This window comes from Brucella sp. HL-2, from assembly GCF_025846885.2.
Taxonomy (GTDB): Bacteria; Pseudomonadota; Alphaproteobacteria; order Rhizobiales; family Rhizobiaceae; genus Brucella; species Brucella quorumnocens.
In genome coordinates this window covers 1-47023 of record NZ_JAOYTK010000031.1, presented here as the reverse complement: position 1 = coordinate 47023, position 47023 = coordinate 1, and the positions used below count along the sequence as shown (strand labels likewise).

The following is a 47023-nucleotide window of genomic DNA, read 5'->3' as shown; positions in this document are numbered from 1 at the left end:
TTCAAACATCACTGTCAAACTCTTTATGTCAACTCCAAGGACGCATCAGCCTGTCGCTTGCGACGCCGCCGCCCTCGTTGTGTCGCTATATACGTCCCACTAAACAAAACTGTCAACGCCTAATCTGACTTTTTTGAACTTTTTTTGACAGATTTCCACAGTCCGCAAGTTTTCCACGGCTTGTCTTTATATAACAGCATCATCTCTGCTCCTTATAGATAAAGAAGAGCCACAAACCGGCCTCATTATTGCAATAGCGTCTGCGCGGATTGAAAGTTGGCCTGCAAAGCGCTGTGAATAACCAAAGCTCCGTCGCTTATCGTTGACTTAACGCGTTGTGGCAGGCAAAACTCAATAACCCGCTTGAGGGACTTCCATAATTAAGGGAAGACACCATACGTCGGACGGCAGTTACCCTGCTTTCTGAAAAATGATGTTCACGCACCTTTATGTGCGGCCAGATTTGAAGAAGGGCCTACAAGAGCAGCATGAAAGAACTGGGGCCGAACAATCTCGATCCAGGTGACGAGCCCCCGCTCACGGTAGGTGGACGGCGTCGTCCGCCGGACAGGCGTGAAGTTTCTGCACGCTGGCTCGCTGGCACATTTCTCACAGGTGTTACTTCTTGTATGTTGATCGGCGTTGCATTGTTTGCAGCTCTTGATGGTCGCGAACAATTGGCAACCCCGCCTGAAATTCTCGCGCGCAATGACATGCCTGGCGTCGTTAATGATACCAACGTCACAAAAGGCGCCCGCCTCGTAAGCACTATCTCCAAACAGAAAGCCAACGACCGCCGTCGCTTCGATCTATCGACCATGCAAAAAGTCGGTGAGCGTGAAGTTATCCGCACGCGTCCCTTCGAACTGGTCAGCATGGCATTGGCCGTCGATCACCCGTCGAACCGAAAATACCCGGCTTTTGATGCAATGGCTATTTTTTCGGAAGGGCCTGCGGCACCACAACCTGCTGATGCGAGCCAGATTTATGGTGCCAAAGTCGAAAGCGAAGTCAGCCTCAAAGTTGCTGACTTCCCATTGAACAGCACAACATTCGACCCATCGAATGATTTGACTGTCGATGAGGTGGAGAAGGTCGTTCGAGACACCGGTGTTTTGTTGACCGACGGTGATGTTCAGGTTGCCTCATTACATTATGTCGATCCTGCCCGCTTCGGCGGAACAGATTCGTCTTTTGCGCTTAGCCCAGCTCTTGGCGTAAAAATCACGCAGGAAAACGTCAGTGTTTCCCAGCGCGCTGACGACGAAGAGGCCAGTGATGGATTCTCGGAAGAACTGATTCCTTTCCGTCAGACGATGGAAATCGATCAAGCGCTGCAAAATGCTGGCTATACGGGCGAAGATGCTACGAATATGGCTGATGCGCTCACGAAGCTGCTGAATTCGCCACGCCTTAAAGAGGGCAGCGTGCTGCGTATTGGCACCGAAACTCAGGATGGTGAGGATCGTATCGTCAGGGCGAGCATTTATCACCGGACGACCCATCTGGTGACTGTCTCTCTTAATGATCGCAAGCAATATGTACCATCCGATCAGCCCGAAGAAACACCGCTTCTCGCATCGGCCTTTGATGGTGATGCGCCACCGACTGCGATTCGTGGCAATCTCCCAAGTGTCTATGATGGCATAAGCCGCGCAGCACTTGCTTATGGCATGACCGAAACCATGCGCGAGCAGCTCGTCAAAATGCTTGCAACAGACGTCGACCTTCAGGCCCGACTTTCGCAGAGTGATAATATTGATGCCTTCTTCTCGCTTCCAGAGGATCCAGAGAAGATTGAGGGTGATTCGCAACTCCTTTTCGTTTCAGCGACCTTCAGCGGTACGACACGTAAATTCTATCGCTATCAAGCGCCGGACGGGGCCGTCGACTATTTCAATGAAGACGGCAAAAGCGCAAAGCAGTTTTTATTGCGTAATCCCGTTCCAAACGGTGTGTTCCGTTCTCCTTTTGGTATGCGCCGGCATCCAATTCTTGGCTACAGCCGAATGCATACAGGTGTCGACTGGGCGGCCCCACGCGGTACGCCGATCATCTCATCGGGTAACGGTGTGGTGGAAAAGGCTGGATGGACAAATGGCTACGGTAATCAGACCTTGATTCGTCATGCCAATGGCTATGTCAGTAGCTACAGTCATCAGAACGCGATTGCGCGTGGCGTAACTGCGGGTTCGCGCGTACGTCAGGGCCAAGTTATAGGTTATGTCGGATCAACCGGGCTATCAACCGGTCCTCATCTTCACTACGAGCTGATTGTCAACGGCACCAAAGTTGATCCGCTTCGTATCCGCCTGCCAGACAATAAAGCGCTCAAGGGCAAAGAGCTTGAAGCTTTCAAGCAGGAACGGGACCGTATCGATACGCTTCTGGATACAGACGATGCGGGTAATGGCACTAAGCTGGCCTCCAGCGGATCGACAAAGAGCTAATAATTCTTCCTTCGCATATTGGTTTATCTCAGCCCCCACAAAACACGAAAGCGCGGCGCATCTTTCAAAATGCACCGCGCTTTGTCTTTATTAGGAAGCTTTCGCCGTGTTTATTCCGTGAACTCGACGGTCACGCCTGCTTTTACAAGCTTGGCCAGTTCTTCAGCATCCCAATTGGTCAACCGCACACAGCCATGGCTTGATGTTTTACCAATCCGCGAAGGCTCAGGCGTTCCATGAATACCGTATGTCGGCTTGGAAAGCGCAATCCAGACAGTACCAACAGGACCGTTGGGTCCAGGAGGGATGGTCAAAACCTTGTCATTGCTGCCTTGCTTGAAGTTGATCTTCGGATTGTAGGTGTAGTTCGGATTGATGGCGATACGCTGAACCTGCACAATGCCCGACGGTGATGGCGTATCCGATGAACCGATTGTCGAAGGATAGGCCACAACGAGTTTGCCGGTTTCGTCATAGCCGCGCACTTGCTTACGGCCTTTGTCGGCGATGATTCGGGCAACCTTCGTGCGAACCGGCTTTCCCAGATTAGGAACTTTGACGACAGAGCCCGGCTGATTGAAGTTGACGCCCGGGTTGATCTCTTTGAGATAAGCCTCATCTATATGAAACTTCTCACCGAGCATTTCCGTGACCGACGTATAGGCCATGGCCGGAAGTTGCGCCTTGTGGGCATAGTCGTCAGGAATGGACGCAACATACTGACGCCCTACATCTTCGTTGGTGATCGTGTATTCGGTGAAGGCTGCGCCGCCGGTCGCTTCCAGCTCAGCATTGATCGCAGCGTCATCCTTCGGATTGAGAATCTTGCCAGTCATCTCACCAAAAGCTGCAGCAGCCTTATCGACATTGCTGCCCGAACGACCATCAATGACGCCCGGCGATGCACCAGCCCGATCAAGCAGAATCTGATAGGCCGCGATCTTTTCCTTGGCTCCCTGCCCTTTCGGCATTTCTATAGCTGGAGTCATGTCATCAGGATTGGGTACAGCATGCGGTTGCATCGACGGCTGCTCATATCCCGGATCACGATTAATGCTGGCTGTTGGCGACTCAGTGTCAGGATATTCGGTGCCGGCTGGCGGCAACTCCGAGCGCTGCACCTGTCCGTCGCGGTTATAATCATAAGCTGGTGCGGTAGGCGCATCTGGATAATAGTTCGGATCCTCTGGCACATTACCAAAGCCATCATAGGGTGCACCGCCACCAACTGGGCCTTCAGACCAGTTCCCGCCCTGCTGACCACCACGCGCATAACGGTCGGATTCGCGCGGATCTTCAATATTGATGACACGTCCGCGGCGGTCGAGCGTTACCTGACGCCCATATTCATCGGTGTAAACCCGCACTCCCCGACCACCGCCTTGATCGGGACTGCGCTCGCGACCCCAGTCGAAAAGCTGAGCCATCTGCACGGGCTGCGAAACATTGCTCGTCGCATCGCGCTCTTCCGCATGAGCTGCCGCCCCCGCTGCAAGAATGATTGCAGAACCGAACAATCCGAAGCAAAGCATGCGTAAGAGATGCGACATGTAGGAAACCCTGAATGATCTTAGGCCGTATGGATGCAGTTATATAGTTAACAATTGTTTATTCAATAACAGCAAATGCCAGATGAACTGGACATGAAGATGGCCATAAATACCGTTCGCGCCTACAGAAAAAAGAAAAAGCGCCACAATCGAATGACTGCGGCGCTTTTCATAATCACACGTCGGGCTTTACGCGTCTGCGTTTTCCTTCACAGGCTCACCTTCAACTGCGACGCGAATCGAGCGGAAGTTGAGGCGATCTGAGCCGGGCAGTATCTTGACGATGGAACCGTCAAGAATATCGCCAAGCAGAATACGCTCGGCCAATGGGTCCTGAACTTCCTTCTGGATGACGCGCTTCAACGGACGCGCGCCATAAGCTGGATCATACCCCTTGTTTGCCAGCCATTCGCGGGCATCGTCTTCAAGCTCCAACGTGATCTTGCGATCATGCAGAAGAGCCTGCAACCGCTTCATCTGGATGTCGACAATCGAACCCATATCGTCGCGACGAAGCCTGTGGAACAGGATGATTTCATCGACGCGGTTCAAGAATTCCGGACGGAACGCAGCCCGTACGACACCCATCACCTCATCACGAACGCTTTCGACATCTTCCTTCTCGCCAAGATTGACAAGATATTCAGCGCCAAGGTTGGAAGTCATGATGATGACCGTATTGCGGAAATCAACGGTACGGCCCTGACCATCAGTCAGACGACCATCATCGAGTACCTGAAGCAGCACGTTGAAAACATCTGGATGCGCCTTTTCGATCTCGTCGAACAGGATCACCTGATAAGGTCTGCGACGCACGGCTTCCGTCAGAACACCACCTTCTTCGTAACCAACATAGCCGGGAGGTGCACCGATCAGACGGCTCACGGAATGCTTCTCCATGAATTCCGACATATCGATACGCACCATTGCCGTGTCGTCCTGAAAAAGGAACGAAGCCAGTGCCTTGGTCAGCTCGGTCTTGCCTACGCCGGTTGGTCCGAGGAAAATGAATGAGCCGATTGGCCGGTTCGGATCCTGAAGACCGGCACGTGCACGGCGGACAGCTCTTGAAACCGCCTGAACGGCTTCACCCTGACCGACAACCCGTTTGCCGATTTCGTCTTCCATACGCAGAAGCTTCTCACGCTCACCTTCCAGCATCCGTTCGACCGGAATGCCAGTCCAGCGAGCAACGATCTGCCCGACATGTTCAGGCGTCACGGTTTCCTCCAGCAACGAGCCTTTGTTCTCGCTGCTTTCAGCATCGACCAGCTGCTTTTCGAGCTGCGGGATCGTGCCATAGGCAAGTTCACCTGCCTTCTGGAACTCGCCGCTGCGCTGCGCGATGGCCAAAGCATTGCGAGCTTCTTCGAGCTGACGCTTCAAATCCGCCGCAAGTCCGAGCTTTTGCTTTTCAGCTTGCCACTTCGCCGTCAGTTCAGCCGACTCTTCTTCGAGATCGGACAGCTCTTTCTCAAGACGCTGCAAACGATCTAAGGAGGCCGCATCGGTTTCAACCTTCAGCGCTTCACGCTCTATTTTGAGCTGCATTGCACGGCGGTCGATTTCGTCGAGTTCTTCAGGCTTGGAATCCACCTGCATCCGCAAACGTGATGCGGCTTCATCGACGAGATCGATCGCCTTATCCGGCAGGAAACGATCCGTGATGTAGCGGTTTGAAAGCGTAGCGGCTGCCACAAGTGCCGAGTCAGAGACGCGAACTTTATGGTGCTGCTCGTACTTTTCCTTCAGCCCACGCAGGATCGAGATAGTATCTTCAACCGTCGGCTCATCGACAAACACCGGCTGGAAGCGACGAGCAAGGGCAGCGTCCTTCTCAACATATTTGCGATATTCCTCAAGCGTGGTCGCGCCAACGCAGTGCAATTCGCCACGAGCAAGTGCTGGCTTGAGAAGGTTCGATGCATCCATCGCACCGTCTGATTTACCAGCGCCGACAAGCGTGTGCATTTCATCAATGAACAGAATGATCTGACCCGCAGCCGTCTGCACTTCCGAAAGCACTGCCTTCAGACGTTCTTCAAACTCGCCACGATATTTTGCACCAGCGATCAGCGACCCCATGTCGAGCGCCATCAACTGCTTGTCTTTAAGCGATTCAGGCACGTCGCCATTGACAATACGAAGTGCCAGACCTTCTGCAATCGCGGTTTTGCCCACGCCTGGCTCACCAATCAGAACGGGATTGTTCTTGGTACGGCGTGACAGCACTTGAATCGTGCGACGAATTTCTTCGTCACGACCGATAACCGGATCGAGCTTACCCGCACGCGCATCTTCCGTCAGATCGCGCGCATATTTCTTGAGCGCATCGTAGTTACTTTCAGCGGAAGCCGAATCGGCGGTACGACCCTTACGCATATCGTTGATGACCTTGTTGAGCGCCGTCGGCGTTACACCAGCAGCGGCCATAATTTCGGATGTTTTAGCAGATTTCTCAATCGCAAGTGCCGTGAGTAGTCGTTCGACCGTGACAAAGCTGTCGCCTGCCTTGCTCGCAAGCTCTTCGGCCAAGGTGAAAACCTTTGCCAATGGCTGCGCAAGATAAAGCTGGTCATTGCCACCGCTTACTTTCGGAAGTTTCTCTAGCGCATTTTGTAATCCAAGACGCACATCAGCGATGCGGCCGCCCGCACGTTCAATCAAAGATGCAGCCAAGCCTTCTTCGTCATCGACGAGTACTTTCAAAAGATGCTCAGGCGTGAACTGCTGGTTGCCCGATGAAAGAGCAAAGGTCTGAGCCGACTGAATAAAACCCCGAACCCGTTCAGTGTATTTTTCAATATTCATGATGTCTCCTTTTCCTTCCGACCCATTCTGGCATCGAAAGATATTGGGTGACGGAGCCCCCGAATTCGGCAGGCTCCCTATCCGTAAAGTCATATGGGAAGATAGGACGTTTTCGGCAAGACCGTAATCACTACAAACGCACAAATAAAAGATGGCGCGGAGAACCGCGCCATCTTTAAATATCAATCAGTTGTAGTTTTGAAAATTAAGCGTCGGAATCCGCAGTTTCTGCGACCGACGTATCGCCAGCACCTTCATCCTTGGCAACACGGCGCGGACGACCCGGACGACGTGTGCGACGGACTGGAGCTTCTTCTTCAGCCGAAGCTTCGACCGGCGCTTCAGCCGCAGGAGCGGCCTTTTCCACGACAGGGGCAGCTTCCTCTACAACCTTGGCAGGCTTTTCAGCGCGAGCTGGCTTTTCAACAACCGGTGCCGATACGGGCGCTGATACTGCGGCTGGTTGTTCGTCAGCTGCAGCAACCTGTACGTCTACTGAAGGCTGTTCCGAACTATCGTCCGCATTGAAACGTTCGCGCTGTGGGCGACGACCGCGACCAAGACGACGCTGATCGCGTCCATCACGTGACTGCGAGCGATTTTCCGAACGGTTCTCGCTGCCTTGTTCGCCATAGACGACTTCAGCAGGTGTGCCTTCGATAACAGGCTGCGGGCCCGAACCGTTTACTGGCTGCGGTGCGGAAGCGGCTTGAACAAAGCCGTTTTCATTTTCATCTTCATCACCACCATCATTGTCGAAGTTTTCTTCGCGCTGATACGGAATGTTCTGCTGCGCCATGGCAGCCATGATGATGCGATTGTAATGTTCTGCGTGCTGAAGATAATTTTCAGCGATGACACGATCACCGGACGCCTGCGCGTCGCGAGCCAGTGTCGTATATTTTTCTGCAATATGTTGAGCATTGCCGCGGATTTTTACATCCGGACCATTGCTTTCATAATTACGCGACAGAGGATTGGGGCCCTTGCGGTTATTGTTGTTATTATTATTGTTATTCCCCCGTCCGCGCATGCGCCTGTTCTGCTGTGCTGGCCTCATAGTCATCTCTTTTCAGATTAAAGGGCGTAAAATTCCTGTAGCGTAAAGCCACCGGCTTCGCATTATCGAGCCATGGAGGAAGCACACCCTAAAACTTCCCACACATCGAATGGTTCTGAGTTCCGCGTCGTCTATCAAAGACAACACGAACCTTTCGGGTTGGCACTTTGCAAGACCCGATCCGAAAAGACGAACTTCTCGGAACTATTTTTGAAAGTCGTGCACTTCCGTACAAACCATCCCATGAGAAAAATCCACATGGGAGCATGACCTAAAGTCGTCATGGAGCATTTCCGCCACCGCCCTCAAGCGGGCAAAACCATTCTGGCTGTATACGGTGGCTGGAAACTAAACGGCTTCGCCGTAAATTCCAAGCGCTTTTTTAGTAACATCGAGCGTTTTTTACAGCGTATCCCGAAAACTGTGAAATGGTTTTTGGACATGATGCACACTGAAAACATCGTTGGAGTGTCAATCTGTTTCAATCAGACCAAACACAACTCCGACACTCGTTCTATTAAAAGCCCGTTGCATCTTTCTGCGTGAAAACCATGGCCCTTCTATGGCCACCGAAATCGCTCGCACTGTTGATCAAATGGAAATCAGCGCTTTTAAAAACCGCGCTCACATCGTCAAACTGGCCTGCGCCAATTTCGACGGCAACTATTCCATCCTTATATAGGTACTCTGCTGCATGCTTTGCAAGAGCACGATAAAAATCCAGTCCATCCATTCCCCCATCGAGGGCCGCCATCGGATCATGCTCACGCACTTCTCGTGACAGATCCGCGATGTCTTTATGCGGAATATAGGGGGGATTTGAAACAATAAGATGAAACCGACCGCGCACATTGGAAAACCAATCGCTTTTCAGCGCCGCAAATCTATCGCTAACACCATTCATGGCCGCATTGATCCGTGCCATGGCCAGTGCACCTTCCGCGACGTCCAGTCCAATACCGTGCAGCTTTTCAAACTGATGCAGCAGTGAAATCACGATGGCACCCGTACCCGTGCCCATATCGAGCATCGTTGCCCGACCGTGCCGTGCGATTAGCTTTTCGATATAAGGTGAGATCAGCTCAACGAGTGCTTCGGTATCGGGTCGCGGTTCTAGTGTTTCGGGCGAAAGCCGGAATGGCAAACCATAAAACTCGCGCATTCCGATAATGCGATGCACAGGCTCGCCCGCTATCCGACGCTCCAATGCGTCATTCAATTGCGCAACCTGCGCTTCATCAATGAGCTTTTCCGGCGCGGAAATCAGATCAAGCCGCGTTGCGCCAGTGATCCACTCGACAAGAAGCTGCGCGTCGAGATCGGGGGTATCGAGGTGTGCCGCACGAAGTCGTGCGCGGCTTGATGCCGTCAAGCTATCAAGACGTTCGCCACTCACGTGTTTTCGCCCAGTTCCATCAGAAGTGCTGTCTGATGATCGGAGATCAATGCATCGACCAGTTCGTCGAGTTCACCCATCATCACTCGGTCGAGTTTGTAGAGGGTCAGATTAATACGGTGATCGGTAACGCGCCCCTGCGGAAAGTTATAGGTGCGGATGCGCTCTGAACGATCCCCCGAGCCAACCTGGCTGCGACGCGATTCCGAACGTTCACTATCGGCCTTTTGCCGCTCCATATCATAAAGACGCGCACGCAAAATCTGCATTGCCCGGGCGCGGTTCTGGTGCTGCGATTTTTCGGCCTGCACCACCATGATGCCGGTAGGAATATGGGTGATACGCACAGCCGAGTCAGTCGTGTTGACGTGCTGTCCGCCGGCACCAGACGCACGCATCGTATCGATGCGGATATCCTCATTGCGGATTTCAATGTCGATATCTTCGGCTTCCGGCAACACCGCAACGGTTGCAGCGGATGTATGAATACGTCCACCTGCTTCAGTTTCCGGGACGCGCTGCACACGATGCACACCTGATTCGAATTTGAGCTTGGAGAAAACACCCTTGCCCGAAACCGTGGCAATGATTTCCTTATAACCGCCTGCGTCACCTTCGCTGGATGATACCAGCTCAACGCGCCAGCCTTTTTCAGCTGCAAAACGCTCATACATGCGGAAAAGATCACCTGCGAAAAGCGCTGCTTCCAGCCCACCCGTACCGGCGCGGATTTCAAGGATCGCGTTCTTCTCGTCTGCCGCGTCTTTCGGCAGAAGAAGAATCTGCACTTCCTGCTCCAGCCCCTCGATCCGTTCAAGCACACCTGGCAGTTCTTCCACAGCCAGCGCCCGCATTTCAGCGTCAGTTGATGCATCATCGCGCATAGAAGCGAGATCCCGCGCTTCATTGCGTGCATCTGTCAGTTCACGAATTTTGCCCACGACTTCCTGAAGCTCGGAATATTCCGACGCAAGCTTCACATAGGTTTCCGAATCCGGATTGTTCGCCATCTGGCTTTCAATCATCGAGAACCGCTTCAGAAGCTGGTCCATCCGGTCCTGTGGCAAGGCAATCATTGTTTCGTCCTAATCAGAGCATTTGAGCCAAAACTGCGTGAGGCAAATGCGTAAATACAAAGAGCAAGCAGCGCGTGAATAAACAGTATTGAGCGCCGCACACAATGCGCGGCACCCAAACATTCCATGCAATTTTCTACGCTATAACGGAATATCGTTGTCTTCGGCAAACTGAAGCAGCAATTCGCGCATCGAATGTGCGCCATTGGGCTTGTCCAGTTTCTCGTTCAACAATGCGTTGAGCTTGCTCACATCAAGCGCGCCAAGCATCGCCTTCACTGGACCGATATTGGCCGCCGACATGGAAATCGAACGGAAGCCAAGGCCGAGTAGCGCCATCGCAGTCAGCGGACGGCCCGCCATTTCACCGCACAATGTGACCGGCTTTCCGTGACGATTTCCAGCATCGACAATATGTCGAAGTGTGCGCAGGAAGGCTGGCGAAAGCTGATCGAAGCGACCGGAAATCAGCGAATTTCCGCGATCGACCGCCATCAGGAACTGGAATAGATCATTGGAACCGACCGAGACAAAGTCCACAATCGACATCAACTCATCGAGCTGCCACAGCAGTGCTGGCACTTCAACCATGGCCCCGAGCTTCAGATTGAGCGGCAGCGTATGGGCAAAGCGGGAAAGATGACGGACTTCGCGATCAATGATCTCGCGCGCGGCCTTCACTTCGCTAACCTCGGTTACCATCGGTAGCATGATTTTAAGTTCACGCCCGCCCGCAGCTTTCAGCAACGCGCGCAACTGTGTCCGCAGCAAGCCGGGACGATCCAATGTCAAACGGATTGCACGCCAGCCGAGAGCCGGATTTTCTTCCTGCGCTGTGGCACGGAAATAGGGGAGCACCTTGTCGCCGCCAATATCGAGCGTCCGGAAGGTGACAGGCTTATTGCCTGCCGCCTCGATTACCGAGCGATAAAGCCGTTCTTGCTGTTCCGCGCGTGGGAAGGTCGATGCCACCATGAACTGAAGTTCGGTACGGAACAGGCCGATACCTGCAGCGCCTGATGCCGAAAGTTGCGGCAGATCCACCAGCAGACCAGCATTCATCAGCAACGAGATATCGACCCCGTCTTTCGTCAGAGCGGGCTTGTCACGCGATTCGCGATAAAGCGCCTGACGACGGGCCCGGAAACGAACCTTTTCTGCATAGGCAGCTTCAACATCGGCCTGCGGACGCAGATGCACGATGCCTTCATCGCCATCGACAATCGCCGCATCATTGTTTTCAGCCATGGAAACAGCGCCTTTGGCCTGTCCCACAACCGGAATCCCCATGGCGCGCGCAACGATCACAACATGGCTCGTCGCGGCACCGTCTTCGAGCACCACGCCGCGTAAGCGCTCACGCGGGTAATCAAGGAGCTCTGCTGCACCCATTGAACGGGCGACAATGATCGAATCCTTGGCGAGCGATTCGGCCATTGTCTTGGCATCGCGCCCCATGAGCTGACGCAGCAAACGATTGGCCAGATCATCGAAATCAGACAAGCGCTCACGCATATACGGATCGGTCAGATGCACCATGCGCGCACGTGTGTCGCTCTGAACTTTTTCGACAGCGGCTTCAGCGGTCAAACCATTGTGCACAGCTTCTTCGAGACGACGCACCCAGCCACGATCATGCGCAAACATGCGATAGGCTTCGAGCACTTCACGATGCTCGCCTTCCACAGCCACATCGCGGCGTGAAAGCATGTCATCAATCGAAATGCGCAGAGACCCCAGCGCTTCTTCCAGTCGGATCAGCTCAGCTTGGCTGTCTTCATTGAAAAGGTTGGTTACGACGATACGCGGCTCGTGCAGCACGACATGACCAAGGCCGATGCCATCGTTGAGCGCATTGCCAGTCACACTCATAGGACGACCAAGATCCAGTTCAATACCTGGACGCGCGAAACGCAGACCATCTCCCGTCGCAATGATTTCGGCCAGAACCATGGCTGTCGTTTCAAGTGCTTCTACCTCGTCCTCACGATAAGCGCGCTTGGTCTGATTCTGGACAACAAGAACGCCCAAAGTGCGGCCAGCGCGTAGCACAGGCACACCGAGGAATGAATTATAGGCTTCTTCGCCCGTTTCCGGCAGATAAGCAAAAGCCGGATGGCTCTGTGCGTCTGTCAGGTTCAAAGGACGAGCACTGGCTGCAATGGTGCCGACAAGACCCTGCCCCAAACGCAACTGCGCCAGGTGAACGGATTGTGGATTAAGACCTTCGGTGGCGTAGAGCTCAAGCACGCCATCGGCGCGAAGAATGTAAAAGGAGCAGACTTCCGCAACCATATTTTGCGCGATTTCACGGACAATCCGGTCAAGACGCTCCTGCGGCTCCAGCGGCTCCGCCATCAATTCGCGCAGCCGCTTCAACAGCACGCGGGGACCGGTTGTCAGATCACGCATGATCGTCGGGGGCTCCTCATTCTGGTACAGGCTCAGCTTGTCGCAAAGCCAGTTCCCATTACCCGCCTGCGAAGCGTTACGCCAAATCCTTTGTGAGCATTTTTGACACGCGCGTCTAGTCTCTTCGTCAGAAAATCTGACAACTTCTATAATAAGACAATGCCGCTCCCAAAAGCGGTGAGCGGCATTGTTTCAAAACGGGTCTTTACATGCGACTTTAGATCTCGGCATCACAGCCGGCTAAGGATCGACTATTTATCAAGTCCATAGACGCCATGTAGTGTGCGTACAGCGAGTTCAGCGTAAGGGCCGTCTATCAGGATAGAAATCTTAATTTCCGACGTGGTGATAGCACGGATATTGATGCCCTTTTCAGCCAGCGCCTTGAAGGCTGTTGCTGCAACACCCGCATGGCTGCGCATGCCGATACCGATCACCGAAATCTTGGCAAGTCCGGTTTCCGACTGGATATGATCGGAGCCGATTTCTGCCTTCACTTTATCGAGAACACGCAGTGCCTTATCGATATCGCCGGTCGGGATCGTGAACGTCATGTCGGTCTTCGAACCGTCTTCCGACACGTTCTGTACGATCATATCGACATTAATGTGCTCTTCGGCCAGAGGTCCGAAAATCGCAGCCGAGATGCCTGGCCGGTCGGCCACGCGTCGGAGCGAAATCTGTGCCTCATCCTTCGCATAGGCGATACCTGTTACGACCTGCTGTTCCACGATTTCTTCCTCGTCGCAAATGAGCGTTCCGGGCGGGTTGATCGGATCATCCATGCCCGGTGCATTGGGGTCCGTAAAACTTGAGCGCACGAAGGTGCGAACTTTGTGTACCATGGCAAGCTCGACCGAGCGCACCTGCAGAACCTTGGCACCAAGCGAAGCCATTTCCAGCATTTCTTCAAATGTAATGCGGGAAAGGCGCTTTGCCTTGGGTTCGATGCGCGGGTCGGTCGTATAGACGCCATCAACATCCGTATAAATATCGCAACGGTCAGCCTTCACACCAGCTGCAATCGCCACAGCCGACGTATCCGAACCACCACGGCCCAGCGTCGCTATACGATTGTCAGGGCCGATACCTTGGAAACCGGCAACGACCGCAACCTGACCCATTTCCATGCGACGGATAATTTCCGAACCGTCGATTTCCTGAATACGAGCAGCGCCATGCGCATTGTCGGTCTTGATAGGAATCTGCCACCCCTGCCAAGAACGAGCGTCAATCCCGATCGCCTGAAGCGCAATTGCCAGAAGGCCGCTTGTTACCTGTTCGCCAGAAGCAACGATCGCATCATACTCGCGTGCGTCGTAAAAAGGTGAGGTGCCGCCGGCGACCTTGGGCATGCTCTGCACCCAGTTGACCAGTTCGTTGGTCTTACCCGACATGGCGGAGACAACGACGGCAACCTGATTGCCGGCATCGACTTCACGTTTGACGTGGCGCGCCACATTAGAGATGCGTTCCAGATCGGCCACAGAAGTGCCGCCGAATTTCATCACGATGCGCGCCATTTAAGGATACGTCCCGTCTTTTGAAAAATTACACTAACGCCTGCCGAAACCTTATTTTCTTGCGACAGACAAACCCGGGGTCACATAGCTAAAATGTCGCGCTTCCGCAAGAGTATGATTCCCGTGAAACAATAATCAGCACTTCGGATTCGGGAATTTGATTTGATCCTTGACTTTAACACGCTACCTTGAGAGCAGGACTGCATGCTGCGTCCGCTGGAGAATGACATGACCGAGACTGCCCGTACCACAATCGATGCTTCCGAAATCGAGCATTTTTCGCGCATTGCTGCGCAGTGGTGGGACCCGCAGGGTAAGTTCCGTCCGCTTCACAAGTTCAATCCAACGCGGCTCACCTATATCAAGGAAAAGGTCTGCGAGAAGTTCAAACTCGATCCGAACAGCCCTCGCCCGTTTGAAGGTCTGCGCTTTCTCGATATCGGCTGCGGTGGTGGTCTACTGTGTGAACCGATGTCACGGCTTGGGGCAACAGTGGTTGGCGCGGACGCATCCGAAACCAATATCGAAGTTGCAAAAATCCACGCCGCCCAAAGCGGTGTCGAGGTCGATTATCGCGCTACCACTGCCGAAGCCTTGGCTGAGGCTGGTGAGAAGTTCGACGTTGTTCTCAACATGGAAGTGGTTGAACACGTTTCAGACGTTGATCTGTTCATGTCTGCCACTAGCGAAATGGTGAAGCCGGGTGGACTTATGTTCGTTGCCACCATCAATCGCACGCTCAAAGCCTATGGCCTTGCAATCATCGGTGCTGAATATGTACTGCGTTGGCTGCCTCGCGGCACGCATCAATATGAAAAGCTGGTGCGCCCGGAAGAGTTGGAAGCTGCCTTTTCCAAGGCTGGCCTCAGCCTCATCGACAAGCTCGGCGTCACTTATAATCCACTTGCCGATAGCTGGAGCCGTTCACGCGATACCGACGTGAACTACATGGTTCTCGCCGAACGGCCCGCATAAACATTCGATTATCAGCGCTTCTGTGCCTTCGTCGTCAGCGCCACACCAAAGGCTATGACGACCGCGCCAATCCAAGTGAGCGGTGGATAGCTTTCGCCTAAAAACAAAGTTCCGGAAATCAGACCAAGAGCCGCTGCAACATAACCTATCTGGCTGAGATAAACCGGTCCACCGACTGCCTGTAGCCTGAAAAAAAGCGCGAACATGCCCGCCGAAGCAATAGCTTGTACAACTGCCGTCATCGGTGCCAGAGCGAGTGTCTCAATTGGGAAATTACCGTTAAACAGGAAAATGCCGATAAAAAGCATCCCGGCCGCAGCCAGATGGCTGCCTGCGGCGAGTTCAGTCGGGTCAGCATTTTTCGGCCAGTCGAGTGTGCGATAGACGTTTCCCATCGCAAGCAAGACCGGGATGAGAAGCGCAAGCCCGATCCACAACGGATCAGCAGGTTTACCCACTTCCCCGCGCGTCACTGCCACCATGATTGCACCGATGAAACCAGCCGTAATCCCCGCAATCCCAAGCCCGTTGGGGCGGCGCAGACCAAACCCCATTGAGATCACCAGCGTCATAACCGGCGACAGCGTGTACATGATTCCCGTGAAACCAGCGCCAAGCCGCGGGATAGCAGACAAGATGAGGAAATTGGGCAGCGCATAGGAAATTCCAGCGGTGCAAATGTAATAACGCAGCCTACCGCCTGAAAAACCGACCCGCTTTTTACTCAAAAGCATCACAAGCAGCAGGATAGTCCCGGCACTTGCTGAGAACAGGAATGTCCACATTGCAGGCGGAACACCAGCTTCTGCAGCAATTTTCCCGAGGGGAAGAATTAACCCCAGCAGCGTTCCAGTAGTGATCAGCAGAAAAGGCGCCGAATCCATCAATTTCATGCGCCTGTCCCCTTACGCAATCAATATTTTTAGAAAATCAGTTTTTATCTTCCGGAAACACCGGCAGCGGCATCACATCGACACCATCTTCGATAAGAGAATGAACTTCTTCCTTGGACGCTTCGCCGTAAATGCCACGCACTTCAGTCTCACCAAAGTGGATTTTGCGCGCTTCCTCAGCAAACTGATCGCCAACATAATCCGCATTTTCGCGAACCGTTCGGCTCAGCTCCCGCATTTGCTCAAGCACCTGCTTCTGCGCCTCACCCATGGCAATCGCCACCTGCTCTTTCGAGCGGCTGGTGGAGACTGCTGGCGCCATCAGTGATTTCTGAATGTCTGGTGAATTGCAGACAGGACAGGAGACAAGTTTACGTTCCGACTGCCGATCAAAATCGGCATTGTCGCGAAACCAGCCCTCAAACTCATGGCCGTGATCGCAATGAAGCGAAAAGCGGATCATGGATTATGCGTCCTCTTTCTCTTTTGCTGAAGCAATCTTAACCGAGAACTCGCGTGCATTCTTGAGATTGGGCACTTTGGCACGTGCACTCGCACTTTCCGCAATATCAATATCTGCAACAATCACAGCTGGCTCATCGTGGGCTGCTTCCGCCAGAACCTTGCCCCAAGGCGAGACGATCAGCGAATGGCCGTAGGTCTCGCGACCATCCTCATGCAGACCGCCTTGTGCTGCCGAAATCAGGAACGCACCGTTTTCGATGGCACGTGCACGCTGCAAAACATGCCAGTGGGCTTCACCTGTCTGCCTGGTGAAAGCAGCAGGTGCGGTGATCACATTGGCACCGGCAAGCGCCTGTGCACGGAAAAGCTGCGGGAAACGAATATCGTAGCAGACAGCCATGCCGACATTGGCAAAGGGCAATTCGGCAATAACAGTTTCTTTGCCCGGCTCATAGGTTGCCGATTCGCGCCAGCTTTCGCCATTGTCGAGATCGACATCGAACATATGCACCTTGTCATAAGTCGTAATCTTGTCGCCGGAAGGCGCGAAGATGCTGCCACGATTGGCAACTTTGCCGTCACCGACATCAATGGCCGTCGAGCCGATATGCAGAAAGATGCCGTGCTTTTTTGCAAGTGCCGATGCTGCATTGAACACAAGGTCATTGCCTTCATCACGCAAGCTCGCAAAAAACGCAGCACGGTCGCGCATCATCGCGCCGGTCATTTCAGGGGTTTGCACATAATGAGCACCTTGAGCCACAGCATCAGAAACCAGTTTTTCCAAAGCCTCGACATTGCGGACAATATCGGTGCCTGAACGCATCTGGATAGCGGCAGCGCGAAAAGTGCTCATTGGTATCTCCCTTATTCCAACTTAGCTCAATGCGCCGGTTGCAAGCAGACCGTCAAGCTTGCCCTGACTGTCGAGTGCAAAAAGATCATCGCAACCGCCGACATGAACCGAGCCCACAAAAATCTGCGGAAAAGTATTGCGGCCCGAACGTTCCTGCATTTCTGCACGCAGTTCAGGTGTGGCAGCCGCATTAATTTCGTTGAACTTAACGCCCTTGTCATTGAGAAGGCCCACTGCGCGCGTGCAATAAGGGCAGCCAGGGCGGGTATAAACGGTAACATCAACCATGAAAAACTCCATTCGTTGCCCACTATATAAGTGGCAACGACCTGATCTGGAAGCCCCTCATGCATTCACGAAACTGTATTTACGTGTCGGGTAGGACGCGACTAAACGTCAATACATCCACACTCTTCGCTCCGCCGCGCAGCAGGGCGCGGGTCGCAGCTTTCACGGTCGATCCGGTTGTATAGACATCATCGATCAGCAAAACCCGCCGCCCACGCACATGAATGTTATGTTCTTTGGGGACGCGGAACGCGCCGTCAACATTCCGCTTTCGCTCTTTCAACCCAAGACCGATCTGCTGATCGGTACGGCGAATTCGCTTGATCGCTTGCGGTGCAAAAGGCTTGTCGCTTAGCTCCGATAATGTTCGGGCCAATTCTGCCGATTGATTGAACCGTCGCGACCAGAAACGCCACCTGTGCAAAGGCACAGGCAGAATAACATCGCATTCATCCAGCAATTCTCGCCCTGCCCGCAGCATCCAGCGTGCCATCCACGGCGCAAGATCGGTTCGGTCATGAAACTTAAGCGCCACTGCCATTCGCTGCGCCGCACCTCTATGCAAAACAGCTGAACGCAGACGTCGAAATGGCGGTGGATCGGCAATGGCTTCCGCACTCATGAAGTTCTCGCCAAAATCATGATTGAACGGAATGCCCAGCACCGGACAATAGGGCTTTTCAATAAAGCGCAATTGCGACCAGCATTGCGGGCACAATGTTCCGGGTTCGGAAACCTGCGTCCGGCAACCGATACAACTTGCTGGAAACAAAATATCCGAAGAATAGCGCAAGCCGCCACGAACGACGATCAGCGTGTTCGTTTTGATCCTGAACAACAAGCTTTGATGCGATCTGTCGTCATCTGCCATTGCATTCGCCCCCGTTCGAATGCATCTAATCATTTGCTCTTACGCATTATCCTACGCAAAATCGCTTCACACTTTTGCTGGAAATGCTTCTACTTTATCTCAGCATGCTCGAAAGAGAAGACGTAATCGAAATGGCTGCTTCCTCATCTGCCCCCGCACACGAAAGCGCGATTTTTGATCGCGATCTTTTGCTTGCCTTCCGTCGACGCGCATTCAGACGCGCTGAGCCGGGCGCGGATTTTCTCTTGCATCGTGTTGCCGAAGATCTGGAAGACCGTCTGGATGCAGTCAAACGCCGCTTTCCTGTTGCTGTCGATCTTGCAGGTCATAATGGATCCGCCGCAGCAGCCATTGGCCGATCAGGCAAAGCCGATCTGATCCTGCGCATCGAACGCGATGAAGCGTTCTTGAAAGGCCCTTTTGCAGCGATTGTTGCCGATGAAGAGATTCTGCCGCTCAAGCCCGGTAGCGTCGATCTTATCGTTTCGCTCATGTCTTTGCACGCAACCAATGATACGCCGGGCACAATGGTGCAGATCGCGCGTGCGCTTAAGCCCGATGGTCTTTTCCTCGCAGCATTCAGCGGCAATGGGACCTTGGGCGAATTGCGCGAAAGTCTTTTACAGGCCGAAATTGAACTGACTGGCGGCGCTTCTCCACGCGTCTTTCCATTTGCGGATGTGCGTGATGTAGGTGGCCTTTTGCAACGTGCAGGTTTTGCGCTTCCAGTAACGGACGTGGAAAACGTCACCGTGCGCTACGATAGTCTCTTCAACCTGATGACCGATCTGCGTGCCATGGGCATGCAGAATGTATTGCGTGACCGTTCGCGCAAGCCGGTATCGCGGCGACTTTTCCTGCGCGCAGCCGAAATTTATGCCGAACGCTTCAGCGATCCTGACGGGCGTATTCGTGCCACGTTCTCGACAATCTGGTTATCGGGCTGGGCACCACACGAATCGCAGCAAAAGCCACTCAAGCCCGGTTCTGCCAAGGTTTCACTGGCTGATGCGTTGAAAAATGTCGAATAAACTCTTAGAGCATCTCTCCTAAAAATGGGAACCGTTTTTGAGGTAAAGACCTGCTTAAAAACAAACAGATAGAGCATTTTCTACGATTCATCTTAGACAGGAAATGCTCTAGCAGTCGCCCGTATGGCTGCCGTCTGGGTCAATGACACAGATCGGGCGTACAGGTGCTTTACGCGCGACGACTGGATCGCGTTTGATCGAACCGGTCATGGTGCGATCAATACCATCCGGCAGCACGGATTGGGCTGCAACCTTATTAGCCTGATCATTTAAAACCGGCACAATGATCAGCGCGAGGGCAACAGCGGCGGAACCAAAAAGAAGCACGACGCGCAAAATGCCACGACCAGCTTTCGAGAGTGGTCCCGGCGTATATTCATTATGATCTGCGCTGAAATAATTATTATCGAAACTCATGAGGCAAACTCCGGGGACTTGTCCCAGAGAATGCCGCAGTGGAGTGAATCATCGATTAACGCGGGCTGTAAATCGTAAGGAATTGTCAGCTATTTTTAGACTTTCCACAGCTCATAAGAGATCGATCAAAAACGGTATCAGCGGCTCATCGGCAGGTGGCATCGGATAGTCCCGCATATCCTTTGGCCGGACCCATTTCAGCGCCTGTCCTTCCAGCCCCTGTGCAACGCCCTCAAACCGGCGGCAGACATAGAGTGGCATCAGCAAATGAAAGTCGTCATAGGTGTGGCTGGCAAAGGTCAGCGGCGCAAGACACGCTACCTTTGTCGTAATGCCAACTTCTTCCTGCAACTCGCGGATCAGTGTTTCTTCCGGAGTTTCACCCTGTTCAACCTTGCCACCGGGAAACTCCCAGAGACCGGCAAGCGATTTTCCTTCCGGCCGTTGCGCCAGAAGAACGCGTCCATCAGCATCCACAAGCGCGCAGGCCGCAACCAGCACGATACGGCGGGATTTACTCTCACTCATTTTTCATTGCTCTCCCGGTAAGCATAACGATAGGCTTCCTGAAAGCCAAAGCGCTTGTAAAGCGCAAGCCCCGCCACATTGTCCGCTTCAATCTGAAGCCATGCCTTTTTAGCACCGAGGCTCGCGGCCCATTTAAGCGTTGACCCGATTATGGCGCGCCCATATCCATTGCGACGGGCATCGGGCAATGTGCCTACATCGAAAAGACCGGCCATAACACCGTCCTGCACACAAAGCACATTGGAAACAGCGCGTCCGCCATCTTCGAGAACAAACATGCCCTTGTTGGGACGAATGCCGTCGAGCAGCTCAGAGAACCCCGGACGAAGTTCTTTGGGGCGTCCGTGGATCGCCACGGATGCCTCGACAAACCGCCCGATATCTTTGAGAGGTATCTGATCCCGTTCCTGCGACAGATCCAGCTCTTCCAGATTGGAGGTCATGACGATGGTTTCGTCCTGACGCTTCCATCCCAGACCTTCGAGATAATCTTCAAGTTCGACCGGCGCGAGCGGCGAAAGCCGGAAACATGGCACACGTCCGTAAGCGCGAAAGCGCTGTGAAGCCAGTTCGATACGCGCCGGAATATCACGCGTATCACCCGGATCGAGCGGATTGACCGAGTTGAGGCGCTTTGAAGGATGTGCAGCCGTCATGCGTATCGCCCATGTCCCGTCATAATGAACGGACGTGGCAGGCCATGCACGAAAGCCCACAGCTTCAAGCTGGCGAACAATAGCTAGATTTTGCGCGGAACCGGGCTTTGTCACAGTCAACTCCGTAAACTCAGCTTCTGTAGTCGCCATTAATAGCCACATATTCTTTCGTCAGATCGCAGGTCCAGACTGTCGCCTTGCCGTTACCGATCCCGAGATCAACTCGGATGAGGATATCCTCGCCCTGCATATAGGTCGAGGTTGCCTCTTCGGAATAGGCCGGGTCGCGTTCGCCCTGATATGCAACACGAATATCGCCGAACCAGATTGCCAGAAGATCGCGATCAGCCGGTTCGCCCGCTTTACCGACAGCCATGACCACACGGCCCCAATTGGCGTCTTCACCGGCAACGGCGGTCTTGACCAGCGGTGAATTGGCAATGGAAAGCGCGATTTTCTTGGCGGAAGCTGCGGATTTTGCACCCGTCACTTCAACTTCGACCATCTTGCGCGCGCCTTCACCATCCCGCACAACCTGAAGCGCTAGCGATTTCAGGACGCGTGCCAGCGCCTTCTTGAATTCGCCAAGGCGCTTGTCTGAGGCGTCTGTAATTTCAGGTGCGCCGCGTTCAGCAGCAGAACCTGTTGCAAACAACATCAGCGTGTCTGAAGTGGAGGTGTCGCTATCGACTGTGACTGCATTGAAGGTCGAGCCAACGCCCTTGGAAAGCAGGACCTGAAGGACGTCCGACTTAATCGGTGCGTCGGTGACGACGAATGAAAGCATGGTCGCCATATCAGGCGCGATCATGCCCGCACCCTTGGAAATCCCATTGATCGTGACCGGAACCTGACCGAGCAACACCGTTTGGGTCGCCACTTTCGGATAGGTGTCGGTCGTCATGATGGCCTTGGCGGCCTCAGTCCAGAAATCGTCGCTGGCGGATTTCGCCATATCATCGAGTAGTCCGGAGAACTTGGACGCATCCAGCGGCTCGCCGATAACACCGGTAGAGGCAAGAAACACATCGGTCGTATTGCAACCGACAGCCTTAGCTGCAGCTTGAGCCGTTGCTTCCGTGGCTGCACGGCCCTTCAGACCAGTAAAAGCATTGGCATTGCCCGAATTGACCACGACTGCGCGCGCCTTACCGTGTGCAAGATTGCCACGGCAGAAATCAACCGGCGCTGACGGGCAGAGCGAACGCGTGAAAACGCCTGCCACTTCTGCTGGTTTGTCGAACACCATCAGCATGACATCCGTGCGGCCCTTATACTTGATACCGGCAGCGGCGGTTGCAATGCGCACACCGTGAATAACCGGCATGGATGGATAATGTTTAGGGGCGAGCGGTGATACGGAAGCGGACATGATTGCCTCTGAAGAGATGCGATTTGATTCTGGCGCATTGGAAATGTTTGCGGCGTAAAATCAAGTATTAACTGGAGCGCATCCCGAAAAGTGCGAAGCGGTTTTTGGACAAGATGCGCGCCAAAGCAAATATTTGGAGCGTTTCCCCTGATACAGGGAAAATTGAAACGCTCTGAGCGACAATGAAAAACGCCCCGGAAATCCGGGGCGTTTGTATTTCTTTCAAGGCTTACTGCTGCGGCTGGGTAGCGGCTGGGGCATCGCCCTCATCGCCTTGTTCCTGTGCCGCTGCGGCTTCTTTCATGGCTTTATCGACAGCCGGATCCTTATATTCGATCTTCATGCCATCGCGCAGCTTCTTGACCATTTCGACATAACGCTCACGCATGATGATCGAACGGATCTGCTCAGAAACCTGATCGAATGCTGGTGGCTGTTTTGTACGGCGATCTTCTAGCTGGATCACGTGGAAGCCAAACTGCGACTGCACTGGTTCCTTGGTATATTCACCTGGCTTCAATGCAAAAGCTGCTTTTTCGAATTCCGGAACCATCTGTCCTTCGGAGAAGTAACCGAGATCGCCGCCATTAGCAGCAGTGCCATCGGTCGAGCTTTCCTTGGCGAGATCTTCAAACTTCGCGCCACCTTCGAGCTTCTTGATGATCGCTTCAGCTTCTTCCTTGGTCTTCACAAGAATGTGACGTGCACGCACTTCGACCTGCGGCGGAATAGCTGCGATTTCCTTGTCGTAACGCGCACGAACATCGGCGTCAGAAATCTTGTCGACAACCGCATCCTTGAAATATTCGTTATGGAGTGCGCGTTCACGCAGGAATTCCATACGGCTTTTGAATTCATCGCTCTGATCGAGCTTTTCCTTCGCGGCTTCATCAGCCATCGCCTTGATGTCGATGAGAGCTGCGAGAGCGGCCAGACGGCGCTGTTCAGCCGGAAGGCGTGCAAACTGCGGATCAAGATCACCAGCGGCCTGATCAACTTCACCTACGGTGATATCTTTACCGTTTACAGTCGCAAGAACCTTTGCAGGATCTTCGGAAGCAGCTGCAGACTGTGTTGCTTCGGACTGGGTGGCTTCAGCTGGCTTTGGTGCAGCATCCTGCGCAAAGACAACGGTGCCCGAAAAACCTGCCAGTGCAACAGACGTGGCAAGAATGGCAAGAGCCTTGCGGTACGGGGCTTTGAGAATGGCTTTCATATGAGATTCTCTCCTTCGAGACCGCCTACCGGCCCCATGAATGCGGCGGAATTTGGCCCGGGAGGACTGTTGTCCGCTATAAAAGACAGGATTTCCGGCCTGTCGAGCAACGTTGACATCGCTTGAAGCCCCTCTTATCTGTCCTTCGACTTGTCGTCCAGTAAGCGACCGGGGGAATTACGCGAAAAATGCGCCGTATCTGGCGGCTTTTAAAGCGCAGTTTTCTTGCATTTGTTTCAATACGCGTGAATAAAGCATTCGACATTGCCGGAAGCGCTTCCGGCTGAACGGACAGGAAAGGACCAGGAATGGTCAGCTTTGGCGGCCTCGCCCGCAAGATATTTGGTTCATCCAACGACCGCCAAGTGAAATCACTGCGGGCTCGTGCGGAACAGATTACTGCGCTTGAGAAGAATTACGAAGGAATCTCCGACGAACAGCTTCAGGCGAAGACTGCGGAATTTCGCGCAGCACTCGCAGAAGGCAAGAAGCTCGACGACCTGCTGCCGGACGCTTTTGCAACGGCGCGTGAAGCCGCCAAGCGCGTGCTCGGTATGCGTCCTTTCGACGTACAGCTGATCGGCGGCATGGTCCTGCATGAACGCGGCATTGCTGAAATGCGCACGGGTGAAGGCAAGACGCTGATGGCGACGCTGCCTGTTTACCTCAACGCGCTTGAAGGCAAGGGCGTGCATGTGGTGACGGTCAATGATTACCTCGCCAGCCGCGATGCCGAAACCATGGGCAAGCTTTATAACTTCCTCGGTCTCACCGTGGGCGTCATCAAGCACGGCCTTGATGACAACGAGCGGCAAGCCGCTTACGGCTGCGACATTACCTACGGCACCAATAACGAGCTCGGCTTCGATTATCTGCGCGATAATATGAAGTATGAGCGCGGCCAGATGGTACAGCGCGGTCACAACTACGCCATCGTCGACGAAGTGGATTCGATCCTCATTGACGAAGCGCGTACGCCGCTGATCATTTCCGGCCCGCTCGAAGATCGCTCCGACTTCTACAACCTCATCGACACTTTCATTCCAGCCCTTGAGCCGGAAGATTTTGAGATCGACGAGAAGCAGAAGACAGCCATCTTCACCGAAGTCGGCACCGAAAAGGTCGAGCAGCTTCTCGACGCTGCGGGACATCTGAAAGGCGAAAGCCTGTACGACATCGAGAATGTCGCGATCGTCCATCACCTGAACAACGCGCTGCGGGCACATAAATTGTTCCAGCGCGACAAAGACTATATCGTCCGCAATGACGAAATCGTCATCATTGACGAGTTTACTGGGCGCATGATGCCGGGCCGCCGTTATTCGGAAGGTCTCCATCAGGCACTGGAAGCGAAGGAAAAGGTTACGATCCAGCCTGAAAACCAGACACTGGCTTCGATCACTTTCCAGAACTATTTCCGCATGTATACCAAGCTCTCCGGCATGACCGGTACGGCTGCAACGGAAGCGGAAGAGTTCGGCAATATTTACGGTCTCGAAGTTCTGGAAATTCCGACCAATCTTCCCGTCAAGCGTATTGACGAAGACGATGAAGTCTATCGCACGGTCGAAGAAAAATACAAAGCCATCGTCAAGGACATTCACGCATCGCATGCAAAGGGACAGCCGGTCCTCGTCGGCACAACCTCGATTGAAAAGTCAGAGCTTCTGGCTGAGCGTCTGCGCAAGGAAGGTGTGAAGGACTTCCAGGTCCTCAACGCCCGCTACCACGAGCAGGAAGCTTTCATCATCGCGCAAGCTGGCGTGCCGGGTGCCGTGACCATCGCCACCAACATGGCGGGTCGCGGTACGGATATTCAGCTCGGCGGCAACCTTGAAATGCGCGTGCGTGAAGAGCTTTCGGATGTGCCTGAAGGCCCAGAGCGCGATGCGAAGATCACCGAGATCAAGGCTGATATCGCGCGGCTGAAAGAAAAAGCTCTCGCTGCCGGTGGCCTTTACGTTCTCGCGACCGAACGTCACGAAAGCCGCCGTATCGACAACCAGCTGCGTGGCCGTTCCGGTCGTCAGGGCGATCCGGGCCGTTCGAAATTCTTCCTGTCGCTTCAGGATGATCTGATGCGCATCTTCGGCTCCGACCGTATGGACGGCATGCTGCAGAAGCTCGGCCTCAAGGAAGACGAAGCCATCGTCCACCCATGGATCAACAAGGCGCTTGAAAAGGCGCAGACCAAGGTTGAGGCGCGTAACTTCGAAATCCGCAAGAATCTGCTCAAGTACGACGACGTCATGAACGATCAGCGTAAGGTGATCTTCGAGCAGCGCCTTGAAATGATGGACGAAGAAGACCTGACTGAGACCGTGGCGGAAATGCGCCATGAGGTCATAGAGGACATGGTCACTCTGCGCATCCCTAAAGATGCTTACGCTGAAAAGTGGGACATTGCGGGCCTGAAAGACGACGTTCTTACCAAGCTCAACCTTGTCCTGCCGATTGAAGATTGGGCCAAGGAAGAAGGCATCGCCGAAGAAGAGTTTGAAGCCCGCATCAAGGAAGCTGCCGACAAGGCCGCTGCCGAGAAGGCAGAGCGCTTCGGCCCGCAGATCATGACTTACATCGAAAAGTCGGTGATCATGCAGTCGCTCGACAATCTGTGGCGCGAACATCTGGTCAATCTCGACCATCTGCGTTCGGTTGTCGGCTTCCGTGGCTATGCTCAGCGCGATCCGCTCAACGAGTACAAGACGGAAGGCTTTGAGCTGTTCCAGTCCATGCTCGCGAATTTGCGTGAAGTGGTCATAACACAGCTCTCGCGCGTTGAAATCGTTCGTGAAGCTCCACCAGAGCCGGAGCTTCCGCCAATGACCGGTCGCCATATCGACGGCACCACCGGCGAGAATGACTTTGATGAGAACGCATGGGCAGAGCATCAGCAGGATGAACGTGTCATCCCGGCTGGCGAGCGTGACCCGGCAGATCCGACGACATGGGGTAAGGTCAGCCGTAATGAATCCTGCCCTTGCGGATCAGGAAAGAAGTACAAGCACTGCCACGGAGCGTTTGATTAAGCGCATACCGAAAAGTGTTGTCTCATACAAAACCCCGGCGTGAAATCGCCGGGGTTTTTCTTTGTACACTTGGTGCCACTGCCCGCATATTTTAAACATCAAAGCGACACATCAGAAACGAGTGAAGAAGACATAGATCGCCATACACTTCAATTTCAGCAATTGCTTAAAAACTGATATCTTCAGAAAGTAATTACCATCTCTTTCAATTTGGCTCCGCTTTGACAGCAAAGATCTTTTCTTTTTACCTTTTTAAAGAACTGCCATCTAATGATCAGCCATCGCAAACCGAAACAGTTTCGGATGCGTATAAAAGATGGTCCTTAAGAAGATCAGCAGAAATAGCGGAGCCTTGAACTAAAGCCTGTCGCGGAAAATTGGGATCCGGTTTTCCGATAACGACATGCTTAAAGCATTTCCAGCAAAAAGTGCGAAGCGGTTTTGCGTAGGATAATGCGTGAAAACAAATAGTTACTGCGGTTCCAACGATTCAGTCTTAACTGGAGCCGCGGTAAGAACAAAGACTTAAAACGCGACGCGCTTTAAGCTCCGCGATAAACAGGGTTGGCAACGAGTGGGTTTTTCGGCAACGAGAGCAGCGAGCCAGTTTTTGCCTGGCAAGATCGCAGCCAGACTTCGTCCCATGACGGAGCGGGTTGATGCTGTCTTAATGGGAGCAGGCCCGCAGGCAAGTGCCCAGCGCTCGTCGCTGCTGGCCTTTTCTGTGCGTGCAGCAAGTGCGGCAATAGCTCTGCTTTCACAGGTTATCCTCGCCCGCTGGATGGGTGAATTCCAGTATGGCATTTTCGTTCTCGTCTGGCTAACCATGATCATTATCGGTGATCTCGCCTGTTTCGGATTGCATACAACAATCATCCGCTATGTGCCTGAATATATTCAGCGCAACCTGTTTAATCCGCTACGCGGCATTCTTTATACCGGACGGCTTTTCGCGCTCGGATCAGCAACCGCGATCGCCTTGTTAGGCGTCGTGCTGTTGGCACTCCTGAAAGACCGTATCGAGAGCTATTATCTCATTCCGTTCATTCTCGGCTTCGTGTGCCTGCCAATGATTGCGCTTGGCGATATGCTCGATGGCATTGCCCGGTCGCGTACATGGATCATGTTGGCACTGACGCCGAGCTACATCATCCGTCCGCTGCTCGTTCTCATTTTCATGGTTGCAGCTCACGCCGCAGGATTGCCATCAACTGCTACAAATGCACTCGCTGTTTCCATCGCCGCAACCTGGGTGACCACGATCGGGCAATTGCTGACCCTTGATCGGTCACTTGCAAAAGATATCTCATATGGACCAAAGGAAATCCATTTGGCGGCATGGATGAAAGTTGCCCTGCCGATTTTCTTTGTCGAAGGTTTTTTCTTCCTTCTGATCAATGTCGATGTGCTAATGGTTGGCCACATCATGGACCCACAGCATGTGGCGATCTATTTCGCGACAACTAAAATCATGGCGCTGGCCCATTTTGTTTATTTCGCGGTCAAGGCAAGCGTCGCACAACGCTATTCTGATCTGCTGCACAGCGGCGACCGTGCGGAATTTGCAGCCTTTGCAGAAGCATCGACCCGCTGGACCTTCTGGCCGACATTGTTTCTCGGCATTGTCATCCTTGCCATGGGCTATCCGCTGTTGATGCTCTTCGGCAGCGCCTTCACGCAAGGCTATCCGCTTTTGTTCATTCTGATCATCGGCGTGATTGCACGCGCAAGCGTCGGACCTGCCGAAAGCCTGCTCAACATGTCTGGCAAGCAGAATATCTGTGCTCTGCTCTATGCAGTGACGCTTGCCGTTAACGTCGCGCTCAACCTTATTCTCATTCCGCGCTTTGGTCTGATGGGGGCCGCCTTCTCGACAGCCATCTCGATGTTGCTTGAGGCGGTTCTGCTTTCAACCGCTGTGCACCGCACCATGCAGATTACGATGTTTATTCTTATTCCCCAAAAGCGCACCCGAGATGCCCGCAGCAATAGCTCTGAGGAGACCTTGTAATGGCCGCGAAACCTTTGCTTGAAGAATCCGCAGGCGGACACACAGCCCGCATCATTTCGCAATTGTCCGAAAATCTGCCAGCTATGGATGCGACTAAACGACTGGAGGAAAGCCTGCATAGCCGCGATATCCCACGCAAGCTTGCAATCTACGGTGCATCGGCAGGCTTTGAATTGCGTGACGAGCTTGACCACCTGAGCAATCGCACGATTGAGCCGAACATCTTTTTCAACGCACGTTTTCTCGCCCCAGCCATGCCGCGTCTGGAGGACCGCGAAGTGCGCTTCATGGTCATGCGCGATGAAAACGAAGTTCGTAGCCGGCTGCGTTTCGTCATGCCCTATACCATCGAGCGCCCCGGGCTACCGCTTTCTGCACCTGTCATTCGTGCCTGGGCAACGCCATTTGGTCCGCAGGGCACGCCGCTTATCGACCATGATGACCCCGTTGGCGTTCTGGAAGACCTGTTCGATATTCTTGCACGCGATCATATCAAAATGCCGGAAGTCCTGGTGCTTCCCGAAATGCGGGCCAATGGTTCGGTCGCAAAACTAATCCGCTCGGTAGCGGTGGGTCGACAATTGCCCATGGTTTCAATCGAGCAGAAAGAGCGTCCGTTCCTGGAAAGCAACCTGGATGGGGAAGACTACGTCAAGCAGGCTATCGGTGCGCATCATCGTCGCGAATATAGTCGTCTATGGCGCCGCCTTGCAGAAAAAGGCGAACTCGCACACCGTATTGCAAGAACGCCAGATGAAGTCCGCCATGCGTTCGAGCATTTCCTGACATTGGAAGCCAGTGGCTGGAAAGGCCGACGTGGAACTGCCATGGCTGTTGACCGCTTTCGCGCGGCCTTTGCCCGTGAAGCCGTCAACAATCTTGCAGAGCGCGACTGCGTTCGCATCCACACATTGGAACTCGCTGGCCGTGTGGTAGCCATCCTGATTGTTTTCACTGTCTCAGGCGAAGCATGGACCTGGAAAACAGCCTATGACGAAACGCTTCAAACCTATTCACCGGGCATGTTGTTAATGATTGAGGTAGTTAAAAATCATCTTGAGGATACGAACATCACACGCACGGATTCGTGCGCTGTGCCTGATCATCCGGTTATGTCCCGTCTGTTTAAAGAACACGAAACCATTGAAACTCTGGTGATTGGTCTTCGCCCGGGAGCTGACAAGAATGTTCGGCAGGCAGCATCGCAAATCCACCTCTATCAGCGGACGCGCAATCTCACGCGCATTATCCGAAATCGCATCCGCAACTTTACCGAGCGCAAATAACAGGTAGCCAAGACAAAAGAAAAAAGATGCGATTACTTGAGATAATCGGAAGCTGTGCTATCATTGTTTTTGGGAGAGCGCCTGAAATCAAAATTGGCAGGCGAAAAATGAGGGTCTGATTTGCTTGGCATTGAGTTTTACTCAATTGCGATTAAGTAAACCGATAAACACGACCATCTTTCGCCGCTCACAAACACCAAAGCGCCTCCCTTGGGAAGGAGATGCGCTATGTTTGAATATCTCACTTATCTGAAAACCCTCGACCTGATAGTGCTCGGATTTATTGCCTTTCTGGTCTGCTGGAATATCGTCGAGTACAATCTGCGCCGCTGAGGCTAACGCATGCCACAGCTAAATGGACACATTTAGCGTTAGCGAACATGCGACAATTAAAGGGATTCAAGACGAGCGCCATGGGTGCGATTATGCGCTACACGCTCTAGAGCGCCGTGCGCCCTCTTGGGCGCACCAAGGTCGCTCTAACACTTTATATTTACAGTATAATTTTACCTTAAACTGATTCAAGTTTAAGGAATTATGCTGTAGAGAGTATTCCGATTTGACTGACTGAGATCTGCGCTCCCAGATCTGGTTTAGTTTGTGTTTTGTCTGATCCCGCTTAGGCGCTCTACACCTTTCGGGATATGCGCTCAGGTCTTTTACCAGAATCACAATCTTGTAGATCCCAGTTTCACTCAGTCCGGATTTTGCTCTAAGCATCGGCCCAAAAATCGGATTAGATTTTTGGAAAGAACGATGCGTAGACTCAGTAATTAGGAGCTTGCTTTGTCCACCCAAGAGAGCGCACGGCACTCTAAACAGCTTTGAAAAGGTCTTTTGGACTGACGGGTGAGCGCTTTGTTCAAGCCAAATCGCCTGTCTCGCCGACTTCGCGGCTTAACTTGAAAGTATAATCGGTCAAGCAGCTTGAGGGCGATTGACCTTGTTTCGTTTAGCCGGTATATCCCTCCCCGCTGTCCGTTTTTGGACCATGTCAGACTGCATTGGCAGTCGTGTGCGGGTGTGGTGGAACTGGTAGACGCGCCGGACTCAAAATCCGGTTCCGCAAGGAGTGTCGGTTCGATTCCGACCACCCGCACCATTTTTCAATTAATTTACGTTTATTATCAATATGTTATCTAGTTACTGGATATTTCAATCCACCCTATAAACCACCCTCTTTCGTTTTGTTGAGCGCTTAATCTGCGACAATCTGTCAAGCTGATGTCGCGCCAGCCGATGCCCGATAGGCGCACCCCGATTGATATACTTTGATATTAAATCAAATCGCCTCGCGCGCGTGCGCGTGTGTACTGCGCAGAAAATCAGCCTTCATATGCGCCTCTATAGACTGACTGAAAAAAAGCGGCATCCTGCAATTCAGCTACCCTTGCTGTCAGCGAGCAATTCACTTGCGATGAGTGCTGATACCCTTAGCTGAGCCTTGACCTCATAACCCTCACACTTGGCAGGAATTCGCCATATGCAGTTATTGAGTGGGCGGGAGTTCAAGGCCGTTCGGCAATGAAATCCAGATGACTGTCTGTGCCTCTGGCGAGTGCCGCGAAAGATGGCCCTTCCCATGCGTGTCCTCAACCAGCACATAGCTGCCAGCCGAAACGTGACGTACCTCGCCATCGCTAGTCTCATACTCCACAGAACCATCCAGTCTGACTGTCAGCACTGGCTCTGGCACTTTATGCCATGCAACTTCTCGCATTCCTGCCGGTATATGCGTAATACGGACGCGAGAGGCTGGGTAACTGGCTGTGACATCGAAAGGAACGGCGTCTGGATGAACTGACCGTTTGGTAGTGGGTAAATCGATTTCATCGAAATGAGATTCGCCATCCGGCGTGGCGTAGATGCGCAGACATTTCATTAAAGGCTCCCTTGAGAGAAGAGAAATGAGCTTAGCAACGAATGCTCGCCTATCACAAGGGATAGGAAAACACTAGACATGGTCGCTTCGGGCAGAAACCGGACCTTACCCGTTAGCATTCCATTTCTCCGCCTACCGGAACCGACCTTCACGGATGGCGCTCTGATCTCCTTTGATTAAATTCAAAGCCTATCGACCAAACAACAACTCGTCCTGCAACTAAATTTTTTTGCAAATACGCCAGAAGCGAACCCTCAAAAGTATCAAAAATATCGGCAACGCAGAAAGAATATCGAAATCGCTTCTAAGCGCAGCTTTCAAAACCCTCAAAACCCCTTGAGATTGAACCCCGCCCAAAATGGACAGCCAGCAAATCGTAGTATTTTACTGATTGGAAACTCGCTATCGTCGCGCTAGGCATTTAGGCGAGCCATTTGGCTGTCAACTTTTGAGAAGATTAATGAAAGAGATTATCGCTGCTGGGCTGCTGTCCATAATTACGTCTCAAGCCGCAATGGCTGACACACAAGGTCCGCTCAATTTACCACCTCGCGTCTCGAAGCAGGACTTCGTCATCTATATGGCTGGGGTGATGGCCGCAGGATTGTATTGCGAGGGGCTGGAACTCAACGGTTCGTACATCCAAGGTTTTCAAGATGCGACCGGCCTCATGTTGCCATTTGCTGAACCGGGTTACAGAGAAGAATTTAAACGACGAGAAAAGGAAGCAAAGGAAGATCCGGAAAATTACTGCAAGCTTGCAATTGTAATGTTTCATAAGGATGTGAAACCAAGGGCGCTTCTGGCACCTTTGCTAATGAATAAAATTCCAAAGGATTAGTTTTCGGGCAACCTCAGGCATTATGCGCCTTTGAAATCGGACAGAACTGACGGCTCCTTTTGCATACATGGCGGCACGACCATTCTCGGCTCGACAGGGCGACGTATTTTTCTCATAGTCGCGAATGTGGGTTAGGGGAAAAGATATGATTTCGAGACGTGCTTTATTAATCGGACTTTTGGGAACAGTCGCGGCGGGGACGGCTGAGGCAACGCCGGGGGCAGTAAATAAGCAGGGATGCCATGGACGGCCACGCCACTGCCATGCTCCATCCGAAATTAGAAAATCAGGCAAGCGCCGGTTTGTGCCAGGACACTTCTTAAAATCAGGCAAGCGGAAGCGGCGCAGAAAATAGATGCTATCCGTGTTCTTGGCAGCGTTGGTGTCGGTTTATCCCGTCCCGGACCAGAGAGCGGCACAACTTTCACCAACTGAAATTGCGTGTAGTGGCTGCGGTTGCCGAGGTGGCCCCGGTTGGCGTGTTCACAGCACTGGAAAGTGTGCCAGTCACAAAAACCTGACTAAGGAATGTGGCTCACCACCGAATGACACGCTTTGTACTTTCGAGAATGCTGGTCGCTTAGGACCGCGCTCCTCTTTGCCGCCCGCTGCAACCGGCTTGCTTGCTGTGCCTGCTAACGTGAGCGAACCGGAGCGGGAAATCATCGGAACAGCGAGCGTGATAGACGCCGATACAATTGAAATACACGGCCAGCGAATTCGCCTGTTCGGCATTGATGCGCCCGAGGGAAGGCAGACTTGCCGCGATGCAGAGGACAAGGAATATCGCTGCGGGCAGGTTGGAGCGAACGCCTTAGATGAGTACATTCAAATGTCTCAGCCTATACGCTGTCAGAAAAAGGATACAGACAGATACAACAGAATGGTCGCGACATGTGAAACAGCCAAAGGCGAAGACGTTGCCGCATGGCTAGTTAGAAGCGGACACGCCCTTGATTGGCCCCGATACTCTCAGGGACGATACCGGGAAGACCAGCGCCTTGCCGATCAAGAGGGCATTGGTATCTGGCAGGGCCAGTTCATAGAGCCTTGGGAATGGCGTTCAAGCCGTTAGCCCCTCGCGCGCGTGCGCGTATTGGTCCGCAAAGAGGTATGCGCAAAATTGAGCAGACCCCCTCCTTAAAATTCAGGAGACCTAGTAGAAATCCATGGCGCTCGTGACGTCCGTCCATTTGTTAGCCGTTGATAATCAGGTGCTATGGTGCAAACTGAAAGCGTCGATGAATTAACATGAGGATAGGCCAACATGAGTGATACGCCAAAGAACAACCCATTCGACGGACCTCAGTTGCAGGGCGAGCATTATCACCGCGCAGATATGTCCGGAGCCAATTTCGACGGAGTAAATCTGTCAGAAGCAAGATTCTACGCGGTTTTGAGCAAAGCGAAATTCAATGATGTGAATCTTAGCGAGGCGGAGTTTGACGATGCCAATCTCACAGCAGTGAGGTTCAATGACGTCAACATGACCGGCGTAAGCATCACAAACGCCAACATGACTGGCATGACCATCAGCGGCGTCACACTGGTGGATGCCGACATAAAGGATGCGGATATGACAGGGATGCGCATCAATGGCGTTCTCGTTCCCGAGCTTTTTGAAGCCTACGACAAATTGCATGCACCTGACTAATGAGGAAGTAAGAATGGCTGACACAGCTAGCCCTCTCGAAATCAAGCGAATTACCAGCTTACCGATTGGTTTTGAATTATTCTTGAAGGAAGCCGCCAGTGAGGGTTTCAACAACATGTCAACCCTTCAAAGTGAGTGGAATGACGGAAGTAATATTTTTGATCGCCCGGGTGAAATACTGGCGCTGGCGACGATAAACGGCGAACCCGCCGGAATTGGAGGTATCACCCGGGATTTTATCGACAGTACATGGTTACGTATGAGACGGTTCTATGTACGGCCCGCATATCGCAGGCGCGGAGTTGGACGCGGTATAGCGCACTTCGTTTTAAATCATGCTTTGCAGTTTAATGCTCAAATCTCTCTCTACGCAGACGGAGCTGAGGCACGAACCTTCTGGCCGACTTTAGGCTTTGTGGAAACGGACCGCCAAAGTACCACTCATATTTTTAACGAACTTCCGCGAATTTAGCCCACCAAACGGCAAAAGTTCCGCGACACAGGAAATTCTGCGGCCTGCCCGTAAATCAGCCTATTTTAGGCTCCGACCGACGAAGCGCTCAGCATTGCCGGTATATGCCTTCCGGCAATGTTCCTCGCAGTATGGGTGTCCACTTTGGACGGCTTCACCACAGAACAGGTGAAGCTCTCCAGCCTGCGCCCGATTGACCGGCCATTTGCATTGATGCCTCGAAAGGTCAGCGAGTGGGAAACCTCTATGCGGCTTTGTCAGGTTATCGAGCATGGGGAGAGCCTCCGAAAGCTGGCTGCTGCTTTTCCAGTGCATCGAGACGCGCACGAACAAATGCCGGTGTGAGCAATCCATTCATCAGCCGCTTGCTGCATCCATCCAACACGCGCACATGCAATCTGCTCAAATCTGAGCCGAATAGGGCCGCTAAAAATTTATCGGCCTCTCGTTGTGACGCTGGAACTGCAAAAGGCGTGTTTTCATCTTCGCCATTTGCTGCGAGCGCGTACCCGTTTTTTTTCTTTGCCGGGAAGTCGGGGGAGCTTGCTACAGCGCTTTTGATTTGCGCTCTTCGCTCCCCCTCAACGTCACCCATAACTGGAGAACCGTCGCTGTCTTCATAGCCGGTTATTACAGGTAATCCTGTAAGGTATTCCTTTAAGGTAATTGGTGGCATTTTCTGCCCACCTTGATGGGCACTTTCTGCCATCCTTGGTGGGCATATATTGCCGTCCTTGTCATTTTCAGGGTGGGCAACTTCTGCCACCCTTGCAGCCTCAAGGTGGGCATTATTTGCCATGCTGGATTGCGGCTTATTGCGTACATTTTGATCGGCTTTAATCTCGCGCTGGTGTTCTTCCAATTCCTGAATATGCATCTGAACTCGCTCATGATGCGGGTTGTCGATGCGATAAACCGTGATGCCATTTCTGCGGCCAACGGGGATGAGATAGCTGTATTGCTCAAGAAGCCTGCGAGCCTTAACTGCGGTGTGGTGCGAACGCAGACCAGCGCGAATAAAGACACGGCTGTTTGATGCGTAAGCGGTCGTTGCCTGGAGTGTCTTCTTGTCGATGGTGACAAGGGATGCATAGACGATAATCAGATTGAGGCATTGACCAGCCCGCAATAGCGGATCGGCTGCAACCGTCTCGAATAGCGAGAACTTGAACGCGGCAAGTTCCTGCTTTGCCTGATCGAACGCGGTGAGACTATTACGGCGCGGGAAGGCATGAACCTCGGCTGATGAATTGGCAAGCTGGTTCATGCGCCTGTACCTCCAAGAATCCGCCCGAATTCTTCCCGTTCGTCTACGAAGTCCTCGTCGGCGTCCTCAAAGTCTGCATCCCCGTCAATCTGATCGAGAAGCGCGATAGCTTCATCAATCCATTGCTCCAGAAACAGACGGCGCAGACGGTTGATGGCAGGGCTACTCATGTCGCCCTCCTTTCGGGGCGGGTAACACCCAGATTGAAACATGCGTCAGTCCGCGAGCGATGCGTAGCAGCAGGAAGGCGAGAAGGATGCGGATCATTTTCATGATGCACCTCCCTTCCTTATGGCTTCCACAATCTCAATTGCGTGCGTCAGGCGCGTGTCTGCAATGTCGAGCACTTGTTGAATTGCGTTCGCCTCGTTCTGCTTGCCAAGTGAGCCAGCGGCCATGAAAGCAGCATCGATAAGCGCCTGAACACTGGATACCTTGCGCGGCTGGAGACAGCCTAAACACGACCGGATTGTCAGAACTGCCCAATTCCAGTTCGTGAATGTCGCGGAATACCTTCTCATAGGTTTCACGCGCTGCTCTATCTGGGTGCCGATCAACCCACTGCCACGATGTTCGCGGATCAGGCCAGACGGTCAATTGCAGGCGCTGAATTAAGCCGTCATTGCTGGTGCCAGTAATTGCACCGCGAACAATTGGAGCGATACGGGAAGGCTGCACGCCGCCGATGATGCTGACAGTACAGTTTGCGATATGCACAGTACCGCGCCCAATACGGTCATAAGTGAATTGGCCGGAACCGTTGAAGGCTTCGAGATAGAAAGCCCTGTCGCTAGCGTGTTCTTCGCTCTCCATCTGGGAAAGGAAGCCAGGCAATTCGTCACGCACCAGAAGCAGGCCACGCGGGTTTTCATTCAGAAGTTCGCCCAACTTCTCCACGGTGGCATCATTCACGACGATACGCGGGCAAGGCTGCTCGTCCTCGTCATCTTTGGACACATCAGCAAGAATAGCGCGTGCACCATCCTTATCGCCTGTTCTGTAAGCCTTGGCTGCTGACTTCGCGGCTTCTCTGGCTTCAATCTTGCCCAGAACATCGTCAATGTCGGCAGCTTTCAAATCGGCCTGCCATTGTTTGCGCATATCGTCCTGAATAGCATAGACGGGGCCAAGAGCCTTTTGCATGGCTGGTGTCTTCATCGCGGAAGGTGGGCCGATAACCGCACCCCACAGGTTCGGCACCTCAATCCAGTCATCCAACTGTTTCGGAGCAACGCGAATGCGATTGCCGATCAATGAAGCAAGCCCGCATAATGCTGCCACTGCCACGAAGTCAGGGACGGATTGCTGTCTGTCTGCTACGTCAAAAACATAATTACGCAGGGCAGCGGGCAACAGTTCCGGTACGAATGCTTCGACCGCTGGCAGACTGGATGAAATCGCGACAGGATTCTTCCAAAGCTCAAAGGGCTGCTCTTTTGCAATCTTATCGAAAATCCCGGTAACAGGTTCGTGCGTGTTCATGCAACCGCACCTTTCATCATGAGAATGTCATTCCAGTCGTGGCCGTCCGGGGCAGGCAAAAGACTGACCTTCCTGCCTTCCGCCGTGGCGCGTGTGGCTAATGCATTGCCTGCTTCTCGGCCCGCTGTGTCTCCATCCGTGGCAACCGTCAGCAAAGCCGGATTATCTGGCAATGAGAGAGCTTTCATTCCACTGGTCGATAATGCCGCCCAGACAGACACAGAGCCGCGCGCAAGCCCTGACAGAAGCGACAGGCCGGTTTCTATGCCTTCACACACAATCAACTTGTCATCGCCCTGAGACAGCCGCACTGCACCGCCTGCTACAGTTCCGAGCATTGCCTTAGCTGGCTCGATCTGGGCTTTGCCGAGACCGTCAGCACGCAGGTAGGTCCGATGAACTGCAAGCCGTGTCGCGCCCTCGACCAACGCAACCAGCGCAGGAAAGCGATTGCGTGAAGGGTGCCAGCAATCAGGATGAAAGCGCAGACTGCCTGCAATCTCGCATGTGACGCCACGATGCCTGAGATATGTTTCCGCTATCGTGCCCCGAATAGGACGCGCTTCACGCCAGCACGAAAGAGCAAGCGCTTCCTTGCGTTCGGCTTCCTCAGTCTCGGATTGCCTGATGCGCTCCAGATCGGCAGCGGAAGGCGGGGAATAGTTTCCCTCGCCCTCAACCAATCCAAGCCCTTTGAGGCTATCGAGAATATGAGTGAAGTCGCAACCGGAATGGCAGCGCAATAATAGCCTGCCGTCTGATCCATCCGATAAACTCAGGCTGGGTCGCTTGTCACCATGTGTCGGACAGCGCGCTACGCCATACCGACCGTGCCAGTGACCACCCAGCGCGCGGGTAATCTCTCTGGCCGATGTCATGCGGCGGCTCCTTCACCATTAAACGGCAAGACGCTGGAATGAATGACATACCGCGCATGAGTTCCGCTGAATGAGCCTTCATGCTTCTCATGAACTGTTTCAATATCAACGCCGAAACTACGGAGCTTGAAAACGTACGCCGACCAGCGCGGGCCGGGATGTTCTATCGGGGTGCAGCCTGCCTTACCTGCGTTCATCAGGTTTTCGAGCGCCCAGCGGTCGCGGCCCTTTATTGCTATGTTAAATGGTGTTCCGCCCGCGTTCACAATCGTGAAAACAGCCGATGCCCAACGTGACTTATCTTTACTCATGCTGCGCCTCCAATCCCGGCGAGTTCGCAAACCACGCGAGCGGTCGCCATCGGAAGGCGGAAGCGCGTTGCGATTACTGATGTTGCCAAATTCGTTGCGGAGATGGGCGGATTGCGGTATTCAGAAGGGGACCAACCATTTTGAATTACCGATCCGCCGTTCTTGCTATTGCCCAGCAAGTGCGGCGTTTCTTTTTCGTGATGCATTCAAGCCGCCTTCCCCACGCCAGAGCCAGCGACCTGACGGCGAGATTTAGCGTCTTCGATTATTTCGATAAGCTCAGATTTGGGCCAGCGTGAAAGAGCGCCCATTTTCACAGGTTTAGGCAATGTGCCATTAGCCACCCATCGCCAAAATGTGGGGGTGCTGACCTTAAGAACCTCCGCCCCTTCACGGGCAGTAAGCAGTGGATCGATGATATTCATTTATCAGCCCTAATAATCGTTGATAACGGGCTGATATTGCGTGATGATTTCTAAGGTGAAAGACGTGCAAAAAGGGCAAAAGGCTCATTAAGTTTTGCGGGTGTTTTGCGGTTGTTTTTGCCTTAATTTAATCGGTGTTTTGCGTGGAGCCTGTCTCACTGATTGCACGCTGGATCGTATCGGTAGAAATATAATAACCGGCTTGGGTGGAGATTTTTTTCGACACGGTAGGCCAAGATTCGCCATTGTGCCCGTGCGGATAAATATGACGATATAGGCGCGCAGCAGTATCTCTCTTTAGCCTAGGACGACCGATTAAGGTTGAAGTTGTGCCGACGTTCTCGCCGTCTTTTATCGAAGCTATAAGCTCATTTCTCCAGTCATCAGTGAGATATTCTGCTTTCGTGCAGATTGCCCACCCTTCAAACGGCCTTAGTATGTCTAACAGTGACGCCAACTTATAAGTGGCCGGATCGTCATTGCGCGCGAACAGGTCAAAGGCTTTGAAATTTATTGTGAAACCAACCCGTTCATAGAATAGCGGGATATGCTGATGCGAATACTGCCATCCGTACTTACGTGCAAATTCAGCGAAGTTTGTGCAGCCACTCTCGTCTATATCTTCACGAATTCTCTCTAAATAAAATTCATACCCATAGTAATCAACCTGCATCAGAGCAGCGACATCTTCGCTTTCTTTCTCGCTTATAAATCCGCTATCTAAATAATGCTTGAGAATGCCAGCGTTTATATCCCAAGATATTTCTTTCATCAGAATGGATGATATATCGAGTTTTAGTATTTGCCCTGTCGGGGAACAGATAAAGCAGGCATCTCCTATTGAAAATAAAATGCGCAAGTGCAGGCTATCCATCGGCGTCATCCGCATGAAATTCTGCAATAAGAATTCTGGCCCTAAAGAACTATCATTATCAATTTCGTAACGCGTCCAGGCCTCTTTCATAAGCGTTTCACGTTGTTGAGGGTCAATTTCGCCCCATAACCATGCAGCAGGAACAAAACCCTCCGGGCAAAACATTTTATACTACTTTCAAAAAGCTGGTGACGGATCCAGTCTCGCCACTAGCATGTTGAGACCAGCGCTCCATAAGAAGTCTTCGCTGCTCCAAAAAATCTGTCCGTCGATAGGCGCGTTCAACTGATCCGCCGACCGTATGTCCCAGAACCGTTTCCGCTATGTCGTGAGGTGTATCTGTCGTTTCGGCTATCCAGTCTCGCAAGCTGGAGCGGAAACCATGCGGGCGAGCTTCCAATTTGGCCCGGCGCATAAACATGCCCAGCGTCATATCGCTGATAACCCCGGTGCGGACATTGGGGAAAAGGAAACCGTCACGCGCATGACGGCGAGCTATCTCAATCACCGTCAGAGCTTCGACTGTCAGAGGAACGCGAAAATCAGTGGTGGCATCTTTGCGTCCCTTCATCGCCTCACCCGGAATCGTCCAGACATTGCCTTCTATCTGGTCTTCATGAATTGACCTAAGCGGGCCTGAGCGAACGCCGGTCAGGATGAGCAAACGCATAGCAAGGTGCGTAACCGTGTCGTCGGTCAGCGTGGCGTAAAAAGCTGGAACATCCTGCCATGGCATCGCCGGTATATTCTGGGCTTTATGGCGCTGCTTGCCTAAAAGAGCGCGAGCTTTTTCCGTTGCCTGTAAATCCACATCCAAACCCAGAGCGGCGGCGTGTCTCATGCATATGCGAAGACGACCAAGCGCTTTCTCGGCTGTAGATGCCTTTGAGTGCCAGATAGGCAAAAGGGTATCGCGAATGTCTTTCTGGTCAATCTCCGCAACGGGAACCTTGCCAAGCTTCGGTAGAATATGATGCTCAAGCGGGCTAAACCAGCGGCCCGCCTCTCCGTCACCCTTCAATTCAGCTTTCCTGCTCTCGAATGCATCCAGCGCTATATCCTTGAGCAAATGCATGTTGCGAGCGGCTTCCCGCTTCTGACGCTCACGCTCCTTGATCGGGTCAACATTAGCTCGGACGAGCGCCCGCCACTTTTCAGCGGCTTCTCGCGCCTCCTTCAATGAAACCTCAAGCGATGAGCCAAGGCCCATTTCTCTACGCCTGCCGTGAATCGTTACGCGGAGGATCCATTGCCCGCCACCGTCCGGGCGTTTGTGCAGCCAAAGGCCCGCACCGTCATTGTGCTTTCCCGGCCCTAGCGTTGCGACCGCCCTAGCGCTCAAACGATTTAATGCGCGCACCTTTTCCTGCACCCTTGCTTGCCGCACCCTATCCCCCTGCTCATCCACCTTTGGTTATGAGATTGAGTGATAGGGCGTGATTACGCTTGATATTGAACGTAACAAGAACAGCAGTGTGGGGCAAGGTCTATTGATAGAGGGTGATAACGGCTGATTTTCCTTGATATTACAATAAGATGCTGACCACCCGCACCATTTGTCCCACCACCCATTATTCACGCTGCTTCCAGCGCCTGTGCGAGATCTGCAATCAAATCATCCGGATGCTCAATGCCAATCGACAGACGGATCGTCGATTCGAGTACACCGATCTTCTCACGCACCTCAATCGGAACACCTGAATGCGTCATGGCTGCCGGGTGACTTGCCAGCGATTCTGTTCCACCAAGGCTGACAGCGAGTTTGATGATCTGCAAAGCATTCAGGAAACGGAAAGCTGCCGCCTGCCCCCCTTTGATATCGAATGAGAAGGTGGAGCCTGCACCTGTACACTGGCGTTTAAACAATTGTCCGACAGCGGATGCTTCATCTGAAAACGGCAGATAATGCAGCTTCTCGACTTTCGGGTGCTCGCGCAAGAACTCAGCGGTTGCAAGCGCATTCTTGTCAGCACGATCCATACGAATGCCGAGGGTTTCAAGCGAGCGCCCAAGCATCCAGCAGGAATGCGGATCAAGCTGCGTTCCAATCGCCCCACGCAACGCCTTCACCTGTTTGACCACGGCCTTGGCACCGAGAACAGCGCCAGCAATCAGATCGGAATGACCGCCGACATATTTCGTCAGCGAATAAAGCGAGATATCTGCACCGTGTTCGAGCGGCTTCTGGAAAACAGGGCCCAACAAAGTGTTATCGCAAACGATGACAGGGCGTAGCCCTTCCTGCTTTGCCGCAATCTTCTCGGCAACGCGCCGGATGGCTGCGATGTCGACCAGACTGTTGGTCGGATTGGCGGGCGTTTCAATCAAGATGACCGAGACGCGCCCCTTGTTTGTCGCTTCATCAGCGGCCTTTTCAATCAAGGTCTCATGCACACCATCGGCAAACGCCACAGCCGCAACGTTGAAATTATGGAAAGTCTTCGCGAGCAATGTTTCGGTGCCGCCGTAAAGCGGCTGAGAATGCAGGATTACATCCCCGGGACGCGCGAAAGCCAACAAGGTTGTCGCAATTGCCGACATGCCGGACGAAAACAACGCGCAACTCTCGGTCCCTTCGTAGACAGCAAGGCGATCTTCCACGATCTCGCTGTTGGGGTGATTGAAGCGTGAATAGACAAGGCCCGCACCAACGCCCGCTGGCGGCTCTTTACGACCGGAAACGAAATCAAAGAAATCGCGCCCGTCTTCGGCAGTCTTAAAAACGAATGTTGAGGTCAGAAACACCGGCGGCTTGACCGCACCCTCGGAAAGCTCAGGATCATAGCCATAATTGAGCATCTGGGTTTCTGGATGAAGTACATGATTGCCGATGCTGGTCTTATTTGGACGAGGCGCGGTCATGTTTGTCTCCTGTAAAAGATCCTCCCGCTCAACAAAGTGAGCGGGAACAGCTTACCAGAGACGTTCGGGAATCTTCTTGCGTTGTTGACCGCTCAAGCGAGCGGCAACGAAAAATATTCCATCGATATCATCACGCAGATTGCGCGGCTTATTTAATCACCAGAACAGGAACAGCACTGAGCGACAACACTTCTGCTGCCTGACTGCCCAGAAGCAATTTGTTGACGCCACGACGACCATGCGATGCAATAACTATCAGATCACACTGCTTGTGCTTGGCCGCCTCGATAATCCCTTGTGCTGGTGACTGGTTCTCAATGTGCAGAACCTCGGCAGGAACATCCACGCTCTCGGCTTTTGCCTTAGCCTTTGCGAGAAGCTCGGCGGCAGCTTGGGTGATTGCCTCACGATACTCCTGAAAAGCTGCCGGGCTCGATGCCCATTCCGCAGCAACAACAATGCCATAGGACGGCAGAAGTTCGGTCACCGAAACAAACAACACCTTTGACCCAAGTTGCTTTGCAAGAGTAAGCCCCTGGTCCACGCCCTTATCGGCGAGTTCAGATCCATCGGTTGCGATCAAAATAGACTTATACACAGTTCGGACCTCCAGATTGTGATGGTCATCCGATCATGCCTGTCCTGACGGAAAGAGCATTGATGCGGATCAATGAAGCATTTGAGCCAAAAGTGCGAAGCGGTTCCGACGACTCAACCTTAACTGGGACCGCTCTAAGACAGCAAAAGCTTATAGACACGAGAAGCTTATCGAAAGATCGGGGACAATGTTTCTGTGTCGGGAAGGACCAATTTTTGCACAAATGATCGTGTACTCTGTTGATACCCAATTACTTGGAATTATCTACTAAGAACCAAATCTTTAAAGAATATAATTCTAATTTTATGCAATCCGAAGCATGGTCCCAGCTATGCTTTTGCGCCATTTCCTCATAAACTTCGCTTCAAACAGAAGGAGATTATTCCATGAGCAAGCCCCTTGGCGCAAAAGACGGTGAAACCGTAGGACGCGGTCGAATCTATGATTCCATTCTCGATACCATCGGCAATACGCCTCTGGTCCGTATCGACAAGTTCGCCAAGGAAAACGGCGTCGAAGCCAATCTTCTGGTGAAGCTGGAATTCTTCAACCCGTTGGCAAGCGTCAAGGATCGTATCGGTCTTGCGCTTATCGAAGCGCTTGAAGCGCAGGGCAAAGCTGTTCCTGGCAAGACCGTATTTGTAGAGCCAACCTCCGGCAACACCGGTATTGCACTTGCATTTGCTGCGGCTGCCAAGGGCTATCGCCTTGTGCTGACCATGCCTGAAACCATGTCGATCGAGCGTCGCAAGCTTCTCAAGTTGCTCGGTGCTGAACTCGTGCTGACAGAAGGCCCGAAAGGCATGAAGGGCGCTATCGCCAAGGCTGAGGAAATCGCAGAAGGCAATCCGAATGCGATCATTCCTCAGCAGTTCGAAAACCCGGCCAATCCCGAAATTCATCGCCGCACAACGGCTGAGGAAATCTGGAATGACACTAATGGCGAAGCTGACATTCTGATTTCCGGCATCGGCACCGGCGGCACTATTACCGGCGTCGGTCAGGTCATCAAGTCACGCAAGCCATCGTTCAAAGTGATCGCTGTTGAGCCTAAGGATTCCCCGGTTCTTTCAGGTGGCACACCCGGCCCGCACAAGATCCAGGGCATCGGCGCAGGCTTTGCACCAAAGACGCTCGACACCGAAATCTATGATGAAGTGGTGACTGTCTCCAACGAGGATTCCTTTGCCAATGCACGCCTGATTGCGCGTCTTGAAGGCATTCCTGTCGGCATCTCATCGGGTGCGGCGCTTACAGCCGCCATCGAAGTCGGCAAGCGCCCAGAAAACAAGGGCAAGAATATCGTCATCATCATTCCATCCTTTGCAGAACGCTATCTTTCGACAGCGCTGTTTGAAGGGTTGGAATAAGCGAGCGTCGGTTCGACAAAACAAAAAGCCAGAGCGGTCATCCGCTCTGGCTTTTCTGTTGCCTGAACTTAGCCATTTTCAACAAGAGCCTGACAGGCTTTGTCTCTGAAAATGAGAACCGAAGCTCAGTATTTAGTTTGCCGTGCGTGCCGCGCAAGCCGGACCCGGGCCGCGCATGTAATGGCGCTCGGGCCTGTAGCTCGGTGCGACGAACTCACGGATGACATTAACACTGTCACGTAGCTGAACGATAATGTTCATCGCCTTCACCTCATCAAGAATTTTCTGCTCGAAAGTGATGCTCGCCACGCAACCACGGGGGTCGAGTTGAATGCTTTTTAGCTTCCGAACATCTTAATGAAAACTTTAACGATTAAAGATGAATAACTCCTGAATCGTCAGAGTTAACAGTAAGTTAATGGTAACGATATTCAGGTTTTCCACAGGCGTGAGAAATTAGACACAATTAAAAAAGCCGGCGTGAATACACCGGCTTTGTCGGGAAAATATAGAGGGGTTAGCGCGTCGGAACCGGATGTTCGCCACGATAGTCATAGAAACCGCGACCCGTCTTGCGACCAAGCCATCCCGCCTCAACATATTTGACCAAAAGCGGGCATGGGCGATACTTGGAGTCGGCCAGCCCGTCATGCAGCACCTGCATGATCGAAAGACACGTATCGAGACCGATGAAATCAGCAAGCTGCAACGGCCCCATAGGATGGTTGGCGCCAAGCTTCATCGCCGTATCGATGGCCTCGACACTGCCCACACCTTCATAAAGCGTGTAGATCGCCTCATTGATCATCGGCAGCAAAATACGATTAACGATGAAAGCCGGGAAATCTTCGGCAACCGTTACGGTCTTGCCGAGCGCCGTTACAAAATCCTTTGATTTGCGGAACGTATCTTCTTCAGTCGCAATACCGCGCACCAGCTCAACCAGCTTCATGAGCGGTACCGGATTCATGAAGTGAATACCGATGAAACGCTCCGGACGATCTGTGGTCGAAGCAAGTCGCGTGATGGAAATCGACGACGTGTTGGTTGCGACAATCGCTTCCGGGTTCAGGATCGGACAAAGCTGCGCGAAAATCTTGCGCTTGACAGTCTCGTCTTCGGTCGCGGCCTCAATGGCCAGATCGACACCCGCCAGATCTTCCATGGAATTCGCTGCGCGGATCAGCTTCATGGCATCGGCGCGCTGTTTTTCTTCCAGCTTACCGGATGACACCTGTCGCGCCATGTTGCCATTAACTGTGGCAATACCCTTTTCCAGCCGGTCCGCCGCCGCATCATGCAAAAGCACGTCGTATCCTGCCAACGCACACACATGGGCAATTCCGCTTCCCATCTGTCCTGCGCCAACAATGCCTACCGTCTTGATCGCCACAGTCTCAACTCCTTCATGCTCTCGCCCAATAGCGGAGATCTGCTTGAGTATATCCATTCTTCAAATACAGAGTACCTGTATCTGGGTCTTACCCGGCCGGCATGCGGCCCATGCCAAGCCTTGTATCTGACATCGCTTGAAAGCCCGGTTAACAAGACAGCTTGCATGTCAAAATGCAATCCTAAACTTCAAGCCGAGTATTACGCAGCACTTATAAAGAACCCGCCCGAACGCCGGCAAAAAGTCGACGCAAAGGACGGGCAACAAATGAGCTAGTGGATTGAATTTGACGTTTGAAACAGCATGTGTGTCAGTCGGGTTTCAAACGTCAAATTCAATCCACTAGGCGGCAGATTTCCCTGCCGCCTTTCTTATGATCAGAGCGCTTTTTCGAGCTCCGGCAACACGGTGAAGAGATCCCCGACGAGGCCGTAATCGGCAACCTGGAAGATCGGAGCTTCCTCGTCCTTGTTGATCGCAACAATCACGCGGCTGTCTTTCATGCCTGCAAGATGCTGGATCGCGCCCGAGATACCAACTGC

Annotated in this window: 43 protein-coding genes, 1 tRNA gene and 2 pseudogenes; 12 read left to right on the top strand and 34 right to left on the bottom strand. The window is 52.9% G+C overall.

The window, feature by feature from the left end; genetic code table 11:
* Nucleotides 1-488: 488 nt before the first annotated feature.
* Entirely contained in the window at nt 489-2450 is a 1962-nt protein-coding gene (locus OIV19_RS20985; RefSeq protein ID WP_191793981.1) for a M23 family metallopeptidase, read from the top strand.
* 110 nt (nt 2451-2560) lie between these two features.
* On the opposite strand, the gene OIV19_RS20980 is transcribed toward OIV19_RS20985, so the two are convergent.
* The 7 genes from OIV19_RS20980 to OIV19_RS20950 all read right to left on the bottom strand — a co-directional run bounded on the left by OIV19_RS20980 (nt 2561) and on the right by OIV19_RS20950 (nt 14278).
* Nucleotides 2561-4000: a L,D-transpeptidase gene (locus OIV19_RS20980; protein ID WP_264233621.1), complete on the bottom strand. Its 1440-nt coding sequence runs from the start codon at nt 3998-4000 to the stop codon at nt 2561-2563.
* 189 nt (nt 4001-4189) lie between these two features.
* On the bottom strand, nt 4190-6811 hold the full coding sequence (gene clpB, locus OIV19_RS20975; RefSeq protein ID WP_095447535.1) for an ATP-dependent chaperone ClpB: 2622 nt from the start codon (nt 6809-6811) through the stop codon (nt 4190-4192).
* Nucleotides 6812-7016: 205 nt separating this feature from the next.
* Nucleotides 7017-7871 carry a DUF4167 domain-containing protein gene (locus OIV19_RS20970; protein ID WP_264233618.1) on the bottom strand — a complete coding sequence of 285 codons (855 nt, stop codon included), beginning with the start codon at nt 7869-7871 and terminating at the stop codon, nt 7017-7019.
* A gap of 517 nt (nt 7872-8388) precedes the next feature.
* Nucleotides 8389-9267: a peptide chain release factor N(5)-glutamine methyltransferase gene (gene prmC / locus OIV19_RS20965; protein ID WP_264233616.1), complete on the bottom strand. Its 879-nt coding sequence runs from the start codon at nt 9265-9267 to the stop codon at nt 8389-8391.
* Nucleotides 9264-10343, bottom strand: coding sequence for a peptide chain release factor 1 (prfA, locus tag OIV19_RS20960; RefSeq protein WP_191793977.1), 1080 nt, complete (start codon nt 10341-10343; stop codon nt 9264-9266). The genes prmC and prfA overlap by 4 nt, the downstream gene beginning before the upstream one ends.
* Before the next feature lie 141 nt (nt 10344-10484).
* Complete coding sequence (gene ptsP / locus OIV19_RS20955; RefSeq protein ID WP_095447539.1) at nt 10485-12755, bottom strand: phosphoenolpyruvate--protein phosphotransferase; 2271 nt, start codon at nt 12753-12755, stop codon at nt 10485-10487.
* A 251-nt stretch (nt 12756-13006) separates the two neighbouring features.
* On the bottom strand, nt 13007-14278 hold the full coding sequence (locus tag OIV19_RS20950) for an aspartate kinase (RefSeq protein WP_095447540.1): 1272 nt from the start codon (nt 14276-14278) through the stop codon (nt 13007-13009).
* A gap of 228 nt (nt 14279-14506) precedes the next feature.
* On the opposite strand from OIV19_RS20950, the gene ubiG reads away from it, so the two are divergent.
* On the top strand, nt 14507-15253 hold the full coding sequence (ubiG, locus tag OIV19_RS20945; RefSeq protein ID WP_191793975.1) for a bifunctional 2-polyprenyl-6-hydroxyphenol methylase/3-demethylubiquinol 3-O-methyltransferase UbiG: 747 nt from the start codon (nt 14507-14509) through the stop codon (nt 15251-15253).
* Nucleotides 15254-15264: 11 nt separating this feature from the next.
* On the opposite strand, the gene OIV19_RS20940 is transcribed toward ubiG, so the two are convergent.
* The 5 genes from OIV19_RS20940 to OIV19_RS20920 form a co-directional block, all read right to left on the bottom strand.
* A complete protein-coding gene (locus tag OIV19_RS20940; RefSeq protein ID WP_095447541.1) occupies nt 15265-16146 on the bottom strand; it encodes a DMT family transporter in 882 nt (293 codons plus the stop codon).
* A 37-nt stretch (nt 16147-16183) separates the two neighbouring features.
* Nucleotides 16184-16609 carry a DUF1178 family protein gene (locus tag OIV19_RS20935; protein ID WP_095447542.1) on the bottom strand — a complete coding sequence of 142 codons (426 nt, stop codon included), beginning with the start codon at nt 16607-16609 and terminating at the stop codon, nt 16184-16186.
* A gap of 3 nt (nt 16610-16612) precedes the next feature.
* Entirely contained in the window at nt 16613-17467 is an 855-nt protein-coding gene (locus OIV19_RS20930) for a carbon-nitrogen hydrolase family protein (RefSeq protein WP_264233612.1), read from the bottom strand.
* A gap of 21 nt (nt 17468-17488) precedes the next feature.
* Nucleotides 17489-17755, bottom strand: coding sequence for a glutaredoxin 3 (grxC, locus tag OIV19_RS20925; protein WP_095447544.1), 267 nt, complete (start codon nt 17753-17755; stop codon nt 17489-17491).
* Nucleotides 17756-17834: 79 nt separating this feature from the next.
* Entirely contained in the window at nt 17835-18626 is a 792-nt protein-coding gene (locus OIV19_RS20920; protein WP_264233609.1) for a ComF family protein, read from the bottom strand.
* 131 nt (nt 18627-18757) lie between these two features.
* Here OIV19_RS20920 and OIV19_RS20915 point away from each other — a divergent pair, with 131 nt between their 5' ends.
* Complete coding sequence (locus tag OIV19_RS20915; protein WP_095447997.1) at nt 18758-19657, top strand: methyltransferase domain-containing protein; 900 nt, start codon at nt 18758-18760, stop codon at nt 19655-19657.
* 108 nt (nt 19658-19765) lie between these two features.
* Here the strand turns inward: OIV19_RS20915 and OIV19_RS20910 are convergent, their stop codons facing one another.
* The 5 genes from OIV19_RS20910 to OIV19_RS20890 all read right to left on the bottom strand — a co-directional run bounded on the left by OIV19_RS20910 (nt 19766) and on the right by OIV19_RS20890 (nt 23846).
* Nucleotides 19766-20074: a hypothetical protein gene (locus OIV19_RS20910; RefSeq protein WP_095447546.1), complete on the bottom strand. Its 309-nt coding sequence runs from the start codon at nt 20072-20074 to the stop codon at nt 19766-19768.
* A gap of 111 nt (nt 20075-20185) precedes the next feature.
* Entirely contained in the window at nt 20186-20602 is a 417-nt protein-coding gene (gene mutT, locus OIV19_RS20905; protein WP_095447547.1) for an 8-oxo-dGTP diphosphatase MutT, read from the bottom strand.
* Nucleotides 20599-21408, bottom strand: a complete 810-nt coding sequence (locus tag OIV19_RS20900; RefSeq protein WP_095447548.1) for a GNAT family N-acetyltransferase — start codon at nt 21406-21408, stop codon at nt 20599-20601. Before OIV19_RS20900 ends, mutT begins: the two co-directional genes overlap by 4 nt.
* A complete protein-coding gene (argJ, locus tag OIV19_RS20895; protein WP_264233603.1) occupies nt 21389-22630 on the bottom strand; it encodes a bifunctional glutamate N-acetyltransferase/amino-acid acetyltransferase ArgJ in 1242 nt (413 codons plus the stop codon). The genes OIV19_RS20900 and argJ overlap by 20 nt, the downstream gene beginning before the upstream one ends.
* Nucleotides 22631-22859: 229 nt before the next feature.
* Nucleotides 22860-23846 carry a peptidylprolyl isomerase gene (locus tag OIV19_RS20890; protein WP_095447998.1) on the bottom strand — a complete coding sequence of 329 codons (987 nt, stop codon included), beginning with the start codon at nt 23844-23846 and terminating at the stop codon, nt 22860-22862.
* 308 nt (nt 23847-24154) lie between these two features.
* Here OIV19_RS20890 and secA point away from each other — a divergent pair, with 308 nt between their 5' ends.
* The 4 genes from secA (at nt 24155) to OIV19_RS20870 (ending at nt 31274) form a co-directional block, all read left to right on the top strand.
* Entirely contained in the window at nt 24155-26875 is a 2721-nt protein-coding gene (gene secA, locus OIV19_RS20885; protein ID WP_264233600.1) for a preprotein translocase subunit SecA, read from the top strand.
* Nucleotides 26876-27518: 643 nt separating this feature from the next.
* Complete coding sequence (locus OIV19_RS20880) at nt 27519-28886, top strand: lipopolysaccharide biosynthesis protein (protein ID WP_498831068.1); 1368 nt, start codon at nt 27519-27521, stop codon at nt 28884-28886.
* Complete coding sequence (gene bspF, locus OIV19_RS20875) at nt 28886-30172, top strand: type IV secretion system effector crotonyl transferase BspF (protein WP_264233597.1); 1287 nt, start codon at nt 28886-28888, stop codon at nt 30170-30172. Before OIV19_RS20880 ends, bspF begins: the two co-directional genes overlap by 1 nt.
* A 1017-nt stretch (nt 30173-31189) precedes the next feature.
* A tRNA-Leu gene (locus tag OIV19_RS20870) sits at nt 31190-31274 on the top strand.
* Between the two features lie 387 nt (nt 31275-31661).
* On the opposite strand, the gene OIV19_RS20865 is transcribed toward OIV19_RS20870, so the two are convergent.
* Nucleotides 31662-32054, bottom strand: coding sequence for a cupin domain-containing protein (locus tag OIV19_RS20865; protein ID WP_264233594.1), 393 nt, complete (start codon nt 32052-32054; stop codon nt 31662-31664).
* 460 nt (nt 32055-32514) lie between these two features.
* On the opposite strand from OIV19_RS20865, the gene OIV19_RS20860 reads away from it, so the two are divergent.
* The 4 genes from OIV19_RS20860 (at nt 32515) to OIV19_RS20845 (ending at nt 35021) form a co-directional block, all read left to right on the top strand.
* Nucleotides 32515-32895, top strand: coding sequence for a hypothetical protein (locus tag OIV19_RS20860; protein WP_264233593.1), 381 nt, complete (start codon nt 32515-32517; stop codon nt 32893-32895).
* A 355-nt stretch (nt 32896-33250) separates the two neighbouring features.
* Complete coding sequence (locus OIV19_RS20855) at nt 33251-33970, top strand: thermonuclease family protein (protein ID WP_264233591.1); 720 nt, start codon at nt 33251-33253, stop codon at nt 33968-33970.
* Nucleotides 33971-34162: 192 nt separating this feature from the next.
* Nucleotides 34163-34549, top strand: coding sequence for a pentapeptide repeat-containing protein (locus OIV19_RS20850; protein WP_264233589.1), 387 nt, complete (start codon nt 34163-34165; stop codon nt 34547-34549).
* 13 nt (nt 34550-34562) lie between these two features.
* Nucleotides 34563-35021: a GNAT family N-acetyltransferase gene (locus OIV19_RS20845; RefSeq protein ID WP_264233588.1), complete on the top strand. Its 459-nt coding sequence runs from the start codon at nt 34563-34565 to the stop codon at nt 35019-35021.
* Between the two features lie 60 nt (nt 35022-35081).
* On the opposite strand, the gene OIV19_RS20840 is transcribed toward OIV19_RS20845, so the two are convergent.
* The 13 genes and pseudogenes from OIV19_RS20840 to OIV19_RS20780 all read right to left on the bottom strand — a co-directional run bounded on the left by OIV19_RS20840 (nt 35082) and on the right by OIV19_RS20780 (nt 43718).
* Nucleotides 35082-35294, bottom strand: a complete 213-nt coding sequence (locus tag OIV19_RS20840) for a GcrA family cell cycle regulator (RefSeq protein WP_264233586.1) — start codon at nt 35292-35294, stop codon at nt 35082-35084.
* The gene (locus OIV19_RS20835; protein WP_264233584.1) at nt 35284-35697 is read right to left on the bottom strand and encodes a hypothetical protein; all 414 of its coding nucleotides are present in this window, start codon (nt 35695-35697) and stop codon (nt 35284-35286) included. The genes OIV19_RS20840 and OIV19_RS20835 overlap by 11 nt, the downstream gene beginning before the upstream one ends.
* Nucleotides 35679-36288 (bottom strand): annotated as a pseudogene (locus OIV19_RS20830) (hypothetical protein). The gene OIV19_RS20835 and the pseudogene OIV19_RS20830 overlap by 19 nt, the downstream one beginning before the upstream one ends.
* Nucleotides 36285-36458: a hypothetical protein gene (locus OIV19_RS20825; protein WP_264233582.1), complete on the bottom strand. Its 174-nt coding sequence runs from the start codon at nt 36456-36458 to the stop codon at nt 36285-36287. The pseudogene OIV19_RS20830 and the gene OIV19_RS20825 overlap by 4 nt, the downstream one beginning before the upstream one ends.
* A gap of 136 nt (nt 36459-36594) precedes the next feature.
* Nucleotides 36595-37770 carry a YfjI family protein gene (locus OIV19_RS20820; protein ID WP_264233580.1) on the bottom strand — a complete coding sequence of 392 codons (1176 nt, stop codon included), beginning with the start codon at nt 37768-37770 and terminating at the stop codon, nt 36595-36597.
* Entirely contained in the window at nt 37767-38648 is an 882-nt protein-coding gene (locus tag OIV19_RS20815) for a toprim domain-containing protein (RefSeq protein ID WP_264233578.1), read from the bottom strand. The genes OIV19_RS20820 and OIV19_RS20815 overlap by 4 nt, the downstream gene beginning before the upstream one ends.
* Nucleotides 38645-38959 (bottom strand): winged helix domain-containing protein, encoded by a 315-nt coding sequence (locus OIV19_RS20810; protein WP_264233576.1) that lies wholly within the window; start codon nt 38957-38959, stop codon nt 38645-38647. The genes OIV19_RS20815 and OIV19_RS20810 overlap by 4 nt, the downstream gene beginning before the upstream one ends.
* Entirely contained in the window at nt 38956-39165 is a 210-nt protein-coding gene (locus tag OIV19_RS20805; protein WP_264233574.1) for a hypothetical protein, read from the bottom strand. The genes OIV19_RS20810 and OIV19_RS20805 overlap by 4 nt, the downstream gene beginning before the upstream one ends.
* Nucleotides 39166-39384, bottom strand: coding sequence for a helix-turn-helix domain-containing protein (locus OIV19_RS20800; protein ID WP_264233571.1), 219 nt, complete (start codon nt 39382-39384; stop codon nt 39166-39168).
* Nucleotides 39385-39511: 127 nt separating this feature from the next.
* The gene (locus OIV19_RS20795) at nt 39512-40423 is read right to left on the bottom strand and encodes a hypothetical protein (protein ID WP_264233570.1); all 912 of its coding nucleotides are present in this window, start codon (nt 40421-40423) and stop codon (nt 39512-39514) included.
* 1 nt (nt 40424) lies between these two features.
* Entirely contained in the window at nt 40425-41618 is a 1194-nt protein-coding gene (locus tag OIV19_RS20790) for a site-specific integrase (protein ID WP_264233623.1), read from the bottom strand.
* Between the two features lie 215 nt (nt 41619-41833).
* The gene (locus tag OIV19_RS20785; RefSeq protein ID WP_151095796.1) at nt 41834-43120 is read right to left on the bottom strand and encodes a cystathionine gamma-synthase family protein; all 1287 of its coding nucleotides are present in this window, start codon (nt 43118-43120) and stop codon (nt 41834-41836) included.
* Between the two features lie 148 nt (nt 43121-43268).
* On the bottom strand, nt 43269-43718 hold the full coding sequence (locus OIV19_RS20780) for a universal stress protein (protein ID WP_151095793.1): 450 nt from the start codon (nt 43716-43718) through the stop codon (nt 43269-43271).
* A gap of 386 nt (nt 43719-44104) precedes the next feature.
* Here OIV19_RS20780 and cysK point away from each other — a divergent pair, with 386 nt between their 5' ends.
* Complete coding sequence (gene cysK, locus OIV19_RS20775) at nt 44105-45088, top strand: cysteine synthase A (protein WP_095447555.1); 984 nt, start codon at nt 44105-44107, stop codon at nt 45086-45088.
* Between the two features lie 132 nt (nt 45089-45220).
* Here the strand turns inward: cysK and OIV19_RS20770 are convergent, their stop codons facing one another.
* From OIV19_RS20770 to OIV19_RS20760, 3 genes and pseudogenes are all read right to left on the bottom strand, one after another.
* Entirely contained in the window at nt 45221-45397 is a 177-nt protein-coding gene (locus tag OIV19_RS20770; RefSeq protein WP_167388288.1) for a hypothetical protein, read from the bottom strand.
* Nucleotides 45398-45605: 208 nt separating this feature from the next.
* Nucleotides 45606-46481: a 3-hydroxybutyryl-CoA dehydrogenase gene (locus OIV19_RS20765; RefSeq protein ID WP_024896859.1), complete on the bottom strand. Its 876-nt coding sequence runs from the start codon at nt 46479-46481 to the stop codon at nt 45606-45608.
* 377 nt (nt 46482-46858) lie between these two features.
* Nucleotides 46859-47023 (bottom strand): annotated as a pseudogene (locus OIV19_RS20760) (electron transfer flavoprotein subunit alpha/FixB family protein); the annotation flags it as partial.

Bases quoted from the DNA above. Each gene is read 5' to 3' on its own strand.
- OIV19_RS20985 (WP_191793981.1), top strand. From the start codon at position 489: ATGAAAGAACTGGGGCCGAACAATCTCGATCCAGGTGACGAGCCCCCG.
- OIV19_RS20980 (WP_264233621.1), bottom strand. From the start codon at position 4,000: ATGTCGCATCTCTTACGCATGCTTTGCTTCGGATTGTTCGGTTCTGCA.
- clpB (WP_095447535.1), bottom strand. From the start codon at position 6,811: ATGAATATTGAAAAATACACTGAACGGGTTCGGGGTTTTATTCAGTCG.
- OIV19_RS20970 (WP_264233618.1), bottom strand. From the start codon at position 7,871: ATGAGGCCAGCACAGCAGAACAGGCGCATGCGCGGACGGGGGAATAAC.
- prfA (WP_191793977.1), bottom strand. From the start codon at position 10,343: ATGATTGCCTTGCCACAGGACCGGATGGACCAGCTTCTGAAGCGGTTC.
- ptsP (WP_095447539.1), bottom strand. From the start codon at position 12,755: ATGCGTGATCTGACAACCGGTCCCCGCGTGCTGTTGAAGCGGCTGCGC.
- OIV19_RS20950 (WP_095447540.1), bottom strand. From the start codon at position 14,278: ATGGCGCGCATCGTGATGAAATTCGGCGGCACTTCTGTGGCCGATCTG.
- ubiG (WP_191793975.1), top strand. From the start codon at position 14,507: ATGACCGAGACTGCCCGTACCACAATCGATGCTTCCGAAATCGAGCAT.
- OIV19_RS20940 (WP_095447541.1), bottom strand. From the start codon at position 16,146: ATGAAATTGATGGATTCGGCGCCTTTTCTGCTGATCACTACTGGAACG.
- OIV19_RS20935 (WP_095447542.1), bottom strand. From the start codon at position 16,609: ATGATCCGCTTTTCGCTTCATTGCGATCACGGCCATGAGTTTGAGGGC.
- OIV19_RS20930 (WP_264233612.1), bottom strand. From the start codon at position 17,467: ATGAGCACTTTTCGCGCTGCCGCTATCCAGATGCGTTCAGGCACCGAT.
- grxC (WP_095447544.1), bottom strand. From the start codon at position 17,755: ATGGTTGATGTTACCGTTTATACCCGCCCTGGCTGCCCTTATTGCACG.
- OIV19_RS20920 (WP_264233609.1), bottom strand. From the start codon at position 18,626: ATGGCAGATGACGACAGATCGCATCAAAGCTTGTTGTTCAGGATCAAA.
- OIV19_RS20915 (WP_095447997.1), top strand. From the start codon at position 18,758: ATGGCTGCTTCCTCATCTGCCCCCGCACACGAAAGCGCGATTTTTGAT.
- OIV19_RS20910 (WP_095447546.1), bottom strand. From the start codon at position 20,074: ATGAGTTTCGATAATAATTATTTCAGCGCAGATCATAATGAATATACG.
- mutT (WP_095447547.1), bottom strand. From the start codon at position 20,602: ATGAGTGAGAGTAAATCCCGCCGTATCGTGCTGGTTGCGGCCTGCGCG.
- OIV19_RS20900 (WP_095447548.1), bottom strand. From the start codon at position 21,408: ATGGCGACTACAGAAGCTGAGTTTACGGAGTTGACTGTGACAAAGCCC.
- argJ (WP_264233603.1), bottom strand. From the start codon at position 22,630: ATGTCCGCTTCCGTATCACCGCTCGCCCCTAAACATTATCCATCCATG.
- OIV19_RS20890 (WP_095447998.1), bottom strand. From the start codon at position 23,846: ATGAAAGCCATTCTCAAAGCCCCGTACCGCAAGGCTCTTGCCATTCTT.
- secA (WP_264233600.1), top strand. From the start codon at position 24,155: ATGGTCAGCTTTGGCGGCCTCGCCCGCAAGATATTTGGTTCATCCAAC.
- OIV19_RS20880 (WP_498831068.1), top strand. From the start codon at position 27,519: ATGACGGAGCGGGTTGATGCTGTCTTAATGGGAGCAGGCCCGCAGGCA.
- bspF (WP_264233597.1), top strand. From the start codon at position 28,886: ATGGCCGCGAAACCTTTGCTTGAAGAATCCGCAGGCGGACACACAGCC.
- OIV19_RS20865 (WP_264233594.1), bottom strand. From the start codon at position 32,054: ATGAAATGTCTGCGCATCTACGCCACGCCGGATGGCGAATCTCATTTC.
- OIV19_RS20860 (WP_264233593.1), top strand. From the start codon at position 32,515: ATGAAAGAGATTATCGCTGCTGGGCTGCTGTCCATAATTACGTCTCAA.
- OIV19_RS20855 (WP_264233591.1), top strand. From the start codon at position 33,251: ATGCTATCCGTGTTCTTGGCAGCGTTGGTGTCGGTTTATCCCGTCCCG.
- OIV19_RS20850 (WP_264233589.1), top strand. From the start codon at position 34,163: ATGAGTGATACGCCAAAGAACAACCCATTCGACGGACCTCAGTTGCAG.
- OIV19_RS20845 (WP_264233588.1), top strand. From the start codon at position 34,563: ATGGCTGACACAGCTAGCCCTCTCGAAATCAAGCGAATTACCAGCTTA.
- OIV19_RS20840 (WP_264233586.1), bottom strand. From the start codon at position 35,294: ATGCTCGATAACCTGACAAAGCCGCATAGAGGTTTCCCACTCGCTGAC.
- OIV19_RS20835 (WP_264233584.1), bottom strand. From the start codon at position 35,697: ATGCCACCAATTACCTTAAAGGAATACCTTACAGGATTACCTGTAATA.
- OIV19_RS20825 (WP_264233582.1), bottom strand. From the start codon at position 36,458: ATGAGTAGCCCTGCCATCAACCGTCTGCGCCGTCTGTTTCTGGAGCAA.
- OIV19_RS20820 (WP_264233580.1), bottom strand. From the start codon at position 37,770: ATGAACACGCACGAACCTGTTACCGGGATTTTCGATAAGATTGCAAAA.
- OIV19_RS20815 (WP_264233578.1), bottom strand. From the start codon at position 38,648: ATGACATCGGCCAGAGAGATTACCCGCGCGCTGGGTGGTCACTGGCAC.
- OIV19_RS20810 (WP_264233576.1), bottom strand. From the start codon at position 38,959: ATGAGTAAAGATAAGTCACGTTGGGCATCGGCTGTTTTCACGATTGTG.
- OIV19_RS20805 (WP_264233574.1), bottom strand. From the start codon at position 39,165: ATGCATCACGAAAAAGAAACGCCGCACTTGCTGGGCAATAGCAAGAAC.
- OIV19_RS20800 (WP_264233571.1), bottom strand. From the start codon at position 39,384: ATGAATATCATCGATCCACTGCTTACTGCCCGTGAAGGGGCGGAGGTT.
- OIV19_RS20795 (WP_264233570.1), bottom strand. From the start codon at position 40,423: ATGTTTTGCCCGGAGGGTTTTGTTCCTGCTGCATGGTTATGGGGCGAA.
- OIV19_RS20785 (WP_151095796.1), bottom strand. From the start codon at position 43,120: ATGACCGCGCCTCGTCCAAATAAGACCAGCATCGGCAATCATGTACTT.
- cysK (WP_095447555.1), top strand. From the start codon at position 44,105: ATGAGCAAGCCCCTTGGCGCAAAAGACGGTGAAACCGTAGGACGCGGT.